55 protein-coding genes (2 of these 55 cut by a window edge) are annotated in these 57,671 nt (G+C 41.7%); 16 read left to right on the plus strand and 39 right to left on the minus strand.

Annotation, left to right across the window (positions count from 1 at the left end; genetic code table 11):
- Nucleotides 1–2,584, plus strand: the 3' portion of a protein-coding gene (locus NPE20_RS16800; protein ID WP_256539843.1) for an ATP-binding protein. The gene continues 1,163 nt to the left of window position 1, outside the view; the window shows 2,584 of its 3,747 coding nt (coding positions 1,164–3,747); its start codon lies off the left edge, out of view; its stop codon occupies nt 2,582–2,584.
- Between the two features lie 150 nt (nt 2,585–2,734).
- Here the strand turns inward: NPE20_RS16800 and NPE20_RS16805 are convergent, their stop codons facing one another.
- Entirely contained in the window at nt 2,735–3,661 is a 927-nt protein-coding gene (locus NPE20_RS16805) for a DUF8428 domain-containing protein (protein WP_256539844.1), read from the minus strand.
- A gap of 257 nt (nt 3,662–3,918) precedes the next feature.
- On the opposite strand from NPE20_RS16805, the gene NPE20_RS16810 reads away from it, so the two are divergent.
- Complete coding sequence (locus tag NPE20_RS16810; protein WP_256539845.1) at nt 3,919–5,472, plus strand: glycoside hydrolase family 10-like protein; 1,554 nt, start codon at nt 3,919–3,921, stop codon at nt 5,470–5,472.
- Nucleotides 5,473–5,478: 6 nt separating this feature from the next.
- Here NPE20_RS16810 and NPE20_RS16815 read toward each other — a convergent pair whose 3' ends face one another.
- From NPE20_RS16815 to NPE20_RS16865, 11 genes are all read right to left on the minus strand, one after another.
- Nucleotides 5,479–6,270 carry a DUF1835 domain-containing protein gene (locus tag NPE20_RS16815; RefSeq protein WP_256539846.1) on the minus strand — a complete coding sequence of 264 codons (792 nt, stop codon included), beginning with the start codon at nt 6,268–6,270 and terminating at the stop codon, nt 5,479–5,481.
- Between the two features lie 76 nt (nt 6,271–6,346).
- Complete coding sequence (locus tag NPE20_RS16820; RefSeq protein ID WP_290427212.1) at nt 6,347–6,565, minus strand: zinc ribbon domain-containing protein YjdM; 219 nt, start codon at nt 6,563–6,565, stop codon at nt 6,347–6,349.
- Nucleotides 6,566–6,588: 23 nt separating this feature from the next.
- Nucleotides 6,589–7,185, minus strand: coding sequence for a DUF6624 domain-containing protein (locus NPE20_RS16825; protein WP_256539847.1), 597 nt, complete (start codon nt 7,183–7,185; stop codon nt 6,589–6,591).
- Between the two features lie 305 nt (nt 7,186–7,490).
- Nucleotides 7,491–8,474: a pyruvate dehydrogenase complex E1 component subunit beta gene (locus NPE20_RS16830; protein ID WP_256539848.1), complete on the minus strand. Its 984-nt coding sequence runs from the start codon at nt 8,472–8,474 to the stop codon at nt 7,491–7,493.
- A 98-nt stretch (nt 8,475–8,572) separates the two neighbouring features.
- Nucleotides 8,573–9,277 (minus strand): peptidoglycan DD-metalloendopeptidase family protein, encoded by a 705-nt coding sequence (locus NPE20_RS16835; protein ID WP_256539849.1) that lies wholly within the window; start codon nt 9,275–9,277, stop codon nt 8,573–8,575.
- 6 nt (nt 9,278–9,283) lie between these two features.
- Nucleotides 9,284–9,661, minus strand: coding sequence for a 30S ribosome-binding factor RbfA (gene rbfA, locus NPE20_RS16840; protein WP_256539850.1), 378 nt, complete (start codon nt 9,659–9,661; stop codon nt 9,284–9,286).
- Between the two features lie 193 nt (nt 9,662–9,854).
- Nucleotides 9,855–11,081 (minus strand): FtsX-like permease family protein, encoded by a 1,227-nt coding sequence (locus tag NPE20_RS16845; RefSeq protein WP_256539851.1) that lies wholly within the window; start codon nt 11,079–11,081, stop codon nt 9,855–9,857.
- A gap of 21 nt (nt 11,082–11,102) precedes the next feature.
- The gene (locus NPE20_RS16850; protein WP_256539852.1) at nt 11,103–11,738 is read right to left on the minus strand and encodes an MBL fold metallo-hydrolase; all 636 of its coding nucleotides are present in this window, start codon (nt 11,736–11,738) and stop codon (nt 11,103–11,105) included.
- Between the two features lie 152 nt (nt 11,739–11,890).
- Complete coding sequence (gldD, locus tag NPE20_RS16855; RefSeq protein WP_256539853.1) at nt 11,891–12,490, minus strand: gliding motility lipoprotein GldD; 600 nt, start codon at nt 12,488–12,490, stop codon at nt 11,891–11,893.
- On the minus strand, nt 12,463–13,263 hold the full coding sequence (locus tag NPE20_RS16860) for a shikimate dehydrogenase family protein (protein ID WP_256539854.1): 801 nt from the start codon (nt 13,261–13,263) through the stop codon (nt 12,463–12,465). Before NPE20_RS16860 ends, gldD begins: the two co-directional genes overlap by 28 nt.
- Nucleotides 13,264–13,425: 162 nt before the next feature.
- Nucleotides 13,426–14,073: a class I SAM-dependent methyltransferase gene (locus tag NPE20_RS16865; protein ID WP_256539855.1), complete on the minus strand. Its 648-nt coding sequence runs from the start codon at nt 14,071–14,073 to the stop codon at nt 13,426–13,428.
- Between the two features lie 177 nt (nt 14,074–14,250).
- Here NPE20_RS16865 and NPE20_RS16870 point away from each other — a divergent pair, with 177 nt between their 5' ends.
- The 3 genes from NPE20_RS16870 to NPE20_RS16880 are packed head-to-tail and all read left to right on the plus strand — an operon-like array spanning nt 14,251 to nt 17,220.
- Complete coding sequence (locus NPE20_RS16870; RefSeq protein ID WP_256539856.1) at nt 14,251–15,456, plus strand: glycosyltransferase; 1,206 nt, start codon at nt 14,251–14,253, stop codon at nt 15,454–15,456.
- 50 nt (nt 15,457–15,506) lie between these two features.
- On the plus strand, nt 15,507–16,727 hold the full coding sequence (locus NPE20_RS16875; protein ID WP_256539857.1) for a sensor histidine kinase: 1,221 nt from the start codon (nt 15,507–15,509) through the stop codon (nt 16,725–16,727).
- A complete protein-coding gene (locus tag NPE20_RS16880; RefSeq protein ID WP_256539858.1) occupies nt 16,705–17,220 on the plus strand; it encodes a DinB family protein in 516 nt (171 codons plus the stop codon). The genes NPE20_RS16875 and NPE20_RS16880 overlap by 23 nt, the downstream gene beginning before the upstream one ends.
- Before the next feature lie 46 nt (nt 17,221–17,266).
- Here the strand turns inward: NPE20_RS16880 and NPE20_RS16885 are convergent, their stop codons facing one another.
- Nucleotides 17,267–17,638 (minus strand): DUF6249 domain-containing protein, encoded by a 372-nt coding sequence (locus NPE20_RS16885; protein ID WP_256539859.1) that lies wholly within the window; start codon nt 17,636–17,638, stop codon nt 17,267–17,269.
- A gap of 273 nt (nt 17,639–17,911) precedes the next feature.
- Here NPE20_RS16885 and NPE20_RS16890 point away from each other — a divergent pair, with 273 nt between their 5' ends.
- The 3 genes from NPE20_RS16890 to NPE20_RS16900 all read left to right on the plus strand — a co-directional run bounded on the left by NPE20_RS16890 (nt 17,912) and on the right by NPE20_RS16900 (nt 20,178).
- Nucleotides 17,912–18,493, plus strand: a complete 582-nt coding sequence (locus NPE20_RS16890) for an RNA polymerase sigma factor (protein WP_256539860.1) — start codon at nt 17,912–17,914, stop codon at nt 18,491–18,493.
- Entirely contained in the window at nt 18,490–18,993 is a 504-nt protein-coding gene (locus NPE20_RS16895; protein WP_256539861.1) for an anti-sigma factor, read from the plus strand. The genes NPE20_RS16890 and NPE20_RS16895 overlap by 4 nt, the downstream gene beginning before the upstream one ends.
- A gap of 330 nt (nt 18,994–19,323) precedes the next feature.
- A complete protein-coding gene (locus NPE20_RS16900) occupies nt 19,324–20,178 on the plus strand; it encodes a DUF2911 domain-containing protein (RefSeq protein WP_256539862.1) in 855 nt (284 codons plus the stop codon).
- Between the two features lie 42 nt (nt 20,179–20,220).
- Here the strand turns inward: NPE20_RS16900 and NPE20_RS16905 are convergent, their stop codons facing one another.
- The 5 genes from NPE20_RS16905 to NPE20_RS16925 all read right to left on the minus strand — a co-directional run bounded on the left by NPE20_RS16905 (nt 20,221) and on the right by NPE20_RS16925 (nt 26,436).
- On the minus strand, nt 20,221–21,162 hold the full coding sequence (locus tag NPE20_RS16905) for a cation diffusion facilitator family transporter (protein ID WP_256539863.1): 942 nt from the start codon (nt 21,160–21,162) through the stop codon (nt 20,221–20,223).
- A gap of 142 nt (nt 21,163–21,304) precedes the next feature.
- Entirely contained in the window at nt 21,305–21,685 is a 381-nt protein-coding gene (locus NPE20_RS16910) for a VOC family protein (RefSeq protein ID WP_256539864.1), read from the minus strand.
- Nucleotides 21,686–21,850: 165 nt separating this feature from the next.
- Complete coding sequence (locus NPE20_RS16915; RefSeq protein ID WP_256539865.1) at nt 21,851–23,545, minus strand: sodium:solute symporter family protein; 1,695 nt, start codon at nt 23,543–23,545, stop codon at nt 21,851–21,853.
- A 111-nt stretch (nt 23,546–23,656) separates the two neighbouring features.
- A complete protein-coding gene (locus NPE20_RS16920; RefSeq protein WP_256539866.1) occupies nt 23,657–23,857 on the minus strand; it encodes a hypothetical protein in 201 nt (66 codons plus the stop codon).
- A gap of 62 nt (nt 23,858–23,919) precedes the next feature.
- The gene (locus NPE20_RS16925) at nt 23,920–26,436 is read right to left on the minus strand and encodes a PIG-L family deacetylase (RefSeq protein ID WP_256539867.1); all 2,517 of its coding nucleotides are present in this window, start codon (nt 26,434–26,436) and stop codon (nt 23,920–23,922) included.
- 196 nt (nt 26,437–26,632) lie between these two features.
- On the opposite strand from NPE20_RS16925, the gene NPE20_RS16930 reads away from it, so the two are divergent.
- The 4 genes from NPE20_RS16930 to NPE20_RS16945 are packed head-to-tail and all read left to right on the plus strand — an operon-like array spanning nt 26,633 to nt 31,245.
- A complete protein-coding gene (locus tag NPE20_RS16930) occupies nt 26,633–27,277 on the plus strand; it encodes a TetR/AcrR family transcriptional regulator (protein WP_256539868.1) in 645 nt (214 codons plus the stop codon).
- Between the two features lie 10 nt (nt 27,278–27,287).
- Entirely contained in the window at nt 27,288–28,628 is a 1,341-nt protein-coding gene (locus NPE20_RS16935; protein WP_256539869.1) for a TolC family protein, read from the plus strand.
- 17 nt (nt 28,629–28,645) lie between these two features.
- Complete coding sequence (locus tag NPE20_RS16940) at nt 28,646–29,698, plus strand: HlyD family secretion protein (protein WP_256539870.1); 1,053 nt, start codon at nt 28,646–28,648, stop codon at nt 29,696–29,698.
- A 5-nt stretch (nt 29,699–29,703) separates the two neighbouring features.
- On the plus strand, nt 29,704–31,245 hold the full coding sequence (locus NPE20_RS16945; RefSeq protein WP_256539871.1) for a DHA2 family efflux MFS transporter permease subunit: 1,542 nt from the start codon (nt 29,704–29,706) through the stop codon (nt 31,243–31,245).
- Between the two features lie 225 nt (nt 31,246–31,470).
- Here NPE20_RS16945 and NPE20_RS16950 read toward each other — a convergent pair whose 3' ends face one another.
- From NPE20_RS16950 to NPE20_RS16960, 3 genes are all read right to left on the minus strand, one after another.
- Entirely contained in the window at nt 31,471–32,055 is a 585-nt protein-coding gene (locus tag NPE20_RS16950; protein WP_256539872.1) for a carboxymuconolactone decarboxylase family protein, read from the minus strand.
- Between the two features lie 147 nt (nt 32,056–32,202).
- The gene (locus NPE20_RS16955) at nt 32,203–32,748 is read right to left on the minus strand and encodes a peroxiredoxin (RefSeq protein ID WP_256539873.1); all 546 of its coding nucleotides are present in this window, start codon (nt 32,746–32,748) and stop codon (nt 32,203–32,205) included.
- A 171-nt stretch (nt 32,749–32,919) separates the two neighbouring features.
- Nucleotides 32,920–35,241, minus strand: coding sequence for a family 20 glycosylhydrolase (locus NPE20_RS16960; protein WP_256539874.1), 2,322 nt, complete (start codon nt 35,239–35,241; stop codon nt 32,920–32,922).
- A 151-nt stretch (nt 35,242–35,392) separates the two neighbouring features.
- On the opposite strand from NPE20_RS16960, the gene NPE20_RS16965 reads away from it, so the two are divergent.
- Nucleotides 35,393–36,268, plus strand: coding sequence for a PfkB family carbohydrate kinase (locus NPE20_RS16965; protein WP_256539875.1), 876 nt, complete (start codon nt 35,393–35,395; stop codon nt 36,266–36,268).
- 172 nt (nt 36,269–36,440) lie between these two features.
- On the opposite strand, the gene NPE20_RS16970 is transcribed toward NPE20_RS16965, so the two are convergent.
- The 7 genes from NPE20_RS16970 to NPE20_RS17000 all read right to left on the minus strand — a co-directional run bounded on the left by NPE20_RS16970 (nt 36,441) and on the right by NPE20_RS17000 (nt 42,564).
- Nucleotides 36,441–36,854, minus strand: coding sequence for a hypothetical protein (locus NPE20_RS16970; protein ID WP_256539876.1), 414 nt, complete (start codon nt 36,852–36,854; stop codon nt 36,441–36,443).
- Nucleotides 36,855–37,105: 251 nt separating this feature from the next.
- The gene (locus NPE20_RS16975) at nt 37,106–37,567 is read right to left on the minus strand and encodes a hypothetical protein (protein WP_256539877.1); all 462 of its coding nucleotides are present in this window, start codon (nt 37,565–37,567) and stop codon (nt 37,106–37,108) included.
- A 108-nt stretch (nt 37,568–37,675) separates the two neighbouring features.
- On the minus strand, nt 37,676–38,119 hold the full coding sequence (locus NPE20_RS16980; RefSeq protein ID WP_256539878.1) for a DUF7684 family protein: 444 nt from the start codon (nt 38,117–38,119) through the stop codon (nt 37,676–37,678).
- A 4-nt stretch (nt 38,120–38,123) separates the two neighbouring features.
- Complete coding sequence (locus NPE20_RS16985) at nt 38,124–40,193, minus strand: prolyl oligopeptidase family serine peptidase (protein WP_256539879.1); 2,070 nt, start codon at nt 40,191–40,193, stop codon at nt 38,124–38,126.
- 266 nt (nt 40,194–40,459) lie between these two features.
- Nucleotides 40,460–41,731 (minus strand): MFS transporter, encoded by a 1,272-nt coding sequence (locus NPE20_RS16990; RefSeq protein ID WP_256539880.1) that lies wholly within the window; start codon nt 41,729–41,731, stop codon nt 40,460–40,462.
- A 4-nt stretch (nt 41,732–41,735) separates the two neighbouring features.
- On the minus strand, nt 41,736–41,969 hold the full coding sequence (locus tag NPE20_RS16995; RefSeq protein ID WP_256539881.1) for a hypothetical protein: 234 nt from the start codon (nt 41,967–41,969) through the stop codon (nt 41,736–41,738).
- A 4-nt stretch (nt 41,970–41,973) separates the two neighbouring features.
- Nucleotides 41,974–42,564 carry a TetR/AcrR family transcriptional regulator gene (locus NPE20_RS17000; protein ID WP_256539882.1) on the minus strand — a complete coding sequence of 197 codons (591 nt, stop codon included), beginning with the start codon at nt 42,562–42,564 and terminating at the stop codon, nt 41,974–41,976.
- A 162-nt stretch (nt 42,565–42,726) separates the two neighbouring features.
- Between NPE20_RS17000 and NPE20_RS17005 the strand changes: the two genes are divergently transcribed.
- Nucleotides 42,727–44,046: a polysaccharide deacetylase family protein gene (locus NPE20_RS17005; RefSeq protein ID WP_256539883.1), complete on the plus strand. Its 1,320-nt coding sequence runs from the start codon at nt 42,727–42,729 to the stop codon at nt 44,044–44,046.
- 41 nt (nt 44,047–44,087) lie between these two features.
- Here NPE20_RS17005 and NPE20_RS17010 read toward each other — a convergent pair whose 3' ends face one another.
- The 9 genes from NPE20_RS17010 to NPE20_RS17045 form a co-directional block, all read right to left on the minus strand.
- Nucleotides 44,088–44,297: a hypothetical protein gene (locus NPE20_RS17010; protein ID WP_256539884.1), complete on the minus strand. Its 210-nt coding sequence runs from the start codon at nt 44,295–44,297 to the stop codon at nt 44,088–44,090.
- Between the two features lie 46 nt (nt 44,298–44,343).
- Entirely contained in the window at nt 44,344–44,709 is a 366-nt protein-coding gene (locus NPE20_RS17015) for a response regulator (protein WP_256539886.1), read from the minus strand.
- 160 nt (nt 44,710–44,869) lie between these two features.
- Nucleotides 44,870–46,588: a tetratricopeptide repeat protein gene (locus tag NPE20_RS17020; RefSeq protein WP_256539887.1), complete on the minus strand. Its 1,719-nt coding sequence runs from the start codon at nt 46,586–46,588 to the stop codon at nt 44,870–44,872.
- A 179-nt stretch (nt 46,589–46,767) separates the two neighbouring features.
- Nucleotides 46,768–48,078 (minus strand): MFS transporter, encoded by a 1,311-nt coding sequence (locus NPE20_RS17025; RefSeq protein WP_256539888.1) that lies wholly within the window; start codon nt 48,076–48,078, stop codon nt 46,768–46,770.
- 76 nt (nt 48,079–48,154) lie between these two features.
- Entirely contained in the window at nt 48,155–49,543 is a 1,389-nt protein-coding gene (locus NPE20_RS17030; RefSeq protein WP_256539889.1) for a M20/M25/M40 family metallo-hydrolase, read from the minus strand.
- 54 nt (nt 49,544–49,597) lie between these two features.
- Nucleotides 49,598–51,706 carry an ATP-dependent DNA helicase RecG gene (gene recG, locus NPE20_RS17035; RefSeq protein WP_256539890.1) on the minus strand — a complete coding sequence of 703 codons (2,109 nt, stop codon included), beginning with the start codon at nt 51,704–51,706 and terminating at the stop codon, nt 49,598–49,600.
- A 10-nt stretch (nt 51,707–51,716) separates the two neighbouring features.
- Entirely contained in the window at nt 51,717–52,097 is a 381-nt protein-coding gene (locus tag NPE20_RS17040; RefSeq protein ID WP_256539891.1) for a RidA family protein, read from the minus strand.
- A 30-nt stretch (nt 52,098–52,127) separates the two neighbouring features.
- Nucleotides 52,128–52,271: a DUF6728 family protein gene (locus NPE20_RS26985; RefSeq protein ID WP_354003261.1), complete on the minus strand. Its 144-nt coding sequence runs from the start codon at nt 52,269–52,271 to the stop codon at nt 52,128–52,130.
- A gap of 75 nt (nt 52,272–52,346) precedes the next feature.
- On the minus strand, nt 52,347–53,720 hold the full coding sequence (locus NPE20_RS17045; protein ID WP_256539892.1) for an OmpA family protein: 1,374 nt from the start codon (nt 53,718–53,720) through the stop codon (nt 52,347–52,349).
- Nucleotides 53,721–53,870: 150 nt separating this feature from the next.
- On the opposite strand from NPE20_RS17045, the gene NPE20_RS17050 reads away from it, so the two are divergent.
- A complete protein-coding gene (locus NPE20_RS17050) occupies nt 53,871–55,160 on the plus strand; it encodes an aminopeptidase P N-terminal domain-containing protein (protein ID WP_256539893.1) in 1,290 nt (429 codons plus the stop codon).
- 94 nt (nt 55,161–55,254) lie between these two features.
- Here NPE20_RS17050 and meaB read toward each other — a convergent pair whose 3' ends face one another.
- Together meaB and NPE20_RS17060 are read right to left on the minus strand one after the other, a co-directional pair.
- Nucleotides 55,255–56,148, minus strand: coding sequence for a methylmalonyl Co-A mutase-associated GTPase MeaB (gene meaB / locus NPE20_RS17055; protein WP_256539894.1), 894 nt, complete (start codon nt 56,146–56,148; stop codon nt 55,255–55,257).
- Between the two features lie 163 nt (nt 56,149–56,311).
- Nucleotides 56,312–56,512, minus strand: coding sequence for a hypothetical protein (locus NPE20_RS17060; RefSeq protein WP_256539895.1), 201 nt, complete (start codon nt 56,510–56,512; stop codon nt 56,312–56,314).
- 272 nt (nt 56,513–56,784) lie between these two features.
- Here NPE20_RS17060 and NPE20_RS17065 point away from each other — a divergent pair, with 272 nt between their 5' ends.
- Nucleotides 56,785–57,671: the 5' portion of a glycosyltransferase family protein gene (locus NPE20_RS17065; protein WP_256539896.1), read on the plus strand. The gene runs 1 nt beyond the window's last position; only the first 887 of its 888 coding nucleotides appear in the window; the start codon lies at nt 56,785–56,787; only part of the stop codon is in view: it crosses the right edge, with 2 bases visible at nt 57,670–57,671.

Here is a 57,671-nt window from a genome sequence, read left to right on the forward strand (position 1 = left end):
TTGCTTTAAGCTTGATATCCCTATAGTACAGCAGGCACTGTTGTTTGTTTTAAGTATAATAACAGCTACATGCGTAGTAACATACTATTGGGAATTTAGCTTATTTTATCTGCTTTGGATGGTGCTGGTTATTATAAGGGGCTATGCCTTTTTATATAACGATAGAAAATTTACAGCCACTTCCTATATTGCTATAGTATTTATCTGCGCCATTATAGCATCTATTAAACTCAACCATTTTGAGGCAATAAAAGAGCAGGAGTTAAGAAAGGTTTTGATACAACGGCTGGAAGTTCCGGATGATGCCACTGCTGATGTGATATTTAAAAGAATAGAGAAGCAGATCATTGTTGACCCGCTGTTGGTAGCGTATTATAAGAATACCGATCATACTGCTGATTATCTGGAAACACGTTTACAAAAGCTTTATTTTGACAGATATTTATCGAAATATGAGTTTCAGGTACATGAGTATAATACGTTAGATCAACCCATATCTGTCGACAAGAATTATACACTTGATGTTTTTAAAGACATGGTGGTGTATAGCTCATATAAGGTATCAGATTATTTTTACCGCCAAAACGAATCATTTGGCTTTCAAAGTTACTTTGCCATACTGCCTGTAATGGATGGTGCAAAAAAGTTAGGCACCATAGTTATTGAACTAAAATCTAAACCATTGCTTGCCGCTGGGACTTTTCCTGATCTGTTAGTTGATAAGGAAGTAAAAGGAAGCACCGAAGAGTTTAAAAATTATTCTTTCGCTTTTTATACAGATAACACACTTATAGGCCAAAGCGGTACGTATGTTTATAGTATTAGAAACAGCGAGTTTAAAGGAGAACTTAAAAAATATACAGTTCAAACCACAGAAGGCCCAAAGCAGGGCTTTGCCGCTAAATTTACAACATACAGCCATTTACTATATAAGCCATCCAAGCGTAATCTGATCGTTGTAAGTCAGGAAAACAATGTATTGTTATCAAATGTTACAGCACTAACCTTCTTTTTTGTTGTACTGTTGGCATTTAGCGCCATAATACTATTAATACGGACGATATGGATCCGCGTAAAAATATTTAACGTAAGCAACAATCGTATCAAATGGAGTTTTAAAATAAGTTTTGATAGGATACTATATAAAACACGCATCCAGTTTTCAATGATATTCGCGGTTGTTATAACCCTTATATTGGTTGGGATAATCACATTTGTATCTATAAGTACCCAATACCAGGTACATCAGGATAAGCTTATCCGATCAAAAATAATGCAGATAGCCATTGCTTTTGAAGCAGGCCCAATCAATAATTATATAAAAAATATTACCGAGGATAGTAAAATAAGCTTTGATGAATTGGCCAATACCTATTCGGCCGATCTTACCTTGTATAACCTTAATGGCAATGTATTGATCTCTACCCAACCTAAAATTTACGATTATGGCCTGCTTTGCCGGCAAATGAATAGTAAGGCGTTTATTTGGTTAGATGGCATGCAAAAGTCTGAAGTGGTGAATGAGGAAAAGATAGGTTTGTTAACCTATAAAGCAGCCTATACGCCTATTAGAAATGTAAAGCACGAAACTATTGCCTACCTGCAGCTGCCTTATTTTGCTAATGCTGCCGATTATACCGAGCGCATAGGCTCGTTATTAAATATTATGATAAATGTTTACGCGCTGGTATTTATAGCTATTGGCTTGTTTGCAGTGATCATAGCCCGCCAAATAACCGCCCCCCTTAATTTTATACAGTATAACTTAAGTAAAACCATATATGGTAAAAAGAACGAGCCTATTAAATGGGAGCGTAACGACGAAATAGGCGCACTGGTAAAAGAATATAATAATATGATAGCAGCGCTGGAGAACAGTGCCCAAAAGCTCGCCCAGTCTGAACGTGAGACCGCATGGCGAGAAATGGCTAAGCAGGTAGCGCATGAAATTAAAAACCCGCTAACCCCATTAAAATTGGGTTTACAGCTACTTGACAAGTCGTGGAAAGATAAGGATCCCAAATTCGACCAAAAGTTTGAGCGGTTTAGTAAATCATTTGTTGAGCAGATAGAAAGCCTTTCGTCTATTGCATCGGAGTTTTCGGCTTTTGCCAAAATGCCGGATACCCGTATAGAGCGGATGGATATTTTTGAAGTGCTTGGCCAGGCGGTTACCATTTTTAAACAAATGGATAATGTAACCATTACTTTTAAATCACCCGCAAACCCATTCTTTGTAAGTGCCGACCGCGACCAACTACTAAGATGTTTTAACAACTTGCTTAAAAACGCTATAGAGGCTACCCCGCCTGATAAAGGTTGTATAATAGATATTGATTATCTGATCACTACCAGGAGCATCCTGCTTACCATTAAAGATAACGGCAACGGTATCCCCGAAGGGATGCGCGAAAAAATATTTGAGCCAAACTTCACCACAAAAAGCTCGGGCACGGGTTTGGGGCTGGCCTTCGTTAAAAACTCTATTGAAAACGCCAATGGCAAGGTATGGTTTGAAACTACTATTGGCGTAGGTACTATTTTCTATTTAAGCTTTCCTGCTGATAACACAGAAACAATGTAAGGTACAGATATGGCACTTTTATCAACCCGTCATTGCTTCATACCTCGCAATTGACGCACGGAGAGAGGAGCCACGGTAACACTAAATAATAAGCTAACAAAAAGCCCCGGTTGTAAAACAACCGGGGCTTTCATATATCCTGATGACTTTTTATTTGAGCGTTATGCTTGTTTTGCCCATTGTAAAACCATCGGCGTATAAAAGTACAGTATAGGTGCCTTTTTGGAATGGCGAAGGGTTTACCCAGTCAATAGTATAACCGCTGCCATCGTCCCTAAAATCAATTGATGTTTTGTAGGTGTACTGCAGGTCCTGGCTATCAGCGTTAAATGTGCCCGAATCTGTTTGTGTTATTAGGTTACCAGTTGGGTCAATAATGCGTACATATATATCATGCAGGCCTTTTTCGGCAACCGCATTACTTGCGACAGTAAAGTTTATCTTAATTTTTTGAGCCTGTTTAGCCTTGGTTACGTCGCTTTCTTTACCGCTGTTTTTTACTTTATAGGCAACCACATCAGCACTGCCCACTTTAATAGCCGAAGCAACTTTAACTTTAGTATCCAGCTCCTGGTTCTTTTGTTCAAGGTCGGTAGCTTTTTGGCTAACGGTGGCCAAATTGGTTTTTAAAGTGTCACGCTCAGTGGCAAGCGTAGTATTTTGTTTTTTGAGTTCCTCAATATCGGCGGTATATTTGGTTACAAAGTACCGTAGTTGTTTAATATCTTCCTGTGCTTTAGTTAGTTCGGCAACAGTTAGTTTTCCTTTAGCTAGCTCGCTTCTTAACACCCGTATTTTTAAGCGTAACGAATCGTTTTTAGCTTGCATTGCTACAGACATTTTTGCTCTGCCTGCATTAACCTGCTCTATTTGCGCTTCAAGGCTATCCAGTTCGGTTTGTAGCCGTGTTTTTTCATCGTTCTGGTAAACTACCTTTATATCAGACTTGTTCTTTTGTGTGTACAGATAAACATCGGTACCTAATAATGCAACCACAACAGCAATCAAAAAGTAAATTACGTTCGAATTTTTTTTAGGTGCTTGTCCTGGTTGATTCTCCACTGGTTGGTATTCCATAGTAAATAGTTAAAGGTTACGATAATTTAACAGGCCGATAACCTGCAAATGGTATCTTTCTTTGTAATATCTAAATAAATATAAGTAAATAACTAACATAACGAAAGTTAAACGACCTTGTTTGCACTTATATAACGCGGGCTAAAATAAATACAATATGATTAAAACACAAAATAGGCGTAATTATTATACTAATACTAAAACAGCTTAGTTATGAGTTTATATCTTTGAGGCTTTAAAAATAAAATATCCGCTTAATGCAATTATTAAAATATCTGTTTACTACTATTTTCTTTTCAATAATATATTCCCTTTCAATAGCGCAAACAGTTACACCAGAAGAGGTTATCAAACCCGAACCTAAACGGGAGTTTCGCGGGGTATGGATAGCAACAGTAGTAAACCTCGACTGGCCAACCAATGCAAAGGCATCGGCCGAAAGCCAGAAGAAAGACCTAACTGACCAGTTAAATTTTCATCAACAAACGGGTATTAACGCGGTGATGTTCCAGGTTAGGCCTGCTGCCGATGCATTTTATGCCAAAAGCCGCGAACCCTGGTCAAAGTACCTAACCGGCAAACAAGGGCAAGCCCCGGATTACGACCCGTTAGAGTTTGCAACTACCGAAGCTCATAAACGCGGTATGGAGCTGCATGCCTGGTTCAACCCCTACCGTGCTACTTTTGATAATAAGTTTTCTACCCTTGCGCCAAACCACATTACCCGCACCAAACCCGAATGGTTCTTTGTTTATGAGGGGATAAAGTTATTCAACCCTGGTTTGCCGGAAGTGCGCGAATACATTGTGCAGGTGATACTGGATGTGGTAAAAAATTATGATGTAGACGGCATTCATATGGATGATTACTTTTATCCATATCCGGTTAGAGGGCAAGTAATAAATGATGCTGAAACTTTTGCCCAATACGGAGGGGACTTTGATAATATTAAAGATTGGCGACGCGATAACGTTGATAAACTGGTACACATGCTTGCCGATAGTATCCACAAATATAAGCCGCACATGAAGTTTGGGATTAGTCCGTTTGGGATATGGGCCAATAAAAGCCAACACCCTGATGGTTCTGAAACCAATGGTGGATCGTCATACATCGAAAATTTTGCCGATACCCGCAAATGGATGCAAGAAGGATGGATAGATTATATAAACCCGCAAATATACTGGCAAATTGGTAACCGGGTTGCCGCATTTGATACCTTGCTTAACTGGTGGAGTAATAACACTTACAACCGGCATTTATACATTGGCCAGGGCCCATACCGCTTTTACGAACAGCGGAGCCCTTCATTTAAAAATCCATCAGAAATACCAAACCAGATACGCCTGATACGGGCTAACCCGCGTGCACAGGGCAGCGTTTATTTCAGGTCGCAATCTTTAATGGCAAATGCTAATCATTTGGCAGATACCCTAAAAAAGGACTTTTACAGATACCCGGCGTTGCCACCGCCAATGATTTGGCTGGACTCTATCCCGCCTAACGCGCCGCAAAATTTTGTAGCCCGGGCCGAAAACAGGGGTGTGATGTTGAAATGGCAAGCCCCTTTACCCGCAAGTGATAGCGAAGATGTTTATGGGTATGTGATATACCGTTTCCAGGAAAGTGAAAAGTTTGATCTGGGCGATCCTAAGAATATACTGCATATACAATACGATACTACTGCCTTTTATATGGATAGCAATGTAAAGCCGGGGCAAACCTATTTTTATGTGGTAACCGCGCTGGATAGATTAAAGAACGAGAGCGACCGAACGCCAACCATGGCGGCAACATTGCCATTACCGTAGCATGTGTTATAAATTGATAAGGTTGCGCGTGTTAAGGTGATCAAGGTAAATATCTAACTCTGTATCGCCCATGCCATATATTTTTTCATCGGACCAAAAGGCGGTATAGATCTCGGGTCTGCTATGTGCGCCGTTATTATAAATGCCGAGAAGCTTTTGGTGTATGTAGTTTAAGCCGTCAGTGTCCACCTGCAGGCGCTTTAAATGTGCTTCCATTGCGGGCTTAAGGCGGGTCATATTAGCCCAAAAATGCGTCTCGTTTAACCATTGCTGGATACGTTCTGCGTTGCAGCGAATGTATAGGTCCCAAGCTTCGGTAGCCAGTTCAAAATCATATTCGCCCAACTGTACCCTAATGTTGTCATACAGGTATTCCAGTTGTTCGCCATTCAATTCGCCCATCCCGCGAAAATCACTTACGCCGGGATAATCTGCAGGGCATATTAAATAAATCGCCGGGCCCGATAGGTTGGTTTTCTGGGAAAACAGCATCATAACACCAAGTAGGTTTACCTGGCAATGCAAGTCAAATTCAAACCATAGGTTAATTTCGTCATACGGCTGACTAAATTTTTCCAATTGCGCCACCATACTATCTTGATAGCGTTCGGGCGTTTCGTTAAAAGTTTTGGTGATCCAGGCAGCGCGTTCCTGCCAGAAAGCGGCTGATTCTATGTTTTCAGATACCGGGCCTTCAGATAAAACCTCACGCCAAACTATTATATCGCCACCAATGTTTGCTTGCTCAAAGCTGTTTAAAGTAGCATCGCCATTAAGTACGTGGAGTATCGCGCTCATATAATTTGTTTTTGTACAAAACGCTGGTTAGCGGCTAAAGTGTGCCAATTTAAAATTAAGACGATTCTAAGACAAATTATCTCTTTTTCAGGAAAGCGGTTTTCAGTACAATGCTCATACCGTCAATCTTACAATCAACTTCCTCGTCATCGTCGGTTAAACGGATCTTTTTTACAAGCGTGCCTTGCTTTAGAGTTACACCGCCGCCTTTTACTTTTAAGCTTTTTATCAGTGTTACGCTATCGCCATCGTTAAGGATATTACCGTTGCTGTCTTTTACGTTTGATTCTGCCATAGGCGCAAAGCTACACAGATAAATTAATTACCGGTGTTTATTTCCTTTATATACTGTTTTAACGATATCATGCCCATTGCCTTTCTGCGCGCTTCCACCTCTGTTGGGTTAATGATGGGTAAAGGTGCCCATTTTTTAGTTTTTGGGTTGAGGATACCTTGCGTGCCGTATAATTGTTTCTGCCCAAGATTGGTTAATACACGGTCTTTCAGGTATGCATAATCCTCGCCTGATGCATTCTTTCGGTCTACTTCCTTTTTCATCAGTAATAACACCTTTTGCTGAAAAGGGATGTCGTCATCGCAATGCTGTACTATTGCCCAAAACTTACTGCTGCCACTCTCGCCAACTAACGAATAACCAGGGTATCCATACTTAGTCAGGATGTTTTTGGCCTCGTCCTGGTTAAGTTTATCGGCTATGGCCCAGTTTTTATCAACGGTTGCCCGATCATAATCGGATTTTTGATTGTTATAAAGTTTAGCAGATTCTATGCGCCATTTTTGATCTTCTTTAAACATAGCACCCAGCTTTTTGTAAAGTGCCGAATCTATTTTTGACTGACCGAAAACGATAACCGAGCAGCTGAGTAACAGCAATATTAAGGACGCCTTTTTCATAACTAAATATTTAGGTAAAGATAGGACTTGCATTGATAAATCAAAAAAATTACTACATCGGCCGTCTCCTGGCGAGTATTACGAGGCCTCTTGGCCGCAGTTTTATTGTGGCTGACCAGCCAAGTCATCAAACCACGTCATTGCGAGGTACGAAGCAATCTCTTTAGGACAGTTGTACACCTTGCATGAAGGATTTGCTTAAAGAGATTGCTTCGTACCTCGCAATGACGCGCGGGAGAGTACGAGTTAAAACAAAAAAGCCTCCTGATTATCAGGAGGCTTTACAGTATCTAAGGTTACTAAAATTACTTAGTAACGTACATTACTTCTTTAACTGCTTTAATTACCCTTTCCGGGTTTGGCAGGTACTCTTGTATTAAAGTTGGTGCATATGGCAACGGAACATCGCCACCCATAATACGCAGGATAGGAGCATCCAGGTAATCAAACGCGTCTTTTTGTACTTTAAACGCAATTTCGGTAGCTATTGAACCTAAAGGCCAGCTTTCTTCAACAATTACCAAACGGTTTGTTTTTTTAACAGAGTTGATAACGGTATCATAATCAATAGGGCGAACGGTACGTAAGTCGATAACTTCTGCGTGGATACCTTCTTTTTCAAGTTCGGCAGCAGCAGCGTTAACCACTTTCATTATTTTACCAAAACCAACTAAAGTTACATCGCTGCCTTCTTTAGTTACGTTTGCTTTACCTATTTCAATATAGTATGTTTCTTCTGGCACTTCGCCTTTATCGCCATACATTAATTCAGATTCCATGAAGATAACCGGATCCGGGTCAAGTATAGCTGATTTTAATAAGCCTTTAGCATCATAAGGGTTTGATGGAACAATTACCTTTAAGCCCGGGCAGTTTGCATACCAGTTTTCGAAACATTGGCTGTGCTGTGAGCTTAGCATACCCGCGTTACCCGTTGGGCCGCGGAAAACAATCGGCACAGAAAACTGGCCACCACTCATTGACATGATCTTGGCAGCGCCGTTAATGATCTGGTCAATAGCAACCAACGAAAAATTGAAGGTCATGAACTCAATAATAGGTTTTAAACCATTCATGGCCGAACCTATACCGATACCCGCAAAGCCCAATTCAGAGATAGGCGTATCAATTACACGTTTCGCACTGAATTCATCAAGCATACCCTGGCTTACTTTATAAGCACCGTTATATTCGGCAACTTCTTCACCCATTAGGTATATGTTTTCATCCTTGCGCATTTCTTCCTGCATGGCTTCTCTTAGCGCTTCCCTGAATTGTATTTCTCTCATTATGTTATTAAAATGAAGTTTTTTACGACCGCAAATATAATCACTAATGTGTAAAATGCAATTGGCTGCAGATATAATAAAGTGGTTACAAACAAGCCTTACCTTTGGCTGGTATCAGCGAATTGTAAAATCAACTCCGGATCGGGAATGTTTTGCAGATGTTGCTGTTTTTGAGAGTAACGGCCAACGCCCGGATAATCGCCTTTGGCATCGCCAATATCCAGCATTAATTGAAAATGCAGGTGCGGGGGCCAGTGTCCGTTCTGGGTTGAGTTGCCTAACGTGGCTATTTGTTGATTTGGGCTGATAGATTGCCCGGCTTCTAAACCCACAAGGCTTTCGCGGCTCAAATGCCCGTATAAACTGTATAGAATAAGTCCATCTAAATTATGTTGCAGGATAATGGTTGGGCCGTAATCGCCAAAGTTATCATTATCGGCAAAGCTGTGAACGGTTCCTTGTAGCGGAGCATAAATGGGTATGCCTGCATCTCCCCATATATCCACGCCCAAATGCAGGCGGCGGGGTTCATCTTCGGTATCAAATAAAGCGCTTCGGGTATAAATAGTACGATGTTCCATATACCCGCCAATGCCATAGCGGCAGTTATTATCAGCCAGTTTTTTATCTATCCAATTGCTGAATGCTTCGGTATCGGCAACAAGCTCTGGGGTTAGCTCCGTATTGGCAGCAGTAAGATCGAGCGGATATAGCCTGTCGCTTTTAGCATTAAAGTCCACCACTTTGCCTATAGCACCGGGGTGGACTTTAATATAAGCTGCTAATTTTTCGGTAGCAAGCATGTTGTTTTAGTTCTCTTCGGTATCGGGCTGGCGTGGCTCGTTACTTATCTTGTCGAATATTTTGTCCATACGCTCTACGTATTCGCTGGTATCATCAACAAAAAACTCCAGTTGAGGGACGATCCTTACCTGGTCCTTAATGCGTGCGCCAAGTTTGTAACGTATTTCTGATGCGTGCAGCTTTATAGATTGTAATGCCGTTTGGTTATCGGTATTGTTAAAAAAGCTGAGAAACACACGGGCTATAGCCAGATCAGGCGTAACACGCACTTTAGTTATAGTAACCAATGTATGCGGAAGATAGTTCATCCCCTCGCGTTGAAATATTGCAGCCAGGTCCTGCTGTATTACCCCGGCAAATTTTTGCTGACGTTTAGATTCCATAGTATTTAGTAACGCTGCTTAGGCGAATGAGTTTGAATTATTATTTGCGAAGGTAATGGTTAAAGCTAATGAATTGAAAATGCCTTGCAAAATTGTATTTGTAAAAAAAAGCCTCACCCCGGCCCTCTCCAAAGGAGAGGGGGATAAAAAAGTTTTAAAGTCTTCTCCTTTGGAGAGGATTTAGGTGAGGCCCCTACAGGTCCTGCTTTATCTCGTCCAGCCGTTTAACACTTAGGTTGGAGCTTATACCCGATGCAATAATCGCAATAACTATTACCGTTATAAACACCAGCCCTATATCGCTTAATTTAAATGCAACCGGGTAAGCATCTAATACCGATATGGCAGAGCCCATTTTTATAAAGCCAAACTGTTTTTGTACTAAACATACTATCAAACCTAATATCAAACCGCCTACGCAACCTATAATAGATATCATCATCCCTTCAAAAAAGAAGATACCTTGTATCAATTTCTTGTTGGCGCCCAGGCTGGTTAAAATGGCAATATCCTTACGCTTATCAATTACCAGCATGGTTAACGAACCAATAATGTTAAAAATTGCGATGATGAGCACAAACGTGAGGATCATAAATATTGACCACCGCTCGTAATTGATAGTTTTATAAAGCTCGGTGTTTTGTTCCTTGCGGTTTTTAACGGTATAGTACTTGCCAATTTTTCCCTCTATAGTTTCTTGTATCTGGTTAAGGTCTGTGCCTTTTTTATAATTTATTTCTATTGATGATACCTGGTTAGGCTCATCGAGCAGGTCGCGGGTAAACTCTATTGGGGTGATAATTAGGTCATCAAAATCTTGTTGTATACCAAATACCCCCGATGGTTGTATCGATCTGAAAACAAAATCGTTCATGGGGTTGGTTGAGTTGCCTGCTGAACGCTTTGGCGAAAATATTTGCAGTGAAACAAACTGATTTTTTAAACTCACGCCCAGATTGCCCTGTACCGTAGAGCCAATTACAGCAAAATTGCGCCCCTCATCTTTCAAGGTAAACGATCCAAACTGGATGGTGCTGTCTAATTTACGGCCTTTTAAAAAATCGGCGCTAACACCCTTAACGGTGCCAATAAATTGCCTGTCGGCGTATTTTATCAAAGCTTTTTCCTGCAACACCTGGGTGTACGATACCACTCTAACATCACGGCCCAAGCCATTGAAATATGGGGTGTTAGGGTCGAACGTTTTACCTAAACGCGGCTCAATTTTAAGTTCGGGTGTAAAGTTGCTATATAACGACAGGATAACCTGCTCCAGGCCATTAAATACCGAAAGGATAATAATTAACGCCGCGCTGCCAACCAGCACGCCCAATATGGATATGCCCGATATGATGTTGATGGCGTGGGTCTGTTTTTTTGAGAACAGGTACCTTTTAGCTATAAAAATGGAGGTATTCAAATGTTATATGTTAGCCTGTAATTATAAATATGGATTAGTTTGTTTCTCGTATCCAATGGTTGTTTCGGGCCCGTGGCCGGGATAAACGGTACAATCATCAGGCAGCACGAACAGTTTTTCCTCAATGTTTTTAATAAGCAGGCTGTAATTACCACCTGGTAAATCGGTACGGCCAATGCTGTTCCTGAATAATACATCACCACCTATCAGGATGTTTGCCGCTTTATCATAAAAACACAAATGCGCTGGCGAATGGCCGGGCGCAAAAATCAGTTCTAACTCTGTATTGCCAAATTTGATGGTGCCTGTTTCGGGTAAAAACTCATCAGGCATTGGCGAAAGCTCATACCTGATGCCCATTGCGGGGGCATAAGCAACAACGGCTGCCAGGGTGTCCGATTCGCCTATATGGAATTTAGGTTTTAAGTTATACTGATCAAAAACGAATTTATTGCCCAACACATGATCTATATGGCAATGGGTGTTTAGCAGCAAAACCGGTTTTAAGTTATTCTCTTTTATAAAATTGGTTACCGCGTTTTGCTCAGGTGCGGTGTACATACCCGGGTCAATTATCGCGCATTCGCCGGTTTCATCAAATAATAGGTAGGTATTCTCCTGGTAGGGGTTATTTACAAAGGATTGAACATTAGCCATGGTGCAAAAGTAGCTTATTAGCAGGGTATAGCCAATAAACAATTATGTCATTTCGAAACGATAGTGAGAAATCTTTTACAATAGGCTGGTAGGCTATATGCAAAGTGGATAAGATTTCTCCTCGCTACGCTCGTTCGAAATGACAGGGTGGGTTACTTCCACTTAAACGTTTTTATCATCACATCCACATCCTTCTTAATAAAATTAAGCACCGGCTGGATGGAATCAAGGCGTGGTTCGGAGTTAAAGTACAGCGCGCCGCGCAGGTAATGGCGGGTGCTATCCGTTAAAAAGAATTGTGCCGATGATGCGGCATTGCCGTCAATGGTATAATAAATGCCGTAAACCTTACGATCAGGATATTGAATTATACCTTCATCTATCGAGGTTGCTTTTACCGTATGCTTAAAGCTCAGCTTATGCGCGTCCTCTACCAATTCGTTAAATTCTTTTTTAGATTTAACCGGTTCGTAGCTTAAATGCAGGGTGGCATTAAACTGCGGGAACTGTATATTTTGCCAGCAAGGTTTTGCATTGGCAGATCTGTCCGGCTCTATTTTGCCATACTTTGGATATTCAAACGTAAACGGGCAGCCCTCGTTATATTGCTGATACTCTTTGGCCGGGAAAACAATGCGATAATACCCCCTTGGTTTAGGCGAAAAATCGGCATTGCCCCCGCAAGCGGCAGTAAACAATACAACTATTATCAGTGCAAAATATCTCACGGGTGTTTTTCTTTTGAGCTCCATATCTCCCAGGCCTTTTCTGCCTGCAATACTAACATTTCATATCCGTTTTTTGTAGCGGCCCCTTGTTCGGCGCCTTTTTTAAGGAACAGGGTTTGCTCGGGGTTGTAGATCAAATCGAACAAAAGGTGCTCGTCTGTTATAGCTTCGTAAGGTATCGGCGGGCAATCGTCTACGTTCGGGTGGGTGCCCACAGGCGTAGTATTAATGATCAGTTTATTCTCTTTAATATCCTTAACAGTTAAATCGCTAAACAGGATATTGCCCGGGAATGGTTTACGGGTTACACATTTATAGGTAATGCCCTTATTATCCAGCACGCATTTAACAGCCCTTGCCGCCCCGCCATCGCCTAATATAAGCGCGGTATCGTGTTTGTTGGTTAGTAGCGGACTAATCGACATATCAAACCCATATATATCCGTATTATATCCTTCCAGCCGAAAATCATGCCCCTGAATGCCAACTTCGCCAGAGAATGCTGCCAGCACCGGACTTTCTGATGTAATGCGGATACAGTTAACCGCACCGGCAGTTTTTGCATCATGCTCTATCCAATCCAGGTGTTTTAAAACGGATACTTTATGCGGGATGGTTACGTTAAGGCCACACAAATGTGGGTTTTCGTGCAGTAGCGTTGGCAGATCGTTTATGTTTTCCAGCGGATACAGGTCGTAAACGCAATCGGTGATTTTTTCTGTTATGAATTTCTCGGTAAAGTATTTTTTAGAGAACGAATGCGAAAGCGGGAACCCGATAAGGCCATAATGTTTCATTGCCGGCAAATTTTATGAGCTGTAATATTAGTAACAAAGCCCCAGCATTTATAATTTATTATTGTTTTACCCATGCCTTTTATGGGTATAGCAAAAGGCTATCAAGGTTTATGAGTGATGCAAAGAAGCCGCCAGGGAATTTCTGACGGCTTCTTATATAAATTACTTTATCGCTTCAAATTTTACAACCAGTTCCCAGCGCTTGGGGTTTTCAACCAGTTTAAACATCGGGTCGGCAGAATCATTGAACTCGCACCTGCGGATGTTGGTAAAGCCGGCATCCCGCAATTCTTTTTCTGTAGATTCCCAGTCCCAAAGCCAAAGGTGTTCCAGGTAGCCAAATAGGTGTTTGGTTACTGCTTTAAAGCTGCGTGGCCTAACCTCAACACCCATCATCATCCTTTTTATAAGTGTGATGGATGCCTCCGGGTCGTGCTTTACATCTTTATCGGTAATATAATCGCGTACCAGTACCTCCAGATCGGGCATAATTATTCTGAAGATGCCCCCGGGTTTTAGCATTTTGTAAGTATTACGCAAGGCTATCCTAAAATGTTCAAGCGACATATGCTCTAAAACGTGTGAGCAATAAACCCCATCAGCTGTATTGTCTTTTATCCCCGGTAGCCCTTTTGTAATATCACCATACTGCACATTTTTATCAAAAACCTGCCCCAGGCTTTTCTTAAGCAGGAAACCTAAAACGGGGGTGTTTTGTATAACAAGGGTAGGCGATACATCAAAATTGGTCCATTCTTCGGGGGCTGTTTGGCCACAGCCATAATGAACATAAAGTTTCTTATCAGACATTTATACAGGATTTTAATTAAAAATGCAGTGTTTACGCCATTTTAAAGGTAAATTATTTTTGATGAATATTAAAGAACGTAAAACTTATAGATCAAACCAAATAGCTCTTTTAAAGGCATGGAATTTTAATACCAACGTGTTTTATTATTAGTTTAGCAAATAAATAAAGTTTTCGGCATGTTAAACAACCGTAATATATTATGCATAAGCGGCACCGAGTGGAACGGCAATTATATTAAGGCTGTTGTTGAGCTGATGAAGGTTTTATCTGCCAAAAATAAAGTGCTGTTTGTTGAAAATGCCTACACCTATAAAGATGCCCTTGCCGGTGTAAGCAATAAGGACAAAGTAGATTTTGCCCGGGCAGTTGGCTTAAAAGACCGCATAAAAACTATCCAGACGGATAAAGGGGGGGCGGTGCATATCCTTTTCCCTCCGTTGGTTTTCCCGGTTAACTTTTTGCCCAACGGCGCCCTTTATAACAGCCTGCTTAAGTTTAATGCCTGGCTGCTGCGCCGAAGTGTAAAAAAGGCGTTGAAAAGGCTGGATATGCAAAGCGAACTGATCAACTTCACATCCTTCAATCCCGGTATGGGTTTAATGACAGGCCGTACGTTTAACGAAAAAACGTTGATATATCATTGTTATGATGAGATAAAAGGTGCGCCACTATGGTCAAGCAAACATGGCTTGCGACTGGAAGCAGGCTTTATGAAAATGGTCGATGCTGTTATTGTAACCTCCAAAGGATTGTACGATAGCAAGAAGGACTTTTGCAAGCAATGTTTTATTGTGAAAAATGCGGTGAAGGTAGACTTGTTTAAAAAAGGCTTTAGTAAAACACCAGATCATAGTAAAAAAGTAATAGGCTATGTGGGCACTATTGATGACCGGGGCGATTATGATATCTTGCAGCACTTATTTACCGCCATGCCCGATGCCGAATTTGTATTTGTTGGCCGCATATTAAGCGACCGTGGCGAGGCCATACTCAGAAAATATCCAAACGTGCGGGTTGAAGGGCCAAAAATGCCCGAACAGCTCCCGCCATATTTGCAAACATTTTCGGTTGGTATTATACCTTTTGTGAAGGATGATTTTACCAAAGGCATTTACCCCATGAAAATAAACGAGTACCTGGCTGCCGGTTTGCCCGTGGTAAGTACCGCCTTTGGTGACATTGCCGATTTTGCAAGCCTCATTAAAATAACCGACGATAAGGAGACGTTCCTGCAATACGTTCAGTCGGAAATTGCAGAGGATACGCCTGAAAAACGGGAAGCACGTTTAAAAACCGCCGAAAACAACACCTGGGACCAGCGCGTAGAGGAAATTTCGGCAGTAATTGAGCAGGTAGAAAAGGGTTTGAACAAATCTGCTTAGTTAGCCCGATTTCTGTACTGGAAAAAAATTCCGTTATTTGAGTATCTTTTATGAACCCGTATCAACAAAAACGACGCTGGAAATACTTTTTACTTGCCTTTGCCGTGGTTATTGCCAGCGGGTCGGTTTTTTACACCAGCTACCTGGTGCGAAACATTGCCAGGGCTGAACGTACACGCGCGCAGGTATGGGCCTTAAGTATGAAACAATTAGTTAATACTTATGATAACGATTTCCTCACCTATGTTTTTGCCGTAAGGGATAGCCTGGTAGTACCGGCTATTATTACAGATTCGAAAGGAGAAATTGTTAACTGGCGTGGACTGGACTCCACAAAAACCTATAACAAACTTGATAAGGCAGAGCTAAAGCAACGAAAATTGCAATACGACCCCGGATATTTTAAGGACGAGCTGGCCTACATGAAAAAGCAGCACCCGCCCATAAAGTTCACTATGCTAAACGAACCCCAGTTTGTTTATTATAAAGATTCGCCTTTGCTTACCCAGTTAAAGCTGTTCCCGTACATCCAGTTATCGGTTATCGCTATATTTTTAATGGTGGCTTACACGGCTTTTAGCTCATCGCGCAAATCAGAACAAAACCAGGTTTGGGTTGGGTTAGCTAAAGAAACGGCCCACCAGTTGGGTACGCCTATATCATCGTTAATGGCGTGGATAGAGCTGATGAAAGATAAGTTTAACGCCGAGGATGACCCGCTGATGGCCGAAATGGAGAACGATGTAAAGCGACTTGAAATAGTGGCTGATCGGTTCTCAAAAATAGGTTCGAAACCAAAGCTGGATGAGCACCCGGTTTACGAGGTGGTAAAAGAGTTTGTAGATTATTTTAAAGTAAGGGTAAGTAAGAAGATAAATTTTGAGCTAACAGGCAATCGACGTTTAACGGCAGGTTTAAATATCCCATTGTTTGATTGGGTGCTGGAAAACCTATTGAAGAATGCGGTTAATGCTATTGATGGCACAGGGAGCATTCATGTGCAGATCCATGGAAGTAAGCAAAAAAAACAGATCTTTATTGATATTACAGACACGGGTAAAGGCATTCCCCGTTCTAAGTTTGATACGGTGTTTCAGCCAGGCTATACTACCCGCCAGCGTGGGTGGGGGCTTGGATTATCACTAACTAAACGGATAATACATAATTATCACAACGGACAGATTTTTGTGAAGGATAGTGAACTGGGTAAGGGAACAACCTTCAGGATAGTATTAAAAACAATAAGATATGATAAACAGGCCAAACTCTGAGGAGTACGCACCCTATGCGGTGGTATATGTAAACGCGGTACCCAATGGCGCCGATGTATTACAGGTATTGGTAGATAACCAGGCAGCAACCTATAACCTGTTCCATAACATGACCGAAGAACAGGCGATGCATGCCTACGCTGATGGGAAATGGACGCTAAAAGAGGTGCTTGGACATATGATAGATACCGAAAGGGTGTTCTCTTTCCGTGCATTTGTTTTCTCCCGGGAAGATATCTCCCTGCCTGGCTTTGACCAGGAGACTTATGTGAACAGTACTGATTTTAACAGCCGTAGTATAAAAAGCCTTGCCGATGAGTTTAAAGCTGTACGCGAGGCCACGTTATATCTATACAGATCCTTCAGTGCAGAACAATTGGGCCGAAGTGGTGTGGCCAGCGGTGCCCTGGTTAAGGTAGGCGCATTGGTATACCTTACCGCCGGGCACGAAATTTATCACCTGAACATTATAAAAGAAAAATACCTCAAATAAAAAGGGAGCTGCAATTGCGGCTCCCTTTTTTACTAAGGCTAAATGCTTATTGATCTTTTCTGTTATCGCTATCGTAAAGTTCCTTCTTTTCTATGCGGTAAGAAAGCACCAGGCCGAGGCCGCCAAATATGGCTATCAATCCAAAGTAAATGGCTTCATTCTCATTTTCGGTGCTCATAAAAACGGTGCGGTCGAGTAAATAGGCTAAAAATAATCCCAGGCCTGCGCCAATAAGCAGCAATCCCCATTTAAGGTTTTGATAAGGTGCGGGTTGTGGCTTATAGCTTTGTGGGTTCATGCCCCGCTCTATCATCGCCATTTTTTCTCTTTTGTTTAAGTAAATGACCCCAAAGATCATTATGAAAAAGCCAAGGGAAATTACTATCCCTGCCAATATTCCTAAGTTACCGGTATCCATGATATTAAGTTTAAATTAGTTAATTTTTCTGTTTTCAAATCACCACTACGGTGTATTTGTAAGCTATGACCACAGGTTTTTTAACGAGGTTACACCCCCGGAGAAAAATATTTTAGAATTGAGATTTACGATTTTAGATGTATGGTCCTAATACTATAATGAAAGTAATTGCTTAAATTTATTCAGATAGAGAGGATCGTAGATCTTTATAACTAAAATCGTAAATTCCGTGTAACCTAATTTGCCGGCAGGTAGTCAGAGAGGTTGTATAATATGCAAAGCAAGCTTTCAGATATAGAATTAATTGAACAAACCCTTGGAGGTAACCAATCGGCCTATGCTGATCTGGTTAAGCGCCACCAGCGTTTTGTTTTTACTTTGGCTATGCGTTTTGCAAAGGGGCGGGAGGATGCCGAAGAGATTGCGCAGGATTGCTTTATAAAAGCGTATCGCTCGTTGTCAGCTTTTCAGCAGCAATCAAAATTCAGTACATGGCTGTACAGTATTGTTTACACTACGGCTATGACGTTTTTGAGAAAGAAACGAATTGATACATCTTCTATTGATGATGATGAAAGTTACATACAGATAGAGGGCAAATCCAGTGGCTATGATGAGTACAACGTAGAGAATAAATCGCGCTCATATTATTTAAACCAGGCAATAGAACAACTATTACCTGATGATGCCACTATTATAACCATGTTTTACAAAGGCGAACAATCCCTTGAAGAAATTGCGCAGGTAATGGGGATTGAAGCCAATACAGTTAAAGTAAAACTATTTAGGGCGCGCCAGCGTTTGAAAGAAAAGCTGGAGCGCAATTTAAAACACGAAGTTAAGGAGCTGATATGAACAGTATAGAAGAAAAACTTTGGGACTACATTGATGGAACCTGCCCGCCAGCCGAGCAGGAAGCCATTGCTACGCTCATTGAACAGGACGAAGTATACCGTAAAAAGTACAATGAACTGTTGCAGCTGAATATGGAATTCGCTTCAATGGAAGTGGAAGAGCCATCTATGGCGTTTACTTACAATGTAATGGAAACCATACGAACGGAGCATGCCAAACAACCACTAAAAGCCACTATTGATAAGCGTATTATTTTAGGGATCTCGGCATTTTTTGTACTAACATTAGCCGCATTGCTTATATATGCGTTAAGTATGGTAAACTGGTCTGCAGGGAGTGGTTTTAAAATGCCCGATCAGTTAAATTTAACCCAGTTAAAGGTTACACACATAAGCAGTTACTTTACAGGCCCGGTTGTAAAAGGGTTCCTGTTTTTTGATGTGGTGATGGGCTTGTTTTTACTGGATAATTACTTGCGCCGCAAAAGCGCTACCAGGTAATAAATGTCAGGTTTTGTGTATAGATTGTCTTAATCCCTATATACATTATAGGATATGTCAGGTATAGGAATCTATAAAATGTAGCTCATTACGTCATAACGACACATTTGCCACAAAGTTAACAATATGTTATTTTTTGGTATAGTATTTGTACTAAGACAAGCATACCGGCAATCTTGCCGGTTAATTGTGATAAGGTTTAGGTTGAAAGTCTCCCGACGCAAGGTTGGGAGGCTTTTATTTTTTTAAGGGTATTGCATCACCTCATTGTAATGCATATTTCACTAAAAATTCATCTTACAATCATTAACTTCGTGATAAATTATTAAGATGAAAAAAACCGTTATATATGTTTTTACCATGCTATTGGCATGTGTAACCCTAAGTACTTACGCGCAGGAACAGCCCCGCATCCCCGAAGCCAGTTCAACACAAACAATTATTCAGGATTTTGGATTAGGTAAGATCACCGTTACTTACTCGCGCCCAAATGTTAAGGGGCGTAAAATATTTGGTGGCATAAACCCTTACGGCCAGGTTTGGCGCACCGGCGCAAATGCCGCTACTACCATCACCTTTAGCGAAAATGTATTGGTAGAGGGTAATAAAGTGCCGGCAGGCACCTATTCATTATTCAGCATTCCCGAGCAAAACAGCTGGACCATCATCCTTAATAAAACCGCTAAACAATGGGGGGCATATAGCTATAAACAGGCAGATGACCTGGTACGCTTTACTGTGAAACCAATAACTGTTAAAGAAAAGCGCGAAACCTTTACCATGCAGTTTGCCAACTCTACCACTAAAACTACCGACCTTTATATTGTTTGGGACCATACCGCGGTGCCTATGCATTTGCAAACAGATGATGATGCGCAGATAACCGCCAACATTGAGAAACTAATGCAGGGTGATATTAAAAAACGCCCATACTTTAATGCGATACAGTATTATTACGAAAACGATAAAGACCTGAAAAAAGCGATGACCTGGGTTTTAGAAGCCGAAAAGCTTGAACCAAGCGCCCCATGGTATAAATTGTGGAAAGCACGTATTCAACTGAAAATGGGTAATAAAGCAGCTGCTATTACTACCGCACAGCAAGGTATAAAATTGGCCAAAGCAAGTGATGATGATGAATATGTGCGCCTTAATGAGGCGGTTATTGCACAAGCAAAAGACTAATTGTCAGCTTAATAGATATAGAGGAAGCCTTAAACCGAAAGTTTAAGGCTTTTTTATTTCAAATAAATTATTGGGCACTCGGGTATAGGTTTGGGGTTGCACAAAAACCAGTTTAATAAGCGGGAACATAGTTTTTATGGCCAGGCGAACCCTTTCTATCGATGCGGTGATATCTTCTGTATCTATATCCGGTTCAAACTCTACTATCAGCATCAATATCACATCATCTGGTGCCTGGTAGGTAGATAATACATTTACCACACGAATAACAGCCGGGTCTTTTTCTACAAGCAAACGTATCCTATGCTGGGTTTGGGGGGCAATACCTTCGCCCATTAAAAGGCTGCGGCTTTCTCTTGCCAAAATGGCAGATACAAAAACCAGCAGCAACCCTACCAGTACCGACGCCACACCATCCAAATAATGCATATCGTAATTATGGCCTATCAGCATAAAAATAAATACAATGGTAAGCCCAAGCACGGCCGCGCCATCTTCAAACAAAACCAAAAAGCTGGATGGGTCTTTACTTTTTACAATAGCGGCCCACCATGTTTGGCCGTTGCGTAGTTTATCAAAAGCTTTAATAGCGATAATAAGAGATGTTCCCTCAAATATGGCCGACATAGCCAAAACCATATAATTCCAGAATGGAGAGATAACCGGTTCGGGCTTAATAATGTGTATGATACCCTGATAGATAGAGATACCACCACCTAAACCAAAAATAAGGATAGATACAATGAACGACCAAAAGTAAAGCTCTTTGCCATACCCAAACGGCCTTGTACTATCCGGCGGCTTGTGACTGCGTTTTAAGCCGTATAACAACAATACCTGGTTAACGGTATCCACCATTGAATGGATGCCTTCGGATATCATTGACGAGCTATTGGTGAAGCCCCCGGCAATAAATTTAGTCACAGCAATAAGCAGGTTAGCCGCCAGCGCGCTATAAATAGAGGCATTGTTTTTAGCTTTCATACGTAATAGTACTAATGCTAAAAAAGAAGATGTGTTTGTTTTGCCCGGAATTAATTAGTGGCTTTTAACTTAATATAGCGATCGGTTTGAAACCCATCGCTATATTAAATAGGTGAATTATGGTCTACTCTGTTACGTTGTCCTATTCATCTTTTGGTTCCCAAAGCTCAATAATGTTCCCTTCCGGATCAAGTACATGTACAAATTTTCCGTAGTCATATTCCGCTATCTCATCAACAATGGTCACGTTGTCCTTTTTTAGTTCTTCAAGCAGCGCAACCAGGTTTTCTACCCGGTAATTGATCATAAATGGCTTGGCCGATGGATTGAAATATTTAGTATCCTGCGGAAACGTGCACCAAGCTGTAGTGCCTGTTTTCGACGGGTCATCGGCCTGCCGCCAATCAAACGTTGCTCCGTATTCGCTGGTAGCCAACCCAAGGTTTTTGGCGTACCATTCGTTCATCGTTTTCGGATTATCGCATTTAAAAAATACACCGCCAAGGCCCGTTACTTTTTTCATATTAAATGTGTTGACTATTAAAATTGATATAAAAATGGAAGAAAAAGTTGGCCAATTAAATGAACAACCTTTCAAGCAATTTCCATCTATTTTTGGATATTACCAAATCTGGTTTCAAATCTTTCTATTAATGTTGGAGGTAGTTTTAAGCAGGATTTCGACAAATTAACTTGTCTGCAATTCATCACTTTGAAATTTATTCAGCACCCATGCTATAATGATCACCCCTACACAGCCAATAGCATTTAGCCACAGATAGGCCACTGCATCGTAATAACCCATTACACAGATCAAAGCTTCGGTGATAACCGCGGCTATAAATACGGGTGTTCCCTTTATCTTCTTTAAATAAAACGCCACAATAAACACCCCTAAAATAGTACCATATATGTACGAGCCCAACTGGTTAACAGCTTCGAGCAGGTTGCCAATTTTACTTGCGTAAAGCGCCATGCCGATACAAACAAAACCCCAAAATACAGTTGCCAGGCGTGATGCCGTAACATAGCTATGATCAGATTCATTGGGTTTTAAGATCCTTTTATAAATATCAACTACGGTTGTTGATGCCAGCGCGTTTAGTCCGCTCGCGGTTGAACCCATTGATGCCAGGAAGATGATAGCGATGAGCAAACCTATTAATCCCCGCGGCAGGTAATGCGTAACAAAGGTGAGAAACACATAATTGGTATCGTTCACGTTATCGTTACCACTGTTTTTTTTAATTACATCAATAGCACTATTACGCACGTTATTAGCCTGCTCTTCGGCGGCTTTTAAACCGGCTTTAGCCGTTGCTATTTGCTGGTCATCTTTACTCTCAAATGCTTTTACAAGATCCTCTGTTTTTATCTTCTTTTTATCGAAGGCATCGGCATATTGCTTTTCCAGCTGATTAAATTGCGGGGCATATTGGCTTTTCTTTACCTGCTCTACCTCATAATTATTAAAGAATACCGGCGGGCGGTTAAATTGGTAAAAACTAAACACCAATACCCCAATTAGCAGTATTAAAAACTGCATGGGTATTTTTATCAAGCCGTTCATGATCAGCCCCAGCCTGCTTTGCCCTACCGAGCTACCGGTTAAATAACGCCCAACCTGGCTTTGGTCAGTACCGAAATAAGATAACTGCAGAAAGAACCCGCCGATAATACCGCTCCAGATGTTATAGCGGTTATTGGGATCAAACTTCCAGTCGATAACGTTCATGCGGCCCATGTTTCCGGCCAGTTTAATAGCCTTGGTAAAACCTACATTTTGCGGCAGCAGCATCACCACAAAAACGCCTGCCATAAACATCCCTGTAAATATGATACTCATTTGCAGCAACTGGGTGTACGATACCGCTTTCGACCCGCCATAAACGGTGTAAAACAAAACCAGGCCGCCAATGAATAGTGTGGTGTAAGTAGTATTAATATGTAGTATACCCGATAGGATTATCGCCGGTGCATAAATGGTTATAGCGGTGGATAGGCCACGCTGTATCAGAAATAAGATAGAGGTAAGTGCGCGGGTCTTCAGATCAAAACGCTTCTCTAAAAACTCATAAGCGGTATAAACTTTAAGTTTATGGAATATAGGCACAAAGGTGATACACAAAACGATCATGGCCAGCGGCAAGCCGAAGTAGAATTGCACAAAGCGCATCCCATCGCTGTAAGCCTGGCCGGGTGCTGATAGAAAGGTAATAGCGCTTGCCTGGGTAGCCATAACAGATAGCCCGACATGGTACCAGGGTAGCGACCGGTTGCCCAGATACTGGTCGATGTTTTTACTGCTGCCGCTTTTCCATACGCCGTAGGCAACAATGGCAAACAGGGTGGTGCATAAAACTATCCAATCGGTTAAGCTCATTCAAATGATTTTGTAATGAGCCAAAATATGAAAATTAAAAAAACCAGCCATACGATAACAATACCGTAAAACTGGTTCCAGTTTTTTATAAAAGATGGGAGATCGGTATTATCAGACCTCTTCACGGCCTTTCACCAGAAATTTTATGAAGACAGCAGCGGTTAATAAACCTAAAACACCACCTACAGGGATCCAGATAAAGCCTCTTTCAACAATTGCGCCTACGAACATTCCGCTAACTAAAGCTACAAGGTAAAATACGTAATCGTAGTTTTTTTCTTCTTCGTGATGAGGGTGATGATGATGTGACATAGTATGTATGTTAATATTCGGATGCAAATTTAAATTATTAAACCATTGATGCCTAATCCTAATTACTGATTTTTTGGTTTGCTTAATAAATTAATAAACAAACGGTATGCTCCTGGCACACCTGCAGGCAGCTCCCTAAAAAATACCAGCGAAGTATAAACATAACGCCCTTTACCATAATTGGCTACTATGAGCGATCCGTTGCTTGGCGATGCATCGGGGTCATTCATCTGTAGTGGTGCTTTATATTGCGGATCGATGCTTGATACCATATATACACTGCGCTCCTGTACCCAACCTTTAAAATCCTCCTGTGTAATAATGTTGGGGTAGTTTAATACCTCACTGTTTTTATCTAAAATGGTAACCGGGGCAAACTCATCGGTCACCCTTTCATTAACTACCCTAAATGGGTATGGGCCAAGCTCGCGGGTTACCAGGCCATTGTTATTATTGTATTGAACAACCAGGTTGCCGCCATTTTTTACATATTCTAAAAGTTTAGGCTGCTCATAAGTTAGGCGGCCGTTTACGTTATAGGCACGCACACCGGTTACAATGGCATCGTATACAGACAGGTCACCATTGATGATCTCGTTCTCGGTAAGCTGATGTACTTCGTAACCAACCTCGCGTAAAGCATCGGGCACCAGATCGCCGGCACCGGCTATGTAGCCAATTTTTTTGCCGGCTGTTTTCAGGTCGATATTCACCAGTTTAGCTTGCGCGGGTGGGAAAATGGTGATGGCAGGCACGTGGTTATATTTGATATTTAACAAACCTTGCGAGAACGATTTACCGTTTGCTGTCGCGATAACCTCAAAGTTGCTGGTGTTGGGTTTGCTATCGGTTGGGGTAACGCTGAAGGCTACTGTCCATTCATCACCTTTATTTTTACCGGTAAAATCAATCTTCTCCGGGCTTATCTTCCAACCCGCAACAGGTTTTATGCTGATACTGCCGCTTGCATTGGTAAAGGCCTTTAGTTTCACCTGCACGCTTTGTGGTTTGGTATTATTAAATACGTATACCTTATCGGCAATATTTGCGGTAACGGGCGGGGCAATTTCTAAGGGTTGGTAGATCTCGCCGCGGGCAGGGTCAACATATTTGAAAACCAGTTTTCTGTTGTAAGTGATTTCTTTCCCCGCAATGGTGAACTTGTAGGTTACCGCAGGTGCATCCGGGTTTTCGGGGTTGCCAACTTTCAGGTCATCATTTATAGCATAACTGCCAATTCCATGTGGCGATTCCAACCAGTAAGGCTGTGATATTTTATCGACTTTTAGTTTAAATGGAATGGTTTGCAATTGTCCTTCGGCTAACGCGCCATCTTTAACTACAACATAGTTGGACTGTGATGTGCTGAAACTATCGAATTTAACATCAGCATTTGATTGTTTTATGGCCTGTAGGCGCAATTCAATACTATCGCCAACAGCGTAGGAAGCATCATTGCTATAAGCCTCAAACCACAGCCCCGCACAAGCGGCAATCAAATCCTTTAAATCCTTTGTTTTTTGTTTGTGCCAGTAATCATAACTTGAATTGGCCACCTCGGTTAATCTTACGGTTTGGAAAGCCTTATTAGTCGCCACTGTTTGGTCTACCTCGCCCAGTAAAGCAACCAATGCCGGTACTGATGCCTGTGGCGCATCGCTGTTAAAAGCCTTAGTGATCTTTTGTATTTGTGCGGCTATCGGGGCACCAAATGGCGTCCTGTTCCAGGTAACATCTACGCCGTCCATCAGGTCGTTTTTTGGGGCATCGCCTAAAATGGTCTTAAAAAATTCAAAGGCATCACCGCGTTGTTTAGCAGCACCAAAGCCTTGTGTTTTGTGGTTGCTGCGGCTTTCGGCAGCTATCTCGCCATAGCTTTTACCTAATAATGGGTTATATCCGCCTACGTTAATTTTAAACTGGTCCGGCGATGTGGTGTTGGTATTACCAAAGTTAAAAGTGTTCCAAAGCAGGCGTTTAGCTTGCCATACATTTACGTATTTAAGTTGTTCGGGGTAGCGTTTTGGGTCGGCAGCCGCGCTGAAGGCTTCCTGTGCTAATATGGCCGATGCGGTATGGTTTCCGTGGCCGCCCTCGCCTGTTGTTGGGAAACGGCATATCATTACATCGGGCCTAAAGTTGCGGATCACCCAAACCATATCGCCTAATATTTTATCCTTATCCCATAGTTTCAGGGTTTCTTCGGGATTTTTTGAAAAGCCAAAATCGTTTGCCCTGCTAAAAAATTGCTCGGCGCCATCCATGCGGCGGGCGGCTAATAGCTCCTGCGTACGTATCAATCCTAATAGTTCGCCTTGTTCTGTTCCTATCAGGTTTTGACCGCCATCGCCCCGCGTTAACGATAGGTAGCCGGTGCGGTAATGTTTTTCCTGCGCCAGGTAACCCAGTAATCGGGTGTTCTCGTCATCGGGATGGGCAGCTATATAGAGCACACTGCCCAGTACGTTCAGTTTTTTTAAATTTTGTTGAATAGTGCCAATATCTGAGGGGGGAGATGTTTGTGAAAATATATTCTGGCAAAGTAAAAACAGGATAAGGGTTATCGGTACACGCTTCATAACAGCAAATATATCTGAAAGAAGCTTTTATGCAATAATTGGTATGATAATTATACCGTCATAATTACAGTTTCCTCCTCTTGTTTAATCGTTTGATTAACTTTTCTACCCTACTGGTCAGGTATTTACAATTAAATGATAAAAGTAATTTTAACTAATCAATCGTTTGATTAATTTTGTGCGGGACAAAAAGAAAATGGAAAAGGAAAAAACAGATAAGAAAGATCACATACTCGACGTTGCCGAGCGTGTTTTTGCTGAGTTAGGATACGATGGCGCATCAACCCGTATGATATCAGGCGAAGCCGGGGTAAATATGGCTATGCTTAATTATTACTTCGGTTCAAAGGAAGGTGTTTTTCTGGCAATTTTTGAACGCAGGATCACCACTTTCCAAACCGTACTGCTTAGTATAGGTAATGATGATAGTATCAATTCCTGGGAAAAATTGGATAAATATCTTGACAGTTACATCGATAAGGTGGTAACAAATAATTGTTTCCACATTATGCTGAACAGGGAGATCTCCAAATCAAAAAAGAACGAGCTTACCGATCAGATAACCGATATCATCATGAAAAATGTTACTGTTTTTCAGAACATTATAGCCGACGGTATAAAAAAAGGTGATTTTAATAAAGATGCAGATCAGCAGCTTTTAGTTGCTACCATTTTTGGTACTAAAAATTACATCGTAAACACTCCGCATATCTCATCAAGGGTACTTGGTTTTGATGTGCTGGATGCCGACGTTCAGAATGATCTGCTTAAACCCCGGTTTAAAAAATATATGAAAACACTGTTAAAAGCTTATTTACAGAACGAAAATGACAACAAATAATAATATACCCTTGAAACCTTTACAAATTAAAAAAGCCTTTAAGGCCGCGGGCAGTATTGCTATATTACTATTAGCACTACTGGTTACCAACCCCGCCGCCGCACAGGATAGGACATTAACCCTTGATGAGGCCCTTAAGCTTGGATTGGAAAACAGCAAAGTGCTGAAACTTTCACAATCGCGCATTGACCAGGCCGTATCGCAATATGAGCAGGCTAAAGATCGCTCGCTGCCAACGGGTAAAGCCAGCTTTGGTTATAACCGCGCGCAGATCCCAGCCAATAAGTTAAACCTTGGCGAAGAAAGCCTAAGCCTGCCAACCAGTGCTAATGCTTACTTAGGTACGCTATCATTAAACCAGGTAATATGGCAGGGCAACAAACTAAAGTACGCCCGCGAATCTACCACCTTGTTAACCGAGGTTGCCCGTTTAGATGCCGTGAACGATAAAGACCAGATAGCTTACAGCATTATTAATGCTTACTATAACTTGTACAAGGTTTTGCAAAGCAAAAAAGTGGTTCAGCAAAATTTGGCCACTATAGATGCGCAGATAAAACAATCGCAACGCTTTTTTGACCAGGGTTTGGTTACTAAAAACGATGTATTGCGCTTTCAATTGCAGCGCTCAAATATTGAGCTGAATGGCATCGATCTTGAAAACAACCGCCGTATTATCAACTATAATATGGACATTCTGTTAGGTTTACCAGAAGGCACCGAGTTAAATATTGAACAGATAACCGAGGCTGACAGAACTGCATTGCCTTTAACGGCTTACCTGGATTCGGCAATGGCTAACCGCCCCGAGTTTAAGCAGAATGACCTGCGTACACAAGTTGCAGATATCAACATCAAAAGCATAAAAGCCAATACCTCGCCAACACTATCGGCAGCGGCAAGCGCTTACTATGTGGGTATAGCAGCAAACCCGATACCTAAAACCGGTAATTACATTACCCCAATATCAGTTGGTGTAACATTAGGTTGGGATTTTGGCAGCCTGTGGACAAACAAGAACAAGGTTAAAGAGGCTAAGTTACAACGCGAAGAGGTTGTAATTAACAGAGGCATTACCACCGATAATATTAAGAATGAGGTGAACCAAAGCTACCAGAACTATAAAGCGGCGCTGGATAGGATAAGCTTGCTGCAAACCTCCATAAACCAGGCGCTGGAAAACAACCGCATACTGGAATCAAAATACAAAAGCAATATATCATCGGCTACAGACCGCGCCGATGCGCAAACCCTACTTTACCAGGCCCAAATTAACCTGGAACTGGCTAAGGCTGACGCAGGACTTGCATACTACACATTAATAAAATCAACCGGAAAACTTAACAAATAATTACAATACATAAAACAATGGCAACACAGGAAACAGAAACCAAAAAGAAACCAAATAGGGTTCTTCCTATCATATTAGGGATCGTTCTTTTGGGAGGTATCATTTTTGGGGTAAAAGAATATATATACTTCAGCAAGCACGTAGATACAGACGATGCGCAGATAGACGGCGACATAAGCCCGGTTGTGGCACGTGTTGGCGGCTATGTTGACAGCATTATGTTTGAAGAGAACACGCACGTTAACAAAGGCCAGTTGCTGGTTAAAATTGACGACCGCGATTACAAAGTAAAATTAGAACAGGCACAAGCCGCACAAGTTGGCGCAAGCGCAGGTATCAATGTAGGCGAATCGCAAATATCTACAACCGCTGCAAATTCATCAAGCGCAAGGGCCGACGTAGAATCTGCAAGCGCACGTTTAGATAAAGTACGTAAAGATTATGCCCGTTACGCCAACCTGGTACAGGATGGATCAGTAACCCGCCAGCAGTTTGACCAGGCTAAAGCCGATTTAGATGTTGCACAGGCAAACTATAACGCCGCGCGCGATAAATACAAGGCCGCTTTACAACAGGTAGCAACAAGCCGCAGCCAGTTAAAAGTTACCAATACAGGCGTAAGCCAAAGGCAGGTGGATATTGACTATGCCAAACTGCAGTTAAGTTATACTGACGTTAAATCACCATCGAGCGGTATTGTGGCTAAAAAGAACGTACAGATAGGCCAGCTGGTGCAAGCAGGGCAAACCTTGTTCTCTGTAGTAAACGATAACAGCATTTATATTACTGCAAACTTTAAAGAAACCCAGTTAGAGAAGATCAAGAACGGCCAAAAGGTTGACCTTGATGTTAATGCTTACCCGGATCTTAAAATTGAAGGTACAGTATATAACTTCTCGCCTGCTACAGGTGCTAAATTCTCTTTATTGCCTCCGGATAATGCTACCGGTAACTTCGTAAAGGTTGTACAACGTGTGCCTGTTAAAATAAAAGTTACAGGCAGCAAAGAAGATATAGCGAAACTGCGCCCGGGTATGAGCGTAGATGTTTCGGTAAATACTAAAGACTAAATACCATGGCTGAAACTGGCTTTAAAAAATGGATAATTACCATTACGGTGATCATGGCATCATTGCTTGAGCTTATTGATACCACCATCGTAAACGTGGCTATCCCACATATACAAGGTAACCTTGGCGCAACCCTTGAGGATGTTGCCTGGGTGGTTACCGGCTACGCCGTAGCAAACGTTATCATCCTGCCTATGTCGGGCTGGTTGGGCGGGCGCTTTGGCCGTAAAAATTATTTTCTTACCTCTATTATAGTATTTACCATAGCATCCTTTTTGTGTGGTAATGCCAATTCGCTTGATGAACTGGTTGTGTTTCGTATAATACAAGGTATTGCCGGCGGTGGTTTAATATCTACCGGGCAAACCATTTTATTAGAAACCTGGCCCCGCGAGCAAATTGGTACCGCTACAGCATTATTTGGTTTAGGCGCGGTTGTAGGCCCAACAGTAGGCCCAACCATTGGCGGCTGGATCACCGAAAACTATGCATGGCCGTGGATATTTTATGTGAACATCCCGGTAGGCGCGTTGGCTATATTCCTTACCTATACATTTGTTAGGGAAACACCCAAGGAGGAGAAAAGACCAATTGACTGGTGGGGTATTGGCTTGCTGGCTGTTGCCGTAGGCAGTTTACAAACCATCCTTGAAAAAGGTGAGTCGGAAGATTGGTTTGCAAAAACATACATTATTGTGCTAACCGTTACCGCCGTTTTAGGTACCATATTATTTATATGGCGGGAGTTGAGCACCGACCACCCTATTGTGAACTTTAGCATTATGCGGCATCGAAGTTTTGCCGTGGGGATGTTCACCTCGTTTATCCTGGGGTTTGGTTTATATGGTTCGGTATTCGTGTTCCCGGTATTTTGTCAAAATTTGTTGGGCTTTAACGCGCAGCAAACCGGTGAGTTACTATTCCCGGGCGGTGTGTGTACCATTATTATGATGCCTTTTATAGGTAAGGCGCTTAACAAAGGTATTCCTGCACAATTTATGGCTACGGCGGGTATGTTTTTGTTCTTTGTATTTACATGGATGCTGAGCAACTCTACCCTGGCAACCGGCGAGAAAGATGTATTGGTTCCGTTACTGATACGTGGTGTGGGTATGGCGTTATTATTTGTGCCTTTAACCACACTTGCTATGGCCGATTTGAAAGGCCCGGAAATTGGCCAGGGATCGGGCTTAAACAATATGATGCGCCAGTTGGGCGGGTCGTTTGGTATTGCCGCTTTAACAACCATTATACACATACGCCAGGGTTACCACAGAAGCACGCTTATTGAGCATGTGAACCCGTATAACCCTGCTTTTACCGAACGATTAAATCAGTATATGCACGGGTTTATGGCAAAAGGTAAATCAGTTATTGATGCTACACACATGGCTTACGGCGCTATTGAAGGTGCGGTTGTCAAACAAACCATGTTGCTCACTTACGATGATGCTTACTGGATCTCGGGTTTGATCATGCTTTTCTCTATCCCGTTACTTTATCTGCAGCCGTTTAAAAAGCTAAGGGCCGTAACAGATTCCCACTAAAAAACAAAGCCATTCTGCTTTTACAAGCGGAATGGCTTCTCCAAAAAATCAACAATTAAATTTGTAATCCCCTCTGGGATCGGTAATGGTTTTACAGCTATAAAATTATTATTGACAACAGAGGTTAGTAGTAATCTTTAAGCCTTAAAATTAAAGCTTTTAAATTAACAAAGCCAAATTTTATTTGATATTAGTTTTAAACACCGCGAAAATTCTTTCTGTTTATTAGAAAATAATTTTCCCTGTTGCGGTAACTAATGATGCTATCCTTACGGCATCAAATATGCGCTCTTCGGTTGTGCCCAATTTTATCAATGAATCTTCGTGAGCGTTTACACACATTTCACAACCGTTAACAGCTGAAATAGCTAAGCTCATCAATTCAAAAAATTCTTTACCGGTAACAGGCTTCATCATTAACTGCATGCGGATGCGCGCCGGTATCTGCGTATATTTTTCTTTCTGGGTGAAATGCCTGAAACGATAAAAAATATTGTTTGATGCCAGTAATGAAGCGCAGCCTGCTGCTTCGGCAACATCGGCATCAGTAGCTTCGCTTTGTTTAGCTACGTTGGTGTAGTAAGCAATAAGCGGCGCGTTTTGGTTGTTAACAGCGGTGCTTAAACCTAATAAGGCGCACTCTTTAGCGCTTAAATGTTCGGATGTTAAGGTACTGGTAAAATTAAGTTTCAGATCACGCAGGTAGCGCGATTCGCCTGCTTCTAATAAAGAAAGGGCTGGTGTACGGTATGTTTTGTCCAGGCCGGTAGTTTCTACCAGTTCCTGTACTATTTCGGTGCTTTCGCTCATAGTGGTAATTAAATATAGAGGGTAAAAAAATAACCACAGAGAACACAGAGCTTTTTTCACAGAGGGCACAAAGTTTAATCTCTGTGTACTTTGTGGTTTTCTCTCAGTGTACTCTGTGGTTAAATATCAGTTTGGTTAAACTACTTATTAAACTGTTAAAGTTTCCTGGCCTTTTTCCCAGTTGCATGGGCAAAGCTCGTCAGTTTGCAAGCCATCAAGTACACGCAAAACTTCTTTAACATTACGGCCTACACTAAGGTCATTTACAGATACCCAACGGATGATACCGGTAGGATCAATAATGAAAGTAGCACGGTAAGCGATTTTTTCGTTTGGCTCTAAAATACCAAGGTCTTCTGCTAATGATTTTGAAGTATCAGCTAACATTGGGAATTTAAGATCGCGCAGGTCATCATGGTGGGTTCTCCAGGCAGCGTGTACAAATTCGCTATCGGTAGATGCACCAATAAGGCGGGTGTCGCGGTCACGGAACTCACCAAAGTTTTTGTTGAACTCAGCAATCTCTGTTGGGCATACAAAAGTGAAATCCTTTGGCCACCAGAACATTACAGTCCAAACGTTATCGTCGTTAACAAGGTATTCAGAAGTTATTGTTTCAAACTCTTTGCCTTTTTCAAGACTTGTTACAGCAATTTTAGAAAATTCGGGAAATTTTTGTCCTATCGTTAACATAATGGTTGTTTTGTTAAAATTTATGCAACAAATATACGATTAAAAATTATGCCGATTCATCTTAAAAATCTATAGTATATAGTTTTTATCTATATTATAATGCGTTGATATTGAGTAATACTATTGAATTTTATGAATGCATTATTAGGTGTTTCCCTTTTTCAGAGAGGTTTAATTATACAGCATACCGGCGTCTATTTCCCTTTTATCACCATCCGGGGCTGTTATAAATACCTTTAGCGGAGTTTGCCTTATCCGGTAAGCGCCGGGTTGCAATACCGGCTGGTTGTAAATGTATTTTACCGTTATTTTATGGAACCCTTTTGCAAGTGGCAGGGCGGGCTCGGTTTCGGTAAGTTTTTCTCCATCTATAAACAGCTGGGTATCGGTATAGGATGCCTGGCTGAAATTGTAAGCGCCATCTGCCGGGATGTTGATATAGCCGTTATATACCGCGCCGAAGCTTGGATTATCTTTCTTGAACGGCTCGGCGTTGAACTGATCGATCATGGCCGAATCCTTGGTGGTTACATAATCCAATTGATCGGGCGTGGTGAATTTTGTTTTTAAAAGTTTATAGGTTAAGCCCGGCTTGTTGGCCGTATAGTTTACGGCAGGCATTAAGGTACGGTTATACATCAGTACACGGCTGGCTATACTGCGCCTGCCCGAGGGCGTGATCACACGGGTTTTAAACTCGCGTTTCTCGTTTGCAGGGATGGCGAAAGTAATGGGGTTGCCGTTATACTCTAGGTCGGTATCTAATGGATCGCGGCCGTTTAGGGTATAGTATATTTTAGCCCCCGGTACCACACTTACTGGCGCCCAGGTAAACCGCTGACCAAAAACCATGGTATCAATAACAGGCATGGCAATAGGTACACGATAGTTATAGCCTTTGGCATCTAAACGGGCAAAATGTTTAGCCAGGCGCACATTGGCAAAGTTGTTATAATCTTTATTAGCAGGCAAGCTCCATGCCACTTCAGATAGGGCAAACAAGCGGGGCAAGATCTGGTATTGCAACTTGGCCATTGTAGGCACATATTCCGTCCATAAATTGCCCTGGGTACCAATTACGTATTGCTGCTCTTCGGGTGTAAGTTCTTTAGATACCGGGTCATAATTATAGGTTTCATCAAGCGTAGCGTAACGGCCAAAAGAAACAGGCTCTTGCGGCGAACCGCTTTGGTAATGGTCAAAATAGTTGCCGGTGGTTTGCGGTGTCATAATAACGTTGTGCTTTTGTTTGGCCGCTGCTATGCCGCCTTCTTCGCCGGTCCAGCTCATTACGGTGGCATTTGGGGCAAGGCCGCCTTCCAGTATCTCATCCCAGCCAATAATGCTGCGCCCTTTAGCGTTGATGAACTTTTCCATACGCTGAATAAAATAGCTTTGCACTTCATTTTCATCCTTAAAGCCTTTCTCTTTTATCAGGTTTTGCACAAACGCCGACTCTTTCCAGGGTTGTTTATTTGCCTCGTCGCCCCCAACATGTATGTATTTACTGGGGAAGAGCGCCATTACTTCGGTAAGCACGTTTTCTAAAAAGGTGAAGGTTTCTTCGGTAGGGCAGTACAGGCTGCCAAAGCTGCGGGCTGGTGTTTTGCTATCGGCTGGTTGCTCGCAACGCAGCTCGGGATAGGCGCGCAGGGCGGCATCAGAGTGCGCTGGCATCTCAATTTCGGGTACAACGTTAATGAACCTGTCAGCAGCAAATTTTACCACATCGCGAATGTCATCCTGGGTATAATAACCGCCGTAGCTAAGGCTGTCGGGCCAGTCGCGGTTGGTGCCAAACATGGTTTGATCGCGATAGCCGCCAACTTGAGTTAGCTTAGGATATTTCTTTATTTCGATGCGCCAGCCCTGGCCATCAACCAGGTGCCAGTGGAAGTTATTGATCTTGTAGGTGGCCAACAGTTCAATCACCTTTTTTACCTGCGGAACGGTGAAAAAGTGGCGGGATACATCCAGCATCATACCGCGGTAACCAAAGCGCGGGGCATCTTCAATAACTACGCAAGGCAATTTTTCGGTACCCGATGTAGCTACCGGGAACAGCTGCATAAAAGTTTGCATACCATAAAACAAGCCGGCCCCTTTGCCAATAATAGTAATGCGGCGCGGGGTTATCGTAAGCTTGTAACCCTCTTTGGGTAGTTTATCTGCGCCTTTGGCGGTTAGTATTAAGGTAGTGCCGCCGGTGGTTCTTACTTTGGGGTTGTATTTGCTTAGCCTGTTGTTAAAGTGGCGGTTGTTCAGCAAAAAATCTTTAAGAAAAGCAGTGGTTTTATCTTTGGGGTTATCCACCTTTATCCGCGTAAGCTGACTAAAAACAAATACCCCGGTGGTTTTTTTTATAGATGCCGGTGCCGGGATAATACCCAGATGAGGGTCGTCTGCAGGGGTTTGGGCATTGGCTGGCAGGGTTATTGCAAATGCCAGGCTTATAGCGAATAATGCTTTTTTAAGAAAGTTTTTTGTGTTCATAATAACGGGAAAATGTGAGATAGTTATTAATGCGAATTGCTAAAATAGTACAATAGCCTTTGGTTTACTATATTAACTTGTAACAAATAATTGACAAACAGAATATTACATTTGTACCCACATTACTAAATAATAAATTGAATTTTAACAGATGTACGATATTTGCTGCATAGGACACATCACCTTAGATAAAATTGTTACCGCCAAAGCTATTAAGCATATGGCCGGTGGTACTGCTTTTTACTTCTCCAACGCCATCCGTAATATGGATGTGCGGTATAAACTCATTACTGCCGTTGCCGAAACCGAACTGCCCAGCGTTGCCAGCCTGCGCGATAAGGGCATCGACGTAAAAGTATTGCCGAGCGCACACACCGTTTACTTTGAGAATATATACGGCGAGAACCAGGATAAACGTACCCAGCGTGTTTTGCAGAAAGCCGATGCTTTTTTTGCCGAAGATATGAAGGATGTAGAAGCTGTTATATTCCATTTGGGGCCGTTACTGGCTGATGATATGTCGACCGATTTGATCAAAGCTTTGTTTAGCAGGGGCAATGTTTCTGTTGATGCGCAGGGGTATTTGCGCGAGGTGATAGATAAAGGCGTACACGCGGTTGACTGGGCCGATAAAAAAGAAGCCCTTAAATACATAGACATATTAAAAGTGAACGAAAGCGAGCTGGAAGTGCTTACCGGCATTGCCGATATCCGCGAAGGCGCAAAGGTTTTAGCTGAGTGGGGTGTTAAAGAAGTGGTAGTAACCCTGGGTAGCATGGGCTCTGTAATTTATGCTGATAGCATTTATTATGATGTTCCCGCATATAAACCTACCGAAGTGGTGGATGCTACGGGTTGCGGTGATACCTATATGGCAGGTTACCTGTACAGACGCGTTAAAGGTGCCGACATACAAAATGCCGGCGAATTTGCCGCCGCCATGGCCGGACTAAAAATTGAAACTTCGGGGCCGTTCGAAGGGACCGAAGAAGATGTTATGGCGATGATGGAACGGGTGGTATCATAAGCGGAACGTTAATCTATTTTCTCCCGCTGGTTCAGGTTTAACGCAGCGTAACCTGGACCTACAATGTGGTAAGCTTTCAGCTTACGCAAGGAGGACCCTTGCTTTATTTTTAGGTCGAAGTTAAAAACTTCGACCAGTAGATTGCCTCAATTTCCGTATCATTTATCGTTAATTACTTGTCCTTCATCGAGGGAGTATATCTTTTGAAGATGATTCCAGCGGCAGGAGTAATACCGTTGCTGTAAACCATTAATGAATCGTTACCTTCTACGCTATATAACCATACTTCGTGCCTTTTTTTATAATGATACTTCCAAACTCCATATTGAGATTTCTTGTCTATGGGGTAGCCCAAATCTGCCCGTTGTTCATACAGTAATGTAACGGTACACCTATCGGAAGAATCAATTTTTATAAACCAAGGCGAGATATTATACAAGAGTTTATTGTATTGAGGTTTGTTTTGAAAATAATCATACTGCGTATTAATCCACCAACCAGACAACTTAGATTTGTGACCAGTTTGCGAAAAGGCATTGGAGGACAGTAACCAAAGAAAGATTATTATTAATAAATTGCGATTCATATCCTGTTTATTTTAAAGGCCAAAACCAAATTGTTGTTCCTCCAAACATTTGCTTATGTGAGAAATTGCTCATGTAATGAGCTTTGTGCCCTTGTTGGTGTTGTCACCAACAAGCCGTGTATGTCACATCTTGCAAAACTGTCCTAAAGGTTGTTGGTGACAACACCAACAACGGCGAAAAAAACTCAGACCGGTGACGTGATGGTTAGTATTGCTTATATTGAAATCAATACCAATATGAACAAAATCCTTCATTCTAACTCAAATGGCTTATCATTAGTACAGTAAAAACAGTAACCGTTAGGTAGTTGTCCAAATGTGGGCCTAAATACATCCCAAAATTCTTCACCTGTCATTGGGCCATCATATATTTTTATTCCATCAAAATATATTTCTACTCTGGCGGTATCAGTATTAACATGATGGTGTATTTTCGGCTTTGCCTTTATCTTATAGATCGCGTTGTAGAAAGCAGCCACCGAATCCAATCGAAATATTTTACTGGTATCAGAATGTTCTATTTTGAAAATATCCATTGCATGAGAACTTGTGCCTTTTAAGATACAAGCCTGCCCCTTTTCGTTTGCCAACATGGAATAAAAGGAATTGCCAAAACGCAGGTCTGCCCTTACATTGTATGACATTAATGTTCCTGCCTTTTGTATCTGCGAGTAATTTTTGACACTATCTTTTTTAACGCCATTGTTTTTCATGCCAGGTTCATTACAGGCAAATAATAACATAGTAATTATAACAAATACATAAAAGCGCATTCTTTATCTTTTTCGTGTCTCGAATGACACGGTTTTATGTATGGTTTTTTACTTGATTGTTTCTTTAAGTTTCCTAAACGTTTCTTCAATATCTAAACCAGTCGTGTCCAAACACAGTACGGTGTCAATACGCTCGGTATCGTGTGTCGCAGTAAATGCAGCGTACCACAAAGCGTCATCAATATTGTTGTCCCATGTTGTAATAATATCAAAAGGGGGAAGATTTAAACCTTCAACATCAACTTCTCTAAAAACGATTTCTTCATCAACAAGGTCATGTAGTAGTTCCGACTGGCTGCCGGCGCAACAAACATAGCATGCGTTATGATTAATTATCTTTCGAGATATTTCGTCTAATATGGGTCTGGATTTGTCATTAACTATTATAACTGCCACCCAATTGCAATTTGGCAGTGCCTTTTCCCAATTAACATCTGTGGCATGTTTTTGATAAATCAGTTTTCTTTCATTTATTACACCAAGTTCTCTCATTAGCTTACATTCCCAACTGGTTCATCACATATTCAAATACAAATGTCCAGTTATCTATGGCTTGCTGGGTGCTTTGGCCGCTGCCGTGGCCGCTGTCAAAATCCATGTGGAGAATGATAGGGTTGGTTTGGCCGGGGTTGTTCTGCAATGCAGCCACAAACTTTTTGGCGTTCATTGGGTCTACACGGGTATCGTTAGCGCCTGCGGTTACCAGCATGGGTGGTACGTTTACGCCAACCCTTATATTTTGGTAGGGCGAGTAACGCAGTAACCACCTAAACTGTTCCGCGTCTTCGGCCGCGCCGTATTCCGGGATCCAGTAACGGGCTATCAGGAATTTGTGGTAACGCAGCATATCCAGTAAAGGCACTTCGCATACTATGGCTTTAAACAGATCGGGGCGTTGGGTTGCCGCGGCACCCATCAGTAAGCCACCGTTACTACCGCCAAGGGCCACTATTTTACTTTCGGCTGTATATTTCTCTTTGATCAGCCATTCCGCGCAAGCGTAAAAATCGTCGAAGCTGTTTTGCTTTTTGGCCAGCATGCCGTCAAGGTGCCATTGCTCGCCAAACTCGTCGCCACCACGGATACCCGGCTGTACCACTATGCCGCCCGCCTGTATAAACGGTGCGTAAAAACCATAATAGCCCGGTTTAATACCCGCTTGAAAACCACCATAAGCGGTTAACAGCACGGGGTTATTGCCGTCCATTTTCAGATCTTTGCGGTGCACCACAAAGGCAGGCACGCGGCTGCCATCTTTACTGATATAGAACTTTATTTCGCCGGTTATCTGGCTCATATCAACAGGCAATATCCGTTGATAAAACAGCTTCCATTTATAATCTTTTGGCGATGCTACGTATGTTTTTGGGGTAGATGTAAAGGTAACCAGCGAAATATAAACCAGGTCTTCCTCCCTATCGTAAGTAATGCCGCCTATGCTGCCTTTCTCGGGCAGGGGCATTGCCCGTAGTTTTTTACCATCGAGGTTGTAAATGGTTAAGCGGCTCTCAATATCCTTTTTATCCTGAACGATGATGCTGTTTTTGGTAACTACATAGTTCTCCATAACCGTGCTGCTCTCGGGGATAAGCACTTTCCAGTTCTTATAATCCGGATGCAGCTTATCGGCTATCATCAACTTGCTTTTGGGGGCGTTATCATTGGTTTTTATGTACAGGCGGTTGCCGATAGCCTCGGGATAGGCCTGGAATTTTTTGCTGTTGTAGATTAGTTTGCCATCTTTAAGGCTACCTGTTGGGCGCATACGCAGGCTGTTGGAATAGAAATCGCCTTCGCCGCTAAAGGTTACATCGCTGTAGCGGTTATCGTATATAAAATAGCTGTTTTGGGCGTCTTTAGTAGTGCCCACAAAAGTTGCTTTCTCTATCGGGTCGCCAACTTTTAGGTAATAGGTTTTTAGGGGGCGCTGCTTATCCACATCTTCTTGACTGCGCAGGGTTACGTAGGCATGTTTTTGATCCTGCGCCCAATCAAAGCCGCTGGTATTGGTAATAGGCTCGTGGATCTGTTTACCGGTGCGGGTATCAATAAAGTAAACGGTGTTTACCTCGGCACCGCTGCGTTGCGCGCTGATGGCAGCGCGTTCGCCGTCATAAGTATAGCTGGTGCCGCTGGTTGATATTTTGCCTGCCGAATCTAACTGTACCGGGTCCCATATCAGCACTTTTTTACCATCCAGTATGGTGTAGATCTTATATTGCTTGTCGCCCTTCTTTTTCACCGTTTGGAAAACGCGCTTACCCACTGTGTTCAGCGGGCCTTCGTAATCCATGTTCAGGTAGGCAGCTATCTTCTCTTTCAGATCGGGATGAACCTTTTGTGTTTTTGTCAGGTACTCTACGCCATAATCGTGCTGTTTTTTTGTCCAGTCAATAACGTCCTGGTTCTTTTTGTCTTCCAGCCAGCGGTAGTTATCGGTAAGCTGTACGCCATGCAGGGTATCAACAACAGGAATAGCTTTAGTTTTTGGCGGGTCGAATTTTTGCTGTGCGTTTGCAGCCATGGCGGCGGTAGTAATTAGGGTGAGTAGCAGGCCTTTTTTCATTGCGATATTGCTAAGGATTGTTAGCTAATATAAGGAAAGTACTTGTTGGCGGCAATACTCCCCAAAAGGAATAAAACGAGGCGAAAAAAGGCGGTTTCAGGCCGTTTTTTGGCGTTCCATTTTACAAAAAAAGCGCAACAAACTATGAAAAAACTTATAGTGTTAAAATACGGAATTTTCTGTATTTTAAATAAAGAAATGCCTTGCCAAGGATAGATGTGTTCCACGTGTTCCATTCTCAAAATGGAACACTTCGACACATGAATTTAATGCGCTAAAGCCTCTTCGGGGATCACGGCAGCTTTGCTGCTATCTGCTTTCCTTTTTATAAGCCTATCCACCCGCGACATTAGCAAGATACTGAGTATTGATATTCCGACTACCACGTAGCCTACCATATCGTAATGAAGAAGTGGGCTGCCCTTACTTTGCTGGGTAACTATCATGCCCCCAACCGCGGCGGCCACACCACCCGCTATTTGCTGTAAAGATGCGTTGATGCTCATGAAAGCGCCCCTATCGGACATATCGGGGATGGCGCTGGTCAATGCCGACGATGGTATCATACGGCTCATAACACCCATCATCATTAAAATGTTAAAAACCATAACCAGCAGCAAAGGGGTTACCCCCAGGTTGGTGTACACCACGCACATGATCATGGTCCATATAGATGCCGCGATGAATATTTTAAACTTATCTATCTTATCGCTCAACTTACCCACCACAGGCATGATTACTAATGTGCTTATACCCGATACCATAAACAGTGAAGGCAGCTGCCCGTTAGTTAAGCCCAGATTATTAACGGCGAAAGCTGTACCGAAAGGCATCATCATAAAGCCGCCAATGGATAATAACGCGGTAGACGCAAAGCCAATACGGTAATCTGCTTTGGCAACGGTATGCAAAAAGTGTTTATATACCGATTTGTCTTTTTGTACGGTTAAGTGCTGTACAACAGGTTTTAGCTTTACCGCTATCAGCGCGGCTATAATAATGCTTAGTGAAGCTACCATCCAGAAAGGCGCTTCCCAGCCCCAGGCATTGGCAAGGTAAAGCCCAATAGGTATGCCCAAAACCTGGCTGCCGCCAAAGCCCATTTGTATAAAGCCCATTACACGGCCCCGTTGCTGCAAGGCAAACAGATCGGTAATTATGGCCATAGAGATGGAACCGATAACCCCGCCAAACAGACCGGTGATAATCCGCGCCGCTACCAGCACGGCATAGGTATGCGCCAAGCCGCAGAAGATAGTACCGGCAATAAAGCCCATGTAAAAAAATAGCAGCAGCTTCTTGCGGTCAAACTTATCGGCAAAGCCTGCTGTGAGCAGGCCCGAGATGCCCGCGCTAAAGGCATAGGCAGATACAGCAAAACCGAAGGCCGATGGTTTTAGGTTAAGCGATTTCATGAGCATATCGCCAAGGGGCGACATCACCATAAAATCGAGTATCACAGTAAACTGGGTGATAGCCAGTATAAATATTACAAATTTTTGATAGCCTGTAAAAGGTACCGGTTCTTGATTTTGCATTGTGTTAGGTTAGTTCACAGCATTGGTAGCCGTGTGGTTTTATTAATTCAATTATTTGCGCGTGGCTAAGCGTATATGATACAATTCGAAGCACACAATCTTCATCTTCCATATCAATGCTCCAGCATTTAATGTCGGGGTTGTTGTCCAGCAAAGCATGCAGCAGCAGTTTATCGCCATCGCAATTAATGTTGGTTTTAAATAATAGTATGTGATCAAAATTTTCTACAATATTCATAAGCTTACTTTTTTAGGGCTTTTACAACCAGGTCAAAAGTTTTCCAAAGTATCTCGTCCGTCATTTTAAAAGGCTTGCCAGCCATGCTTTGTCCCTCGTTTTCGAAACGGATAAGATTATATAAAGGCGCAAATGCTACCGACCAGTACACTTCAAACGGCATTACATCAATTTCGCCGCGTGCAATTACATTATCCATAAACTTGCCCATCACCAACTTAAAGTCTTTCAAAAAAGATGACAGAAAGATCTGCTGGTACGATGAGCTGCGCAATTGTTCAAAAAACAATGTCATAATGGGATTTGCCACCATATAGTTATATCTGTTCTCCCATTGCTTGCGCAAGCCTTGTTCAAACAGCATTTCGGGGTCAAAATCTTTTATCATGGCATCGCCCATTAAAGCACCTTCTTCAATAGCTATTTTAAGTATCAGGTCGTCTCGATCTTTATAATAGATGTAAAGCGTTGCTACTGATATGCTGCATGCCTTTGCCAGCTTATTCATACTAAAGCCTTCTAAGCCATGCTTTACAATTAGTTCAATAGCTTTTTGCTTTACCAGTTGTACTTTATCAGTGTTTCTAATACGCATCTAAATTATATTTCGCTACAAATATAAATGAATATTCATTCATTTATAAATTTATTATACTTTTTATAATGACGCAAATGCTAACAATGTTGTGACCATTTACTTATAAGACGAATAACTGCCGGTAACTTTTTATATTAGCTAAAACAATATGCATTAGCCATGAAAAATTTATTGTTACCCGTTATAACAGGGTGCCTTATAGCGAACCTATGTAACGCCCAAACAGGCAAAACCGAAATTACCCGCTGGCAGGATGGCAAAAAAGGCGCGGTATCTATTACCTGGGACGACGGTTCTATTAACCAGTTTAAAGTAGCCTTGCCTTTACTAAACCGCTTTAAGTTTCCGGGTACATTCTTCATTATTACCGGCCAAATCCCGGGTTCGCAATATCAGGGTAAATTTATAGGTAGGCCGGTTAAAGAGATCATCAGCGAAACAGCAACCGTTCCAACTAATAAAACTAACCTGTTCGAACGAGCTTCGGCAGCCAGTTACCTGGGTTTAGTTGGGCCGATGGATTATTATTACAACGCCGGTTCGCTTGTTGATGCGGGTAAAACCGATGAGGCAATAAAATTGATTGATGAGTTATATAAGAAAGTGCGGAATGGCGAATTTAAACCGGGTGTACAACATAATCCCGAGTATATGGATGCGCATGGCACTAACTGGGCTGAAATACGCAAATATGCGGCACAAGGCCATGAATTTGCCAGCCATATGATAACCCACCCGCGCCTGGCTATATTGGATGAGCCAAACATGTTATATGAAATGGAGAAGAGTAAGCTGGAAATACTAAATCACTTGGGTGCCAGCTATACCTTCTCGGGCGAGGGGCCTTTCGGTACCGAGAACGAACGGGTAATGGAATATGCATATAAAGTTTATCCGGCATTACGTAACCGCATGCCCGAGCCCTGGCTAAAAGAAATAACCCGTGGCAATAAAAGTAACCCCGGCAATACCGATAAAGAGTACATACAGTTTCAGCGGGGCGCTACTACTAAAACACCGCTGCCAATGATGAAGGCATGGGTTGATACTACCGTTAACAAAAACAATACCTGGCTGGTGCTTACCATTCATGGCGTTGAGGGTATTGGCTGGGAGGCTTTGCCAAAACAGGAACTGGATGAATATTTTACCTACATTAAAGCCCGCCAAAAAAACTTATGGGTAGCCACATTTGGCAATGTTACCCGTTACATGCGCGAAAGGCAAAGTGCCAAACTGCAAGTTAAGCAGGGAGATGGAAAAATTACAGTTAGCTTATCGCACCCGCTTAATAAAGCCATGTACAATGTGCCGCTTACGCTTAAAACCTATATACCCCAAAAATGGAAAACTGTAAAAATAGCTCAGGGTAATAAATCCCGGATAGTAAAGCCTGTTATTGCCCTGGATGAAAAAGGGCCGTATGTTTTATACCGGGCTTACCCTAATGATGCCCAAATAACATTATCGGGCATATAACATTAACCGATAGTTACGTAGTTAACCGATGATGTTGCCGTTTATTGTGCAGAACTAACCTGTGTGTTTTTTTTATCTGTAGTTTCCCATACTGAACCGTACACGTATGATTTTTTTTCGCAAAGATTACAGGAATACCTTTTTATAGGCAGCCAAAATAATGTTGCTTTTACTAAAATGGGCCTTCGCGCACGGTTGGTTAATTTTCCTTTACTGCAATGCGGGCAGGCTTTTTTTTGTCTTGTTTCCATTTTGGGTATTGTAAACTTTAACAATTAATAAAATTATTATTTATGTCTAAGCAGCTATCATAGCAAGGGCTTTTATCATTTCCGATTTGCTTACCGGCTTTGGCAGGAAAGCATTAGGATGCGTTTGATTAGCCAGATTTATTATATCTGCAGATGTTGTGGACGATTGAAAGATGAAAGGGATATGTAGATGATGGTTGATATAATTTGCAAGGTCAATTCCGTTCTCCTCGCCTTTTATCATAATATCAGTTATTACCAGGTCTACATTCATAACCCTTAGATCTTTTACAGCTTCATTATAGCATTCAGCTATTCCGCAAATGTTATGGCCTATATTAAGAAGCATCTTCTTTAACGCAAAGGCAATTAAAGGGTTATTTTCTACAATATAGATGTGCAACTTTTGCATGAAAATTAATTTTAATACCTTGTATATAAAACGCACAATATGTTGCTGTAATTACTTCTTATGTATATTTTTTCAAATATGATTCAAAATGCCTGTTTATAAGAATTTTATGGGTGGACAAAATCGCGACAAATACCCAAAAATGTGGCTTTAGGATGCGTTAAAGATCATTTACGATATCCTCTATCTCTTCATCTTCCGAAAGGTTCATTTTTTTACGCAAACGTTGTTTTGCTTTTTTAATACCATCAACAGTTATGCCCAGCATACCGGCCATCTCTTTATTATTAAGTTTTAGTTTAATTAGTGCAAGCAGCCTTATATCAGTATCAGATAAATTATCATACTTACGACGAAGGTTGTAAAAGAAAGTACCGTGCACCCTTGAAAAAAGCTTTTTAAACTGGGCCCAGTTATCATCTGTCATGATATGGACCTCCATCATTTTATCCAGGCTGCTTGCAATATCTGCGTCGCTAAATTTTGACTGAACATTTTCCAGTTCTGTCTTAATTTCATCTATCAGAATGTTTTTTTGCATGAGCCTTTCGGTGTAGCCATTCAGCGCTAGTGTGGCATTTTTTAGCTCTTCATCAACCCTAAGCTTCTCTGATATTATTAACTCTTTATCTTTTTTTGCTTTTAGCCTCTGGCGGTTATATATAAGTGCGGTTATCACTATTAAGAGTAGCAACACTATAATTATTGTTTTTTGCTTAAAGTCCTCTATCTGGGCGCTCTTTTTTAGGTTCTTAAGCTCTTCGTTGCTTTTTTCCATTATCCATTGCAGCCTCACACGCTCAATAGCAGTAATGTTATCGCGCTTGGCAACACTATCCCGTAAATTTTCTGATATACTCCTATAGACTATAGCTTTTTCAACGTTTTTAAACCGTTCGCTAAGTATTGCCTTTAATTCATAGTATTGTACCCGCTGTGTTAATACATTTTCGCTGGTCTTTAACAGTAACTTATCTGCAGCATCTAATTGTAGGCCCGCCAGCTTTAGCTTACCCTGATCAAGATTAATATATATCAATCTTAATAAAGCGATAGCAGAATTTAACGTTTGATCATATTTTAATGATTGGCTATAATCTGCCTGTATCAGCGGTAGCGCTTTATTATAATGCTTTTGCAAAAAGTATATGGAACCTATATTGCCTGTTGCAATAGCAGCCCATACAGAATCCTTAACAAGTATTGCCATATGAAAGGCATTATTAAAATAAGCCATCGCTGTTTGATATTGCCCTTCATTACGGTAGGTAAGCCCAATAGTGTTTATAATATTTATACGCACACTTGATACTATAGGCTGATATTTTAAAGCGTGGCGCAGGTTGTCGCGTGCATTGTCAAAGTCGCCCAGGGAATAGTAAAAATTTGCTGTTTCAGAAAAAAGCGTCCCCATATCGGGTACATTATCAAAACCAACCTCACGCAGGGTGGCTTCGCTCAAAAGGTAATACCGGCAAGCTGCAGTATTTTGTTTGTAAAGGGAATAATAGTTGGCTTTGCGATGCTGATAAATACCAGCTTCCAGTGGGAGTTTCTCCTCTTTTGCAAAGGCAATAGCCCTGTCAAAATGCTTAGTACTTAATGGGTTGTAGCCCCGGTTTACTGAGTAATAATCGGCACGCATATCGCATATGGCGCATTCAAGTTTTAAATCGTCCAGGTTAATGGCTAGTTGTTGCAAATCGTCCAGGCTTTTTATGGCATCCGGCTCATTCATTTTGCGGCAATTTATCCTGTAAATCTTCCTTGCGGCATCTACGCGGCGGGTAGCCGTAGTATCTTTTAAGCTTGTAAAAATATTAGGGCGGTATATAGGTTTGCCATCCAAACTATAGGTAAGTAATGGTGCAAAAAACATTAACCAAAATGGTAAAACATATAAAAACTTACTCCGTAAGTTATTTGAACACTTTGCAGCCAAAGACTTAATCAATAGTTATTAATAGAAAATATATTTTTCCCTAAAGGTGAATATTATTTTCACAGGTAACGCCACTAAATTCAGCTTTAATTAAAAGTAAATTCGTCTTTTTTAAGCTACTGCTTTATAACAGCAGGTTCCTGGATGTGATTTAAAGATAATGGTATCAGCTTTTTGGTTTTAAGCCAGGTAATAGTTACGATCATTAACGTCATGCTGCCACCAAATATAACTGCGGGTACGGTACCTAAAAGCTTTGCCGCCATGCCAGATTCAAAATCGCCTATTTCGTTAGATGAACCAATAAACATAGAGTTTACAGCCGATACACGCCCACGCATATGGTCGGGGGTTAACAACTGCATAATGGTACCCCTGATAATAACGCTCACGCTATCAAAGGCGCCCTGTAAAAACAGGAACAGTAATGACAAGTAGAATATATGAGACAGGCCGAAGCCGATAATAGATACACCAAACCCGGCTACTGCAATGAGCAGATTACGCCATGGCTTGTTCATTGGCGAAAAGCGGATCATAGCTAACATGGTTAACGCAGCACCTAATGACGATGCCATACGCATGATGCCCAGCCCTTCGGCGCCTACTTTTAAAATATCAAGGGCAAATACAGGTAATAATGCCACAACACCACCAAAAAACACCGAAAACAGATCAAGGCTCATGGCGTAGAACATTATCTTGTTGGTGAAAACAAAGTTTAACCCTTCTTTTAAGCTGATCCAAATATTTTCTTTTGGGATAAAAACGGGTGGGTACTCGCGCAGCATATAAACCAATACCAGCGATATCAGCATGAATATAAGCGTTAAACCAAATGTTGCAGTTATGCCACTCAATCCCGGTATAATATGATGTGCAAAGCCATAGATAAAACCACCCGTGAGCGGCCCAAGGATTGATGCTACCTGCCAGCTCGAGCTGCTCCAGGTACTGCCATTTGGATAAAGTTCCTTTGGAATGCTTTGCGCGTAAATGGTAAAGGTTGCAGGGCCATAAAAAGCACGGGCAAGGCCATTGCAAAATATCATGGCGTAAAGTATGGCAAGTATACCCGTTGTATGCAATTGCGAGGCAACACTTGTTAATGTAGCCACAAACATTACCAATGACGATAAAAACACACCCGCAAATATGATAAGGAGCATTTTCCGTTTTTCGTACTTATCAGCAATATAACCACCATAAAGCGCTATGCCTACCGCCGGGATGGCTTCGCTTAAACCTATAAATGCCAGTGCAATTTTACTATGTGTTAACTGGTAAATATAAAACCCAAGTACAACAGTTTGCATTTGGTAGGCAAACGTGAAGAAAAATCGCATCCCAATATATGAGCGGAAATCCTTGTATTTAAGGGCTGCAAATGAATCTACTTGGGGTTTGGGGTTTTCCTCGTCTGGCAATGTGGTAGTGTATTAATGTGAGGCCGCAATTTACAATAGTAGCACGCGGCCTCAAAATGTAATTGACACAGGACTGTTAAAAATTTAAACCATGCTGATCTATCAGGTAAACTAATGCTGTAATAGCTGCAGCACCCAACTCCAATTCACGCTTGTTAACATTTTCAAAAACATCATTTGGTGTGTGATGGATATCAAAGTACCGTTGCGAATCTGGCCTGAAACCTATAAGCATGATAGAAGGTATGGTTTCCTTTAAAGGGCCAATATCTGTACCACCGCCACCGGCAACCAGTCTGTCGGCTTCGTAAGGCTCTAATAAGCCCTTCCAGTTCTTGTTAATATCTTTTAAGAAAGATGCCGATGCCCCCTGAAAGCTAAAGCCACGCGGGGTAAAACCTCCTTCGTCTGTTTCAATGGCTGCAATATGTTCTTCTTTATTAGCGGCGGCAAGTTCGGCATATTTTATACCGCCTTTGTGGCCATTTTCTTCATTCATAAAAAACACCGCCCTTATTGAGTTTTTAGGGCGATAACCGGTTGCTTTGAAGATCCTTAAAACTTCGGCAGATTGCATTACACCTGTACCATCATCATGCGCGCCTTCGGCCAGGTCCCATGAATCAAGGTGGCCACCAACGGTGATAAATTTATTAGGGTTTTCGCTTCCCTTTATCTCGCCAATAACGTTGTATGATTTTACATCGGGCAGGGTTTGGCAGCTTTGTTTAAAATAGAATTTAATAAGCGGCAACTTGCGTAACCTAAGCATATTGCTCAGCTTGTTTGCGGCTAAGGTTGATATAGCAGCGGCAGGTATTTTTGTTACACCATCTGCATAAACAGTGCCGCCAGTGTGCGGGTAATCGTCAAGCGCGGGTGTAATAGAACGTACTATTGCCCCAACAGCACCGTATTTTGCTGCTGCCGATGGGCCGGCAAAACGCTGTATGCCTGCTGCGCCATAACCTGCGCCGGTTTCAATAAAGCGCTGATCAAACGGGCCGTTGAAAAAAACGATTTTTCCTTTGATAACACTCTCGCCCAAATCATCTAATTCTTTTAAACTTCTTACCTCTACAATATTGGCTGTTATACCTGCAGCAGGTGTACCTATAGACATGCCCAAAGCAGCAATAGGTACGGCTATCTTCTTTTTCCCATCAATAATATAGGCTTGTTCTTTAGCGCCCCTAACCCAGTGTGGCACCATTACTTCCTGCAGGTAAACCCTATCGAAGCCATAGCCCTCCATTAGTTTTTTGCTCCACTCAACAGATTTTGCCGCGCCAGCAGATCCGCTTAAGCGCTGACCAATATTTTTACACAGATAACGCAGGTTCTCGTAGCATTGGCCGTTAACCAAAGCCTCGTCATAAAACTTACGGATCTGTACCGAATCTTGTGCTTTTGAACAAATTGCGCCGGTTGAGAGGATGATAAGGATAAAAAGGAAATTTTTCATGATAAGTAGCGTTTAAGCAAATGTAATATTTGCTGCGCATTTTCATCAATACCTTTAAGATATTTTATCCCAGCTTAAACCGGCATTTTTTGCCTGAAAGGCGAGGTTAAGGATCTGGTTTTCCGGCGCGACCAGTTGAGGGTCTTTTTCAAATATTTCGATAACGCAGTTTCGGGCTTGCTGCAATATCTCCTGATCGGTAGTTAAGTCGGCCACCTTAAGGTCGAGCACGCCACTTTGTTGTGTGCCTTCTATATTGCCCGGGCCGCGCAGCTGCATATCAATTTCGGCTATCTCGAAGCCATTATTGGTTTTTACCATGGTATTGAGCCTTATACGGCCATCATGACTAAGCTTTTCGTTACTCATCAAAATACAGTATGATTGCTCGGCACCACGGCCAACGCGCCCACGTAACTGGTGTAATTGCGAAAGGCCAAAGCGCTCGGCATTTTCAATGATCATTACAGATGCATTGGGGATATTTACCCCAACCTCTATTACAGTAGTAGCCACCATTATCTGCGTTTCGCCTTTTACAAAACGCTGCATTTCAAAATCTTTTTCGGCAGGTTTTAATTTGCCGTGCACTATGCTGATACGATAATCAGGTAACGGAAACTCGCGCGACATGATCTCGGCACCGTCCATCAGGTTCTTTAAATCGAGCTTTTCACTTTCCTTTATTAAAGGATACACCACATATATCTGCCGGCCTTTGGCAATTTCCTGCTTCATAAAGCCAAACATGCGCAGGCGTTGGGCTTCATAAAAGTGCAGGGTTTGGATAGGTTTACGACCTGCAGGCAGCTCATTAATTACAGAAATATCAAGGTCGCCATACATGGTCATAGCCAGGGTGCGGGGGATAGGGGTGGCTGTCATCACCAGTATATGAGGTGGCACAACATTTTTTCGCCAAAGTTTGGCGCGTTGCTCCACACCAAACCTATGCTGCTCATCAATTACCACCAGGCCAAGGTTTTTGTATTGAACTTTATCTTCAATAAGCGCGTGGGTACCTATTAGTATATTAAGTGTGCCGTCTTCCAGTTTCTCATGAATAACCTTTCGTGCTTTGTTAGGTACCGAACCTGTTAACAGGGCTACCTCGATAAAGCCTTCGCCAACCAAACTTTTTATAGTTTGATAGTGCTGGTTTGCCAGGATCTCGGTAGGGGCCATAATGCAGGTTTGGAAACCATTATCAATAGCTATAAGCATGCTCATTAATGCTACAACCGTTTTGCCGCTGCCTACATCGCCTTGCAGTAAGCGATTCATTTGCACACCACGTTGGGTGTCCATCCTTATTTCTTTTAAAACCCGCTTCTGCGAATTGGTTAACGTGAATGGTAGTTTATGATGATAAAACTCATTAAAGTAAGTACCAACAGATTCAAATATATTACCCTTGAATTTTTGGGTGCGTGTCAATTTGGTTTTTAACAGCTTTAACTGCAGGAAGAATAGCTCTTCAAACTTTAAACGGTATTGGGCTTCCTTTAACTGATTGGCATCATTGGGAAAATGAATGTTACGGTAAGCTTCCTGTCGCCCCACCAGTTTAAAGCGATTTAAAATATACGCAGGTAGGTTCTCGTGAATTTCTTTAGCGGTTTGTTCAAGTAAACCTGCTATAAGTTTTTGCAGGCCTTTGCTATCTAAAGTAAACTGCTTTAGCTTTTCGGTAGAGTTATATGCCGGCTGAAGCATTAAGTTACCCTTTTGCTGTTGCATACCAGGTAAATACAGCTCCATTTCGGGATGCGCCATTTGGGCTTTGTTATTGAAAAAACCGGGCTTGCCAAATATCACATAAACCTTGCCGGGAACAAGCATCTTCTCCACCCATTTTATGCCCTGAAACCATACCAGCTCTATTGTGCCAGTATCATCGTGTGCCTGGGCAACTAAGCGTTTGGTGCGTTTTTCGCCAATAATTTCTTTTTTGGTTAAGCGTGCCAACACCTGCACATAGGGCATATCCGGCTGTATATCTTTAACCTTATAGAACCGGGTACGGTCTATATACTTATAAGGGAAATGCCTTAACAGATCTTCAAAATTGTAAATCTGCAATTCCTTTTTTAGCACATCCGCGCGGGATAGGCCTACACCTTTTAAATATTCAATGGGTGTTTGAAAATGCTGATTATTCAATTTTATGTGATCAGGACTTTAAAGCAATTACAGATATTTCTACATTAACACCTTTGGGTAGTGCCGATACCTGTACCGTTTCGCGGGCAGGGAAATTGGCCGTAAAGTAAGAGCCATATACTTCATTTACCTGTGCAAAGGTTTGCATATCTGTTAAAAATATGGTGGTCTTTATGATCTGATCAAAACCGGTACCGGCTTCGGTTAGTATCGCTTTAAGATTTTCCATTACCATGGTTGTCTCATCAGTTATACCAGTGGTGATGATTTCGCCTGTTTTTGGATCTGATGGTATTTGTCCGGAAACAAATAGTAAACCATTAGCAGCAACAGCCTGGCTGTAAGGGCCTATAGGGGCGGGGGCATTATTAGTATTAATAATAGTTTTCATTTATGGAGTGATGTGATTATTATAATAAGGCTACTTTTTTAGTATGAACCATTGAATAAGCTTCCAAATAATGCCGAGCAAAAACATGCTTATTGCAATAGCATTAATTACATGCATTACCTTAAGATTAAAGCTGGTAGGCCTGTTGGGGTCTTTTTTTCTAAAAAAGTACATAATACAAATTTAATAAAAAAAAGAAAGCCCCCCGAGTTATTCGGGGGGCTTCTTAAATAATATTTTATTTAGATATTATCTTTGTTTGAAAGAAACACGACGGTTTGCAACACGTCCTTCTTCAGTTGAGTTATCAGCTATCGGGTTAGTTTCACCGTAACCTTTAACTTTTAATTTTGATGCAGCAACACCAGAGTTAACTAAGTAAGTTTTTACAGAGTTAGCACGGTCACGTGATAATGATAAGTTGTGAGCAGCAGTACCTTCAGATGAAGCGTAACCATCGATCTCAACAGTTTTACCAGATGAACGTAGATCAGCTGAAGTAGCATCTAACACTGGGTAAGAAGAAGTTCTTAATACTGAGCTATCAAATTCAAACTGGATGTTTGAGTAAGCAGCAGCAGTAGCAGCAGTTGCAGTTGTATCTTTAGGGAATACAATAACGCAACCAGAACCGTCAACAACGCTACCAGCAGGAGTGTTAGGGCATTTGTCAAATTGATCAGATACACCGTCACCATCAGAATCTTTCTTAAGATCAGTAACTGCGTTTTCAACGTTAGTTACACGGCCTTTAAGGGCTTCAACTTCCTGACGTAAAGCTGCATCGTATAATTCGTCATACATCATAGCAACTGGGTTAACCCACTCTAAGCTTGGTTTTGATTTTGAACCCAAAGTGAATTCTAAACCACCGTAACCGTAAGAGTAGTGATCTTTTCTGTTATCAGGTTTTGTTAAACCGTCAAAGTTACCACCGTCAATAAAGTTTTGAGTGTAACCAAAGTTTAATGCAACAACATCGCTCAGTCTGAATTTAACACCAGCACCAATTGGTACTACAAATTCTTTAACGTAGCTACCTGTTCCAGCAGCGCCGCCAGCAGCGCCGTCTTTGAAATCAAAAGGAACACCAGCTGAATTAACACCAGTTGGGTTGTACATAGCCAAACCAGCACCAGCGTTAATGAAGAAGTTAACAGAGTTTTTACGACGGATAAAGTCGATAGTAGCAACGTTAACAACACCACTTAAAGTAGCCTGATAAAATTTAGTTGAGTAAGCAGCAGGGTTACCAGCAATGCTGCTGTTATCGCCAGATACTTTACCACCGCGTACATCTAATTGTAAACCAAAGTTGTGACCCAGTTGGTTTCTTATAGATATACCATAACCTAATTCAACGTTATGATTTGCATAATCGTTAGACCCGCCACCGGTTGCTAAGCTTGGTGAAGTTGCACCAACGTTAACACCTATGCTCCAGGTTTTGTATTGTCCCCTTCCGCCAAATACCTTGGCAGTGGTTGTTGCAGACGTGGTTGTGTCTGCTGTTGTGGTGGTGGTTGTGGTAGTAGTGGAGTCTGTCTGCGCACTAACCATTCCAGCAACCAGCAAAGAAGCACAAGATAATGCTACTGATTTCTTTAATGTAGAATAATTCATAGTTTTAAGATTAAACGATTTAATTGTGATTTTTTTCAAAATTAGTAATTATGTTTGAAACAAATACCAAATCTTGTTCCAAAATTCATAATATCTACTACAATCAGTAGAAATAATTTGTTTTTATAAAAATTAATATTTTAATAATTCATGAAATATCTTCCTGTTAGCGAACGGTTATTTACAAATAATAGAAAAAATTTCGTTTCGCGAATAAAATCAAACTCTGTAGCTATATTTCACTCAAATGATGAGTTCCCGAGGAATGGTGATCAGACATTCCTTTTTAAGCAAAATCCCGATTTTTACTATCTCACAGGCATAGATCAGGAACAAAGCATATTAGTTTTATATCCCGATTGTCCTAATCAGCAATACAAAGAAGTACTTTTTTTAAGACAAACAAACGAACACATCGCCATTTGGGAAGGACATAAATACACAAAAGAAGAAGCGCGTAAAGCATCGGGTATAGATAATATTTATTGGCTGCACGAGTACGATAGTATTTTACATACCATTATAAACTATGCTGATAATATTTATATCAATACTAACGAAAATGACCGGTACACGCATACTGTGCCCTATCGCGACTTAAGGTTCCTGGAAACATTGCGTCAAAAATACCCCCTGCACCACTATGAACGTTCGGCGCCGATATTGCGCGATCTGCGTGTTGTAAAATCGGATATTGAGATAGAACTTACCCAAAAAGCTTGTGACATAACCAACGATGCCTTCATACGCGTACTAAAATTTGTACAACCCGGTGTAACCGAGTATGAAATTGAAGCCGAAATAACCCATGAGTTTTTAAGGCAACGTGCAACCGGCCATGCTTACAGCCCAATTATTGCATCGGGCAAAAATGCCATTGTTCTGCATTATACCGATAACAACCAGGTTTGTAATGATGGTGATGTGATACTATTTGACTGGGCTGCCGAATATGCTAACTATAATGCCGACATGAGCCGCTCTATACCGGTGAATGGCCGCTTTACCAAACGCCAGCGCAATGTATATGACGCTGTACTGCGTGTTATGCGCGCCGCCACCAAAATGTTAGTTGCCGGTACCATATGGAACGACTACCATGACGAAGTAGGTAGAATTATGACCGGCGAGCTTATTGACCTTGGCTTATTGAAAAAGCATGAAGTTGAAAAGCAAGACCCTAAGATGCCTTTATACAAAAAGTACTTTATGCATGGAACATCCCACCATTTAGGTTTAGATGTGCACGATATTGCCAGCCGTTACAAGCCTTTTGAAGTTGGCAATATTTTAACTTGCGAGCCAGGGATCTATATCCCCGAAGAGGGCCTTGCTATCCGTTTAGAGAACGATATTCTGATAACCAAAGATGGCAACCGCGACCTGATGGCCAACATACCTATAGAGGCGGAGCATATTGAAGAATTAATGAACGCTTAGAGGAGATCAAGATTTTTAGATTCAAGAATCAGGACGTGGGAAGCCTTGTATAACTTCCGGATTTTTCCTGGCTCTTGATTCCTGACTCTTAGGTTTATCTTACATACTCTTCCGAGAACTTGTAAATATTAAAGTTACCTGCCTGGGTAGCTTTGGCAATATCCTGCTGAAGTGTTTTTTTGTCGATACCAGCCATTTTATTTTGCTGTATTATATTATATACCTTTTGGGTAAGTAACAGTTGGCGGCGGCTATTATGGATTTGCGGGTTAGATAGAATGAAATTTGCAATGGCGTCTATCCCCTCGTTTTTTGATGCAACTGTTTTAAATATCGGCAGCTTGCTATCGTTATTTTGCCTGATTATTTTTTTGAGGTTATTGATAAACAGGTCAGCGCCTTCCCTGTCGGCTTTGTTTATAATAAAGGCATCGGCAATTTCCATTAAGCCCGATTTAATGTTTTGGATCTCGTCGCCAGCCTCGGGTACCAGCATTACAAAGGTAAGATCGGCAAGGCCGGCAATTTCCACTTCTGATTGGCCCACCCCAACGGTTTCTACAATGATATGATCAAAACCTGATGCTTTAAGCACATCGGTCATTTCAATGGTTTTTGCAGACAGGCCACCTAACGAGCCTCTTGTAGCCAACGAACGAATAAATACATCCGGATGGTTAAAGTGCGAAGCCATGCGGATCCTGTCGCCCAGTAACGACCCAAAGTTAAATGGCGATGTTGGGTCAATAGCCAGTACCGCAACTTTTTTACCTTGTTGTACCAGGTTGCTTATAATGGCATTTACCAGGGTGCTTTTACCTGCACCCGGCGGGCCGGTAACACCTGTAACGGGAGTATGCGTATTAAAGGTAAGGCTTTTTAAAAGTTGAGCAGCGCCGGCAAGGTTATTTTCAACAACAGTTAAAGCGCGCGCAACCGAGCGAAAATCTGCGCTATTTGGGTCTATATGTTGAAAAGCTTTTAGCATTATATCAGGCAATAAAAATAGTTGCTTTTAATTACAATGCCGTATTAATGCAAAAAAACCACTCCATATAATTGAAGTGGTTTTAAAAGATGCAATAGTTAATTTAACAAGCGAGGTATTGCAATGAAGGCAACATACCAATTACATTAACCAATATTTTCTTTTAGTCATCCGCGCGGGTAACTATAATAGTATCCTTTTGGATTGTACGGGTAACGATAATGGTATCCTTTTTAATACCAGAAACCCCTTTTACCAAAGTTTTTTTAGCCGATGAAGGGCTTGCCGCTTCTTTTTGGCATGCCGTTAAATAAAGTCCACAAGCCAAAGCTGTGAAGAATAGAATTTTGTTGAATCTTTTCATATATATTAATTTAAGGTATTACTTATTACGTATGCTTTATCAATTAAGTTTATAATAAGGAAGTTATTGTAAAAAACTCCGAATACAACTAATCATAAACGATGCCATTAATAGACGCGATTAATATAAAATTGTTACTGTTAGGTTTAACATATTGTATAATGCCTGCATTTATTTGTTGCTACAAAAATACAAATTAACCCAGGCATAATATTATAAAAATGAGCGGGCTTAGATAATTATATTTGCAGCCAACATATATCTATATTATAATGAAGGTTTCCGGGTTCACATTCATACGCAATGCTGTAAAAAACGACTATCCTATTGTAGAAGCTATTACGTCTATATTGCCGTTATGTGATGAGTTTATTGTGGCCCTGGGCGATAGCGAGGATGAAACAGAAAGCCTGATAAATGGCATAGGCTCTCCAAAAATAAAGATCATACACACTGTTTGGGACACCAGCGTACGCAATGGCGGTAAAGTTTTTGCCGATGAAACCGACAAGGCTTTTGATGCTATTTCGCCCGATACCGACTGGGCCTTTTACATACAGGGTGATGAGGTGGTGCATGAAAAATATCTGCCTTTAATAAAAAAGGAAATGGAAGCGAGCCTTTCTGATAATAAGATAGAGGGGCTATTGTTTAAATACCTGCATTTTTATGGCTCGTATGATTATTATGGGCATTCGCGCAGGTGGTATCGGCGCGAGATACGAATTATACGTAATAATAAAGACATACGCTCATACCGCGACGCGCAGGGGTTTAGGTGGGCCGATAACCGAAAGATCCGGGTGAAGCTGATTGACGCCTATATTTATCATTATGGCTGGGTAAAACCACCATCGGGCTTAACAAATAAGTTGCGTAATTTTAACCAGTTTTATCATGATGATGAGTGGATGGCGCAAAACCTGCCCGAAACTTTTACGTTTGATTATAGCCATAAAAACCCAGACAGGCTGGTGCATTTTACCGGCACACACCCGGCAGTAATGCAAAAGCGACTGGCGGCCACTAACTGGAGCTTGGATATCGACTTAAAGGAGCTGGACAAGAAGATGAGTTTGCGCCGTAAGGCACTGCAAAAGATAGAAGACCTTACCGGCTGGCGTATTAGCGAGTACAAGAATTATAAAATTATTAAATA

The sequence above is a fragment of the Mucilaginibacter aquariorum genome, from assembly GCF_024498135.1.
GTDB lineage: Bacteria > Bacteroidota > Bacteroidia > Sphingobacteriales > Sphingobacteriaceae > Mucilaginibacter > Mucilaginibacter aquariorum.

Bases quoted from the DNA above. Each gene is read 5' to 3' on its own strand.
- NPE20_RS16915 (WP_256539865.1), bottom strand. From the start codon at position 23,545: ATGAGCTTAACCGATTGGATAGTTTTATGCACCACCCTGTTTGCCATT.
- NPE20_RS17060 (WP_256539895.1), bottom strand. From the start codon at position 56,512: ATGAAAAGATTCAACAAAATTCTATTCTTCACAGCTTTGGCTTGTGGA.
- NPE20_RS16860 (WP_256539854.1), bottom strand. From the start codon at position 13,263: ATGAAACATTATGGCCTTATCGGGTTCCCGCTTTCGCATTCGTTCTCT.
- NPE20_RS16890 (WP_256539860.1), top strand. From the start codon at position 17,912: ATGCAAAGCAAGCTTTCAGATATAGAATTAATTGAACAAACCCTTGGA.
- NPE20_RS26985 (WP_354003261.1), bottom strand. From the start codon at position 52,271: ATGTACTTTTTTAGAAAAAAAGACCCCAACAGGCCTACCAGCTTTAAT.
- NPE20_RS16990 (WP_256539880.1), bottom strand. From the start codon at position 41,731: ATGCAAAATCAAGAACCGGTACCTTTTACAGGCTATCAAAAATTTGTA.
- NPE20_RS16975 (WP_256539877.1), bottom strand. From the start codon at position 37,567: ATGAAAAACAATGGCGTTAAAAAAGATAGTGTCAAAAATTACTCGCAG.
- NPE20_RS16995 (WP_256539881.1), bottom strand. From the start codon at position 41,969: ATGAATATTGTAGAAAATTTTGATCACATACTATTATTTAAAACCAAC.
- NPE20_RS16815 (WP_256539846.1), bottom strand. From the start codon at position 6,270: ATGAGCGCGATACTCCACGTACTTAATGGCGATGCTACTTTAAACAGC.
- NPE20_RS16965 (WP_256539875.1), top strand. From the start codon at position 35,393: ATGTACGATATTTGCTGCATAGGACACATCACCTTAGATAAAATTGTT.
- gldD (WP_256539853.1), bottom strand. From the start codon at position 12,490: ATGGAGCTCAAAAGAAAAACACCCGTGAGATATTTTGCACTGATAATA.
- NPE20_RS16980 (WP_256539878.1), bottom strand. From the start codon at position 38,119: ATGAGAGAACTTGGTGTAATAAATGAAAGAAAACTGATTTATCAAAAA.
- NPE20_RS16910 (WP_256539864.1), bottom strand. From the start codon at position 21,685: ATGAAAAAAGTAACGGGCCTTGGCGGTGTATTTTTTAAATGCGATAAT.
- NPE20_RS16955 (WP_256539873.1), bottom strand. From the start codon at position 32,748: ATGTTAACGATAGGACAAAAATTTCCCGAATTTTCTAAAATTGCTGTA.
- NPE20_RS17050 (WP_256539893.1), top strand. From the start codon at position 53,871: ATGAAATATCTTCCTGTTAGCGAACGGTTATTTACAAATAATAGAAAA.
- NPE20_RS16830 (WP_256539848.1), bottom strand. From the start codon at position 8,474: ATGAGAGAAATACAATTCAGGGAAGCGCTAAGAGAAGCCATGCAGGAA.
- NPE20_RS16945 (WP_256539871.1), top strand. From the start codon at position 29,704: ATGGCTGAAACTGGCTTTAAAAAATGGATAATTACCATTACGGTGATC.
- NPE20_RS16870 (WP_256539856.1), top strand. From the start codon at position 14,251: ATGTTAAACAACCGTAATATATTATGCATAAGCGGCACCGAGTGGAAC.
- NPE20_RS17020 (WP_256539887.1), bottom strand. From the start codon at position 46,588: ATGTTTTTTGCACCATTACTTACCTATAGTTTGGATGGCAAACCTATA.
- NPE20_RS16880 (WP_256539858.1), top strand. From the start codon at position 16,705: ATGATAAACAGGCCAAACTCTGAGGAGTACGCACCCTATGCGGTGGTA.
- rbfA (WP_256539850.1), bottom strand. From the start codon at position 9,661: ATGGAATCTAAACGTCAGCAAAAATTTGCCGGGGTAATACAGCAGGAC.
- NPE20_RS16920 (WP_256539866.1), bottom strand. From the start codon at position 23,857: ATGTCACATCATCATCACCCTCATCACGAAGAAGAAAAAAACTACGAT.
- NPE20_RS16865 (WP_256539855.1), bottom strand. From the start codon at position 14,073: ATGTCTGATAAGAAACTTTATGTTCATTATGGCTGTGGCCAAACAGCC.
- NPE20_RS17015 (WP_256539886.1), bottom strand. From the start codon at position 44,709: ATGCAAAAGTTGCACATCTATATTGTAGAAAATAACCCTTTAATTGCC.
- NPE20_RS17005 (WP_256539883.1), top strand. From the start codon at position 42,727: ATGAAAAATTTATTGTTACCCGTTATAACAGGGTGCCTTATAGCGAAC.
- NPE20_RS16820 (WP_290427212.1), bottom strand. From the start codon at position 6,565: ATGGCAGAATCAAACGTAAAAGACAGCAACGGTAATATCCTTAACGAT.
- NPE20_RS16900 (WP_256539862.1), top strand. From the start codon at position 19,324: ATGAAAAAAACCGTTATATATGTTTTTACCATGCTATTGGCATGTGTA.
- NPE20_RS16985 (WP_256539879.1), bottom strand. From the start codon at position 40,193: ATGAAAAAAGGCCTGCTACTCACCCTAATTACTACCGCCGCCATGGCT.
- meaB (WP_256539894.1), bottom strand. From the start codon at position 56,148: ATGCTAAAAGCTTTTCAACATATAGACCCAAATAGCGCAGATTTTCGC.
- NPE20_RS16835 (WP_256539849.1), bottom strand. From the start codon at position 9,277: ATGCTTGCTACCGAAAAATTAGCAGCTTATATTAAAGTCCACCCCGGT.
- NPE20_RS16905 (WP_256539863.1), bottom strand. From the start codon at position 21,162: ATGAAAGCTAAAAACAATGCCTCTATTTATAGCGCGCTGGCGGCTAAC.
- NPE20_RS16885 (WP_256539859.1), bottom strand. From the start codon at position 17,638: ATGGATACCGGTAACTTAGGAATATTGGCAGGGATAGTAATTTCCCTT.
- NPE20_RS16970 (WP_256539876.1), bottom strand. From the start codon at position 36,854: ATGAATCGCAATTTATTAATAATAATCTTTCTTTGGTTACTGTCCTCC.
- NPE20_RS16805 (WP_256539844.1), bottom strand. From the start codon at position 3,661: ATGGAATACCAACCAGTGGAGAATCAACCAGGACAAGCACCTAAAAAA.
- NPE20_RS16810 (WP_256539845.1), top strand. From the start codon at position 3,919: ATGCAATTATTAAAATATCTGTTTACTACTATTTTCTTTTCAATAATA.
- NPE20_RS16825 (WP_256539847.1), bottom strand. From the start codon at position 7,185: ATGAAAAAGGCGTCCTTAATATTGCTGTTACTCAGCTGCTCGGTTATC.
- NPE20_RS16960 (WP_256539874.1), bottom strand. From the start codon at position 35,241: ATGAACACAAAAAACTTTCTTAAAAAAGCATTATTCGCTATAAGCCTG.
- NPE20_RS16875 (WP_256539857.1), top strand. From the start codon at position 15,507: ATGAACCCGTATCAACAAAAACGACGCTGGAAATACTTTTTACTTGCC.
- NPE20_RS16930 (WP_256539868.1), top strand. From the start codon at position 26,633: ATGGAAAAGGAAAAAACAGATAAGAAAGATCACATACTCGACGTTGCC.
- NPE20_RS16940 (WP_256539870.1), top strand. From the start codon at position 28,646: ATGGCAACACAGGAAACAGAAACCAAAAAGAAACCAAATAGGGTTCTT.
- NPE20_RS17030 (WP_256539889.1), bottom strand. From the start codon at position 49,543: ATGAAAAATTTCCTTTTTATCCTTATCATCCTCTCAACCGGCGCAATT.
- NPE20_RS16850 (WP_256539852.1), bottom strand. From the start codon at position 11,738: ATGGCTAATGTTCAATCCTTTGTAAATAACCCCTACCAGGAGAATACC.
- NPE20_RS17000 (WP_256539882.1), bottom strand. From the start codon at position 42,564: ATGCGTATTAGAAACACTGATAAAGTACAACTGGTAAAGCAAAAAGCT.
- NPE20_RS17040 (WP_256539891.1), bottom strand. From the start codon at position 52,097: ATGAAAACTATTATTAATACTAATAATGCCCCCGCCCCTATAGGCCCT.
- NPE20_RS17010 (WP_256539884.1), bottom strand. From the start codon at position 44,297: ATGGAAACAAGACAAAAAAAAGCCTGCCCGCATTGCAGTAAAGGAAAA.
- NPE20_RS16925 (WP_256539867.1), bottom strand. From the start codon at position 26,436: ATGAAGCGTGTACCGATAACCCTTATCCTGTTTTTACTTTGCCAGAAT.
- NPE20_RS17045 (WP_256539892.1), bottom strand. From the start codon at position 53,720: ATGAATTATTCTACATTAAAGAAATCAGTAGCATTATCTTGTGCTTCT.
- NPE20_RS16895 (WP_256539861.1), top strand. From the start codon at position 18,490: ATGAACAGTATAGAAGAAAAACTTTGGGACTACATTGATGGAACCTGC.
- NPE20_RS16950 (WP_256539872.1), bottom strand. From the start codon at position 32,055: ATGAGCGAAAGCACCGAAATAGTACAGGAACTGGTAGAAACTACCGGC.